This window comes from Streptomyces sp. NPDC001292, assembly GCF_042896465.1.
Taxonomy (GTDB): Bacteria; Actinomycetota; Actinomycetes; order Streptomycetales; family Streptomycetaceae; genus Streptomyces.
The window spans coordinates 1-43,915 of record NZ_JBIAXG010000004.1 but is presented as its reverse complement, the minus strand read 5'-3'; the positions used below and the strand labels follow the sequence as shown (position 1 = coordinate 43,915).

The following is a 43,915-nucleotide window of genomic DNA, read 5'->3' as shown; positions in this document are numbered from 1 at the left end:
CAAAGCACCGGTGGCGCCCTGCGGCCCGTTGGCACCCTGAGCCCCGGTGGCACCGGTGTCGCCCTGAGGGCCGGTTGCACCCGTGGCACCCTGCGATCCGGTGGCACCCTGGGGGCCGAGGGCACCCGCCACGCCCTGCGGCCCCATAGGCCCCGTGTCGCCCTGAGCCCCGGTGGCACCCGTCACGCCCTGGGGCCCGGCGGGCCCGATCGCACCCGTGTCACCCTGCGGGCCGGTGGCACCCGTCGCACCCGTCGTACCCTGCGGGCCGGTCGCACCCGTCGTACCCTGCGGGCCGGTCGCACCCGTCGTACCCTGCGGGCCGGTCGCACCCGTCGTACCCTGCGGGCCGGTCGCACCCGTAGCGCCCGTAGCGCCCTGAGGTCCGGTCGCCCCCGTTGCGCCCTGCGGGCCTTGGGGCCCGGGTTGCCCGCACGACGGAACGGTGCTCGAGACCCTGACGTAGCGGGCAGCCACCCAGCCCGAGCGGGTCGCGAGCCGGTACCAGATCGGGTTTCCGTCGACGCTCTCGCCCACCGTCTGGCACCAGACGCTGATCCGCGCGCCGCTGGGATACCTCCCCAACTCGGCTGACCTGGACGTCGGTTGGGCGCGGATGCTCAAGCTCGTCCTGGCCGTGACGGTCCCGGGAATCGCCGCCCCGAACACGTTCCGTTCGTGTGTGGCAGCGATCCCTGAGCGCGCCGTGTCCGTCAGCCCCGGAGCCGCTGCCGCCACCGGCCCTTGCAGCTCACATGCCAGGCCTAGGCTCACCGCTCCCAGGGCCAGCGACAGAAAGGTAAGCCTTCGCATCAAAAAACACCACGCCTTTCGCTCTTCGCCTGCGATGAAGGGAGACGTGAAGAGAAAAGCGCATATTCAGCCCATAACCCCGCTATGACACGAACAAAATCCCATGAGACAGTAAGCTTTTTTCAACCGGACTGGTTGCAGAGCGAGTTGGCCTACGGTCGGATTGCACCGGAGTCGGACGGACTCGCGGGTCAGATCGCGGGACCCGCGATCCGGGTGTAGGTGAGCCCGTTGCTGACGCCGGCGAGTGTGGTCACCGTGATGGTGACCGCTCCGGCGGCGCCCGCGGGCGCGACAGCCGTGATGCTGGTCGGGGAGAGCACGGTGAACGACGCGGGGACGCCGCCGAACTCCACGCCTGTCGTGGTGGTGAGGTTGGTGCCGGTCAGCGTGACGACGGCCCCCGCGTACGTCGGTCCCTGGTCGGGGGTCACGGAGGTGAGGGTGGGGGCGTCGAGGTAGACGTAGCTGAGAGGGTTGCTGGTGCCGCCAGGGGTGGTCACCGTGACCGCCGCGGCACCGGCCGCGTGAACAGGAGTCACCACGCTGATCTGAGTGGCGGAGACGACGGTGAACGATGCCGCCGCCGCGTCGAAGCGCACCGCCGTCGCATTGAGAAGTCCGGTGCCGGTCAGGGTCGCCGCGGCGCCGCCGGCCGAGGGTCCGGAGGGGGGCGCGATGTCGGTCAGCGACGGCACCGGGGCGTAGTAGAAGTACGCGCTGGGGTCGTCGGGGTTGCTGGTGCCGCCGGGCGTGGTCACCGTGACCGCCGCGGCACCGGCCGCGTGAGCGGGGGTCACCGCGATGATCCTGGTGGCGGAGAGGACGGTGAACGACGTCGCCGCGATTCCGTCGAAGAGCACCACCGTCGCCCCCGACAGGTTGGTACCCGTCAGCGTCACCGTAGTGCCGCCGGAGACTGGTCCCTGACTAGGTGTCAATCCGGATACGGTGGGGGCGGCGACGTAGGTGTACGTGACGGTCTGGGTGCTGGTGCCCTGGCTGGTGGTGACGGTCACGTTGACCGTACCGGTGCCGGACGGAGGCACCGCGGTGAGCTGTGTGCTGCTGAGCACGGTGAACGAGGTGGCGGCTCTGCCGCCGAACTGGACGGCTGTCGCACTGGTGAAGCCTGTTCCGGTCACGGTGACGGTGGTCCCGCCGGCGGACGGCCCCTGGTTGGGACTGATCGAGGAGACGGTGGGGGCGGCCATGGCTGTACTCCTTCACGCAACACTGCGGCGGATCTGTGTCAGACCGGTTCGGACCACGACGGCCAGTGGGGGGACACCCGTCCGAGCGGAGGAGGGGACTGCGTTCGGACGGGTGCGGTGTGCATCCCCGGTACGGGGCTGCTGGATCAGATCCCGGGGCCGGCGACGTAGGTGAAACCGCCGACGTCGGTGGCGGACCCGGCAGGGTTGGTGACCACGACATCGACGGCGCCGACCGTGCCGGGCGGGGTGACCGCCGACAAGGTGGTGGCGTTGATGACGGAGAACGGCGCTGCGGTGCCGGCGAAGGTGACCGAGCTGGTGGTGTCGAGGTTGGTGCCCGTGATGGTCACCGCCGTTCCGCCGGAGGCCGGACCCGAGGTCGGGTTGACGGTCGTGATCGTGGGGGCGTCGACGTAGGTGTAGGAGAGGCCGTTGTTGCTGCCACCCGCGGTCGTCACCGTCACCGCCACCGGCCCGGCCGCCGCGCCCGCCGGCACGACGACGCTGAGGGAGCTGTCGGAGTTCACCGTCGGGACGGCGGTGTTCCCGCCGAAGGACACGCTGGTCGCGGTCGACAGACCGGTGCCGTTGATGGTGATGGTGTTGCCGCCGGCCAGCGGCCCGGAACTGGTGCCCAGGGATGACTTGAACGGGGCGCCGACGTAGAAGAACGACACCGGGTTGCTCGTCCCGCCCGGGGTCGTCACGGTGACCCCGACCGTGCCCGCCCCCGAGGGGGAGACCGCGGTGACCTGGGTCGGTGAGACGTTGGTGACGCTCGTGGCGGGCTTGGTGCCGAACGTCACCGCGCTGGTGTTGGAGAGGTTGGTTCCGGTGATGGTCACCAGCGTGCCTCCGCCGGTGGAACCCTGATTCGGAGAGATGGGCATGGGACACTCCTTCGTCTCTGGTGGGGACATGCGAGGAACCAGCGGAATGGCCCGTCACCGTCCGCGCCGCCGCCGAGAAGCGGGACCGCCGTCGGCATACGAGCACCGCCGGCTTTTCGGGCTGCTTCAGGCGTGGAAGAACACGGCTCAGGAGTGCTACTGGGCCCGGAGGGAACGAATCGACTCTCGCCCCGGCACGCACGGCCGGACGCACAGCAGGCTGCGTCGTCTCCCTGGGCATGGAGAAAACCGGCAACAGCTGCCTGTCTCAACGTCCCTCTGGCACGGGGATGGGCAGCCCGCCGGTGTCGCACTCTCAGTGACCCACACGTCCGATCGGGTGACAAGAGGCCCTTCACCGCTATCACCCGTATGGAGTAATCCCTCCGTGGCCGGCTTCGAGGGCCACACCTCGCACGGGGGTGAGTCAGCGCCACCCGACCGAGTGCTGCCGGCCACCGCGCCGAGCGCCCGTGAGCAACTCGCTTGTCTCACAAGACAAGACGCCGTCAGGGCGCACGACCTAGGGAATCCCAGTAGGCGGTACGACGAGAGGGGGTGAAACCGTCACGCTCCCCTGTTGGAGTGACGCACTCGGAAACCCCTTGCCGGTGCGCCGCCCCGGCGGCTTGGATGTGAATATCCAACCGGTGGGCCGCCCATCCTCTCCGGGGGACGTGGCAGTCACTCCGCGTGCGGCTTCTCTTCGGAGGAGGTGCGTGGGTGCCGGCTTGCCACGATGGGCACCCCCGCAGAGGGATTTGGATCGGGTCAGCCGGTGCCGTCCAGGTACCGGCTGACCCGGTGGTATGCGTGGATTCCGAATGCGTGGATTCCGGATGAGCAGAGGGATCAGGAACTCTTGCAGGTGATGTTTCCGGGTGCGGGGGTGGAGTTGCCCGTGGCGGTGAAGCCGAAGGTGGCGGTGCCGTCGGCCACGAGGGTGCCGTCGTACGGCTGTTGCGTACCGTGACGGATCCACTGGTCCCGGTGTTCACTCGGTCCCAGAGGCTGCTGATGGACTGACCGGAGGCCAGGGTCATGCCGACGGTCCAGCCGTTGAGCGTGCTGGTGCCGTTGTTGCGGACCGGCACTTCACCCTGGAAGCCGCCGGGCCAGCTGTTGACGTTGCGGTACGCGGCGGTGCAGGTGCCGTTCGCGCCACCGCCGCCCGGGTCACCCCCCGTACCGCCGCCCTGGTCGCCTCCGTTGCCGCCTCCGCCGTCGGTCAGGCAGGGCCCGGCCGGCCCCGCCGCCACGCTCCCCGACCTGGCGGCCAGCCAGTCGACGTACGGGTTCTCCATGACGAACAGTCCGCGCCGCGCGACCGTCCCCAGGATTTCGTGGGTGGCCACCGGAAGGGAGTTCGGGTTGCCCGTGCAGGAGCCGAACGCGTCGCCCAGCCAGGGCTGCTCCGAGTAGCCGCTGCTCAGAGGCTGGGCGCCACTCTCGCTCGCCGACACCGTGCCGTGACGCCGGCAGGTCTCGCGGGCTTCTGGCCGCAGACGGACCTCTGCGCCAGCCGGCTGATCTCCGCCCGGCGGCACCGCCAGTCGGATTTCGCCGAGATGCGCGTACCGTTCAGCCTCTTGAGGGGATCCGGAAGCATGGAACCGGCCGTCGGGGAGCCCGGGTTGGGACCACGCGGTCCGCGCCGTCGTCTTCGCCGCCGGGTTGCGCCTGCGCGGCGGCGACGTGTCCGTCGGCGGCGCCCGCCTGTGCGGTGAGCGAGGGAGTGATCAGGCTCGCGGCGGCCAGCAGGTCCGCGGCGGCCCACAATCACCGTACACCTACGACGAAACCTCTCACGAGCCTTCACCGCACCGGACGGTGCAGCACCCCCGGCGAAGAATGACAGAGTGTCACAACAGGTGCACAAGGAAGGAACATGATGAAGCGGAAGTCCCCACCGTCGACGGAACCGAAGGCGGGGTCCACGCCGGAGGTCGCTGCGGTCCGTCTGCGTCTGCTCGCCGAGGCGAGCCGCGCACTGGCCTCGGGCCTCGACGCGGAGGAGGCGCTGCGCCGCCTGGCCCGGGTGGTGGTTCCGCATCTGGCCGACGCCTGCGTCGTCGACTTGGTCGAGGGGGCCGGGCTGCGTCGTCTCACCGTCACGGACCGGGACGCGGAGCGGGTGCTGCGGGTACTGCCCGGCGGGCTCCTGCCCGGGCCGGACGACTCGGCTGCCGCTTTGGCGAAGGTGCTGCGCGGCGCGGGCCCCATGGTGGTCACCGACTTCGCCATGCCCGATCCGCACGACTCCCTGCGCTCCGCCCAGTGGGCCCTTTACCGCATGCTGGGCGCCGAGACCGCGTTGATCGTGCCCATGGGCGTGCGGCGAGAGGCCCTCGGGGCGCTCACCTTCGTACGCCGTGCCCCGGCCGTTCCCTTCGACGAGCAGGAGCAGGCGCTCGCCGCCGACCTGGGACATCGCGCGGGCCTCGCGCTGGACAACGCGCGCCTGTACGCGCTGCAACAGCACACCGCGGAGCAGCTCCAGCTCTCCCTCCTGCCCGATCTGAGCGGGCTCGGGCACCTCCAGCTCGCCACCCGCTACGTGGCCGCCCGCGAGCGGGCCGAGGTCGGGGGCGACTGGTACGACGCCTTCCCGCTCCCCGACGGCTCGGTGATCCTCGCGATCGGGGACGTGGTCGGCCACGACCTGGCGGCCGCCGTCCGCATGGGGCAGCTGCGCAACATGCTGCGCGCGCTCGCCTACGACAGCGGGGACGACCCGGCCGGAGTGATGAACCGCCTGGACCGGGTCATGCAGGGCCTGACCAGCATTGAACTCGTCACAGCCGTCATCGCCCGGATCGAGACACCCGCCGACGGACCGTGGCGGCTGCTGCTGAGCAACGCCGGACACCTTCCGCCGTTGCTCGCCCAGCCCGACGGCCGCACTCTCCTGCTGGAGGACGGGCACGCCCCCGTCCTGGGAGTCGACCCCGCGCTCAAGCGCGAGACCGCGGCGGTCACCCTGCCTTCCGGAGGCACTCTGCTCTTCTACACCGACGGCCTCATCGAACGCCCCGGTGAGGACATCGGCCGCGGCCTCACCCGGCTGCGCCAGCACGCGGCCGGGCTGGCCCGTGAACCGCTGGCGGTCTTCCGGGACGAACTGCTCACCCGGTTGAGTGACGACCAGCACGACGACATCGCCGTCCTGGCCCTCCGTGTCCCCTGACCTCCGGGCGGCTTTGGCACAGAGAAGCGAAAGGTCAGTTGGAGTCGTCGAAGTGTTCGCATACGACATTCTTCGAGCAATGCACGACAGTGTTGAAGACCTCCACTCGAACGCCCGGGACGCGCGCCTACGGTGCGATCACCGGACGGCCGGCGCCGTCCGGACTCAGCCGGCGATCAAGGGGAGGCACCGTGGCGAGTGAGGTCTAGCCCTTTCCGTGCCCCGGGCCGACGTGCGCCCATGATGTGAAAACTTCTTCAAGTCACCACATCGGCATGATCCCAATTCGTGGTTGCACGCGGCCCGGGGCAAGAAGGATCTGCTCCGCAGACGCACACCGTCATGCCACCGGACGCGCGGGGCCGCAGCAAGGAGTGAGCGGCGCGAGCGCGGGCGCCCCGGGCGGACGGCAGATGTCGCCGAGTCCTGCCTCAACCCCGCTCAACGGCGCCGTGTCGGCGGCTGCGGGCCGAACGCGGCGCTCTTCAGCGAACGCCGCATGGTCAGCACCATCGGGCGCTCCACGAACCGGTGCACGAGATAGGACAGTACGACCAGGGCGGCGACCGTGACGCCGACCAGGAGCAAGGGGTCGACCCGGTCGCCGAAGTGGTGTGCGACGGTCATTCCGAGCGTGTCGTGCAACAGGTACAGCGGGAAGGTCATCGTGCCCATGACGGTCAGCCCGCGCCAGCGGAGCCGGCGGGTCCAGCCGAGCGCGATGGCGCCGATCATCAGGAAGAAGACGGTGACCGCCAGAACCAGCCAGCCGCGCCACGGCGACCAGGTCTCCCAGTTGTTGCGGCCACCGGTGGGTGCCAGCAGGAAGTGCAGCGCCAGCAGCCATGACATGGCGACGATTCCCCACAGCAGAGGTGTGGGCCGGTACCGGTACATGAGGTAGAACGCCATGCCCGCGATGAAGTACGGGGCCGACGTCGGGTTCACCACGAGCGTGAGCAGCGGGATGTGGGCGGCGGGCGCGAGTACGGCGGCCACCGTCCACAACCCGCAGAAGATCACCACGCGCTGGTAGCTGAGGCCCTTCCACACCACGACCGCGAACGTCAGGTAGAAGCAGAGCTCCGGCCAGAGGGTCCAGTAGACCGGGTCCAGGTTGGACACACCGAGCGGGGTCTGCAGCATCGTGAAGTTCGCGAGCAGGACTCGCGGGTGGGGGTGTCCGAAGGGCGTGTCGGCGAGGTAGATGACGCAGGCCGACACCACGATCGCGATCCAGTACATCGGGTACAGGCGGGTGACGCGGGAGATGAAGAAGTCACGCGGTGTGCGTCCCCACGCGCTCATGCAGATGACAAAGCCGCTGATCAGGAAGAACAGGTCGACTCCGAGCCGCCCGAAGGCGAAATAACTGTGCAGCTCCGGGAAGACGCTCTGGTACGGGCGTCCCCAGATGACCTTCATCGCCCCGGGGGTCTGGCCGACGAAGTGGAAGAGCACCACCGACAGCGCCGCCAGGAACCGCAGCCCGTCCAACGCGGCGAGCCGGTCTCTTCCGGTGCCCTTCCCGGCGACGATCAGCCGTGCCGCAGGCGGCGCCTGCGGCACCAGCACTTCCTCTGTGACCGCCCCCTCGTTCCTCGGTCGCGTGGCCACACCGGCCGATGCCCTGCGATCCGTCTGGGTCATATCTCCCGTTCCAGAGTCGTCCTTAACCGAAAGGGCCCTGGAATCCGGATCACGTGCCCGACGGGCGGATGACGATTTCGCCGAGTTTGTACTCATTCCGCTGCGGGGGCGAGTGCCGGCACCGCCCTGGCCCACAGAGGGGCCTACCCGATGTCTCCGATGAGATACGGGGCCGCGGGGGTGACACAAACCGCATACAGGAGCGACATCTCACCCTTGGTCACAGGACGCAGCCGCCTGGTCCGCGGACGAGTCAGCCCCATGACGGCCGGAGATCTGAGCGGGACATCCGGCTGCCTTCCGAACGAGGATGGGGAGAGGAGCCGAGTCATGGCATGGATGCTGGCCGATGGTGATGACGTGGTCGTGCACGTGACGTTGCGCGAGCGGGCAGCCTCGCGCCACGGCGACGTGCGGGTGCCGCTGACGGCGGTCCGCCGGGTGACGGTCGAACCCGACTGGTGGCGCGCCCTGCGCGGAGTCCCACTGCGCGGCGTCTCGGTTCCCGGCGCCCGGTACATTGGCACGCGCCGCCACCACGCCGGGGTGGACTTCGTAGTCATACGGCCCGGCGAACCCGTCGTGTGCGTCGAGCTCCGGTCGTCCGCGTCCTTCCAGCTCCTCGCCGTCTCCGTGCCGACGCGCGCAGAGGCCAGAACCACGGCTCGGTCGCTCGTCCGGGCCGCTCCGAGGCTCGACACGTCCACGCCGTGCCGACAGCCGCTCCCGGTACCTGAGGAGGACTCTGCCTCGTGACGTCCTGCAGCTCGCCGACACCCCTGGTTCCTCCGTGCACGACGCGTGAGCAGACCGCTCGGCATCGGAGCGGTCGTTTCCCGTGCCCGACTGTGCACGCCACCGTGCGATCGGCGTGTGCACCGGCCGTCGTACGAGCGCGTGACCAACTACGCGCCAACCGTCCTGGCCCCCTGTTACGACGCCTTCCACCACCTCGACCACACGCATGGCGTCACCTCGATGCACCCTCTGCCCGCACCGACCGCCGAGGAACAGACCTGGCCCGTCGGCGCCCGACGGCGGCAGCACAGCCGGGCCGGCAGAGGCCGCTGCGCGCGTGGAAGCTGCCGCCGTGCGCCGGGTACTCGGGCACCGTCCGATGCTGCTTGGACACACAGGTCCGGGCACGCCCAGGATGGCGCACGGAGGTGGCCATGGCCCAGCACCTCGCAGAGATCATGACGACGGACCCGGTGACGGTGACGGAGCGGACACCCCTCACCGAGGTGGCGCGGCGGCCGATGCGGGAACGGCACATCGGTGATGTCGTCGCCGAGTCGGGCCGCGTTCTCGGCCTGGTCACCGATCGTGACCTGGTGGTACGCGCCGTCGCCGAGCATCGCGATCCCGCCACCGATCCGGTCGACGAGGTGTGCGGCCACGATCTGGGTCACCTGCTCCTCGCAGGACCCGCTCGACCGGGCGGTCCGGCTGATCCCCGAACACGCGGTGCGGCGGCTTCCCGCGGTGGACGGCGGCCGACTGGTCGGCGCCCTCGGTCCGGGCGACCCGGCCGTCGAACGCGCCCCGGACTCCGCACTCGCCGACATCAGCGCCGCTGAGCCCAGAGAGTGACGACCGAACCCGGGCGAGGAGGCGGAGAATGGAGCACGGCGGCCATGGTCGGTGACATCGGCGACGAACTACGAGCACGGCGTCAGGGCGAGAACGGCCACTGCGCGATGCCGCACACCGCCGACACCCGCCTGCGGGCCTGGGGCACCACCCGTGAACACTGCCTCGCGGAGGCCGTGCGCGCCATGGTGGAGGCCTTTGCCGACGTGTCGGAGGCACACCCCAGCGCCGTGGAACGGGTCCGTCTCGCCCCCGGTGGCGACGAGGACCTGCTGGTCGCGCTGTTGGACGAGGTGGTCTTCCGGTTGGAGGTGACGGGCCGTGTCCCGGTCGACGTGGAAGCGGAGCCCTCCGACGGCGGGCTGGAGGTACGCCTGTCGCTCGCCGATCTCACGGACGTAACCGTCACCGGCGCTGCTCCCAAGGGTGTCTCCTGGCAGGAGTTGCACATCGGCCCGGACGCGTACGGATGGTCCTGCACGGTGATCGTGGACGTGTGACCGCCGAATGCCCCAGAGGTACCGGAGTCGCTGAAGACAATGAAGGTCACCGCCCCCAAAGGCCGGAGAGCCCCGGACTCATCCCTTCACCACCCCGAGCGGAACCAGCCGAGCCACCTTCCGGCACAGCCCCGCGCCCTCGCTCGCCGCCACCACGGCGTCGACGTCCTTGTACGCCTCCGGCGTCTCCTCCGTCAGGCCGCGCCAGGACTTCGGACGCGCGGCGATGCCTGCCCGGCGCAGCCGCGCCCGCAGCTGGCTGCCGGTGATGGAGCGTGCAGCCTGATGGCGGCTCATGGTGCGGCCGGCACCGTGGCAGGTGGAGTGGAAGGCATCGCCCCCGGACACGCCGGCCAGCACGTACGACGCCGTGCCGAGGGTGCCGGGGATCAGCACTGGCTGCCCAAACTCACGTATGTCTTCGGGCAGTTCGGGATGCCCGGGCGGGAAGGAGCGGGTGGCGCCCTTGCGGTGCACGCACAGCCGCCGCTGTTCACCGTCCACAGTGTGGGTCTCGATTTTGGCGAGGTTGTGGGAGACGTCGTATACCAGCGACAGCCTGGCACCCGCGGCGTACCGGAACACGCCGCGCGCCGCGTCGGACAGCAACTGCCGATTCGCCCGGCCGTAGTTGGCGGCCGCGGCCATGGCACCGAGATAGGCCTGTCCCTCGGGCGAGGCCACCGGAGTGCAGGCCAGCTGCCGGTCGGGCACGGTGATGCCGTAGCGGGTCATGGCCCGGTCCATGAGCCGCACGTGGTCGGTGCAGATCTGGTGTCCCAGCCCGCGCGACCCGCAGTGGATCATCACGCACACCTGGCCGGGACCGATCCCGAAGGCGGCCGCCGCCGGGCCGTCGTACACCTCGGCGACCTGCTGCACCTCGAGGAAGTGGTTGGCGGAGCCAAGGCTGCCCACCTGGGCGAGGCCCCGCTCCCGGGCCCGCTGCCCGACCTGGGTCACGTCCGCGTCGGCGACCGCGCCAGCGTCCTCGCAGCGCAGCAGGTCGCGTTCCTCTCCATGACCTTGTTCCACGGCGTAGCGGGAGCCGCCGGCCAGCAGCCGCTCCAGCTCTCGCGGGTCACGGAGGTGCCACACGCCCCCAGGCCCGGCCCCGCGCGGGATCGCCCGGTCCAGGCCGTCCATGACGGCCGGCAGCGCGGGTCGGATCTCCTCACGGTCGCAGTCGGCGGCCAGCAGCCGCACCCCGCAGGAGATGTCGAAGCCGACACCGCCCGGCGAGACGACCCCGCCGGCGTCCACGTCGGTGGCCGCGACCCCGCCGATGGGGAAGCCGTACCCCCAGTGGATGTCCGGCATGGCGTACGAGGCGACGACGATGCCGGGAAGCGAGGCCACGTGCACGACCTGCTCCAGCGACTGCTCGGCGTCCGCGAGCAGTTCCCCGGACGCGAACACGACCCCGGGAACCCGCATGCCACCGTGTGGCTCGATGCGGTAGCGGAAGGGACGTTCCTCGACCAACTCCATGGCGACCTCCGCGCGAACCCGGCGCGCCCGGGGATCACTGCCCGTGCAGTGTGGCGACCACCTCGTCGTCCGTCTCCTACGTCGTAGGCCTCGTCACGCATCAGGTCGGCCGCCCTCGGCGAGCGGGTCGATGACGATGGCGGTGCCTCCGCGTCCAGATCGCGGAGCCCGAAGTGGAGGGCGCCGGGCAGGTGGGCCTGCTCAACTTTACCGGCATCGCCGCACCTCCTTCGGTGCGCGTCACCGGGGCCGGTGCCGGTCGGCGGCGTCCTCGTCCGCGGTCGCCGGGTACCCGACCGTATGCCGCACGACACGTGCGTCCGAATGGCCACCAGGACCGCGGCACCCGGCTCGTCTCGCGCATGCGAGGTGTGAGGACGGGCAGGTCGGACGGCACCGCGCCCCACAGCGGTTCCGAGTGGCTCCGGGAGCCGCAGGGGCCCGGAGACGTAGAGCAGCAGAACTCGTGGGAAGACGGATCCTGGCCTCACCGGGCGCAGCCGACGTCCAGCACTTCGATCACGTCGCCGTGGACCGTGTAGACGAGCCAGCACCACTCGCCGAACGCCGCGGCCACGTCCGGGGCCTGGGTTTTCGCGTCCTTGCTGACCGCGTCGATGAGCGTGATGATCTCCTGGTGCATCTCGTCCGGCACGCCGAAGAGCACGTTGGCGGCCCGTTGGATCAGTTCGACTCGCATGGCGCCCTCGCAGACGGGCTGGAACAGCAGAGGCGACGAAGCGTCGCAAACCGGCCCACTCGATGACCGAACAGAGTCCCTCACGACCACCTTAGATCCACCGTCTCCCCGTGCCTACACCGCCGCGATCTTCGTGCACCTACCTGCCAACCGTCGGGCCGGGCCGCCGGCCTCGGGACCGGATCGACTGACCGTCGCCGCAGCACTTCACGCCTACCGGTCCGCATGAGCCGATTTGCTCTGCGCCCGTGACGTGGGGCAGCGGCATCTTCGTGTCCACACCTCGCTGTGCTGGCAGATCGGCCGTCGCACGGCAGGTGGGAGGGCCGCGCCCAGAGCGGGCAGCCGTGCGACGGCTTCGCGGCACGCGCGCCGGGCGGTGTCAGGAAGTGACCTCGCGCCGATGGCACTGACGCTGCGTACAGGCTCTTCAACGTCTCCGTCGGCAGCCAGGCCGCACGCCCGGATGGCGTAGGTGAGAGCGCCGGACAGCAGGGACGACGGGAAGCTGGAGGTGGCCGTGGCCGATTCTGAAGAGGCGCCCGGTCCAGGAACCCGGCACACCGTGGAGAGGCGAGCGATGACGACTGCCAAGGACATCATGACCCCTGGCGCCCAGTGGATTCCCCTCACCGAGACACTGGACCGCGCAGCGCAGATGATGCGGGACCACGAGGTCGGTGCGCTGCCGGTCAGCGATCCGGCCAACGGCGACCGGATGTGCGGCATCGTCACCGACCGCGACATCGTGGTCAAATGCGTCGCCGCGGGCCACGACCCCGCGCGGGTGACCTGCGGTGACCTGTGCGAGGGCACGCCGCGCTGGATCGACGCCGGCTCCGACATCTCCGACGTCCTGCGGGAGATGGAGAGCCACCGGATCAAGCGCCTCCCGGTGATCGAGAACAAACGCATGATCGGCATGATCAGCGAGGCGGACATGGCCCGTCACCTCACCGACGACCAGCTCGCCGAGTTCGTCCAGCGGGTGTACGCGCGCTGATCCGAGTGTCGCGCCGCCGTCCCTTGCCATCGCGCCGGCGGCGGCAGGAGGGGGGACGTCGCTGGACGGGTTCGTGGCCGGGCCGAACCATGCGATGGACTGGATGACGGGGATCCCGTCCCGGCCCGGACTGATCGAGGAGTACGCGAAGACGACGGGCGCCGTGCTCGGCGGCGGGGACGGATTCGACGTCCACCCCGACGTCAGCGGCATCTACGGCGCGTGGCAGGGACCTGTGTTCGTCCTCACCCACCACCCCGAGGACGCGCAACCCGCAACCGGCGTGACATTCCCGAGGGTCCTCAGCGCTTGAGGAATGCCTCCACCTCATCGCGGTGGGGCAGCGACGGCTGGGCGCCGGGGCGGGTGGTGCTGAGTGCCGCCGCGGCGCAGGCCCAGCGGGCGGCCTGTTCCAGGGTGCGGCCCTCGGCCAGGGCGACGGCGAGCGCACCGCAGAAGCAGTCACCGGCCGCCGTGGTGTCGACCGGCTGAACCGCGAAGGCCGGGATGTGCAGCCGCGCGGTGCCCTCCAGGAGCAGCAAGCCGTCACCGCCGAGGGTGACGACTACCGCGCCCGCCCCGCTCAGTTTGCCCGCGGCGGCGGCGACCTCGTCGATGGTGTCCGGTACCGGGGTGCCGGTGAGAGCGGCCAGTTCGGTGCGGTTGGGGACCAGCACGTCGACGTGGCGGGGCGGGACGACGCCCTCGACGGCGGGGGCCGGGTTGTGCACGACGATGCCTCCGGCCAGTTCGGCGGCCGCGTGGTTGGCCTCGTCGGGGACCTCCTGCTGGAGGACGGTGACCTTGGCCCGGTTCAGCACGTCGGCGGCGGCCCGGCAGTCGGCCGCGGTCAGGCGGGAGTTGGCGCCGGGGCTGACGATGATGGAGTTCTCGCCCGACGGGTTGACGGCGATCAGCGCGCGCCCGGTGGGCACCCCCGGGGTGCGGGCCAGGTGTGCGGTGTCCACGCCCTCTGCGCGCACCGCCGCGGCCATCACGCCGGCCGCGTCGTCCTCGCCGACCCGGCCGATCAGGGCGACCTGTCCGCCGAGCCGGGCCGCGGCGACCGCCTGGTTGGCCCCCTTGCCGCCGGGGTGCTCGACGATGTCCCCGCCGAGGACGGTCTCCCCCGGCACCGGGTGCCGGGGAACGGGTGTGACGAGATCGAGGTTGAGGCTTCCGACGACTGCGATCACTGGTGTTCCTCTGAGGTTCTGCTGCCGGGGATGATCGTGGGCGCGGCGGCGCGGGGAGCGCTGGAGGCACGTACGACGAGTTCGGGTGAGAGGCGTACGGACCGGTACGCCTCGGCTCCCCCGCCGGCGAGCCGCTGGTCGAGGAGCCGGAGCGCCTCGGCCGCCACTTGGGCGGCCGGCTGGCGGACCGTGGTCAGGTTCGGTTCGGCGAGGCTCGCCATGGGGATGTCGTCGAAGCCGGTGACGGCGACCTCGCCGGGCACGTCGACGCCGAGTTGTCCAAGGCGCTGCACCGCTCCGACCGCGATGAGGTCGTTGGCGCAGATGACGGCGTCCGGGCGGGCCGGCCAGATCCGCTCGACCGCGGCCCGCCCCCACTCCACGGAGAAGTCGCCGAGTTCGGTGCGGTCGGGAGCCGGCGGGTCCAGGGCGGCCACGCCCGCCTCGTAGGCCATGCGCCGCTCGACGGCCGTCGAGGCGGTCCCGGCGGCGCCGAGGAAGCAGAAGCGGCGGCGCCCGGTGCGGGCCAGGTGCTCCAGGACGAGGGCCATGCCGGCGGCGTTGTCGACGGCCACCGAGTCGGCGATCCCGGGACCGCAGGAGCGGTCCAGCAGGACCAGCGGCACCCGGCCCGCTGCGAGTTCGACGGCGTCGCGGCTGTGCGTCTCGTCGACGGGGATGACCAGCAGCGCGTCCACCTGCCGGTCCAGCAGGGCGGTGATCCGGGCCGCCTCGGTCCGCGGGTCGTCGTCGCAGTCGGCGAGCAGCAGGGCGCGGCCCCCGGCGTGCAGGGCGTGCTCCACCTCACGTACGAGGGAGGGGAAGAAGGGGTTCGTGATCTGCGGCAGCACCAGGCCGATGGTGCCGGTGGAGCGGCTGCGCAGGGCGCGGGCGACCTGGTTGGGGCGGTAGCCGAGGCTTGCGGCCGCGGCCCGCACACGGCGTGCCGTCTCCGCTCCCACCGGGCGGGTGCCGGCCAGCACCCGGGACACCGTGGCGACGGAGCAGCCCGACGCTCGAGCCACGTCACGCAATGTCACCTCGGTCACCGCACTCCGCCCCCTTCTGTCGGTCGGTTCCCTGGTCGGCACTTGGGCCTCCAGCACCGACCGGCACCGATGCCGGAGAACGTTATCACCCGCCTCATTCGCCCCGGGCTCCCGCCGAACAGGGAGCGGTGAGAGAAAGATGTAACAGCCATTGACACATCGGTGAGGAATGGGCGAATGTTCGGGAGAACGTTTTCCCTGACGTCTCCCCAGGCGCCGGATTACTCGGCGCCCTCCGGCCGCGTCCGCCCCTGGGCGTCCCCGGAGATCGGTTTCACCAAAGGTAAGCGAGCAAAGGGGCTCTCCGTTGGCCAGAAAGATCATCCTCGACTGCGACCCGGGGCACGACGACGCCATCGCCATGCTTCTGGCGCACGGCAATCCCGAGATCGAGCTCGTCGCCGTCACCACCGTGGTCGGGAACCAGACGCTGGAGAAGGTGACCCGCAACGCCCTGTCCGTGGCCCGCATCGCCGGGATCACCGGAGTGCCCTTCGCCGCGGGTTGCCCCAGGCCTCTGGTGCGCGCCATCGAGACGGCGCCGGACATCCACGGCGAGTCCGGGCTCGACGGACCCGTGCTGCCCGAGCCGACCCTGGAGCTGGACCGCCGCCACGCGGTCGACCTGATCATCGACACGGTCATGTCGCACGAGCCTGGCGAGATCACCATCGTGCCGACCGCCGGTCTGACCAACATCGCCATGGCGGTCCGCAAGGAGCCTCGCATCGCCTCCCGCGTCCGCGAGGTCGTCCTGATGGGCGGCGGCTACCACGAGGGCAACTGGAGCGCGGTCGCCGAGTTCAACATCAAGATCGACCCCGAGGCCGCCCACATCGTCTTCAACGAGAGCTGGCCGGTCACCATGGTCGGTCTCGACCTCACGCACCAGGCGCTCGCGACGCCCGCCGTCACCGAGAAGATCGCCGCGGTCGGCACCGCGCCCGCCAAGTTCGTCCTGGAACTGCTGGACTTCTTCGGCGCGATGTACGAGCAGGCCCAGGGCTTCGAGTTCCCGCCCGTGCACGACCCCTGCGCGGTCGCGTACGTCATCGACCCGGAGGTCATGACGGTGCGCAAGGCCCCCGTGGACATCGAGCTCACCGGCACCCTGACCCTCGGCATGACCGTGGCGGACTTCCGGGCGCCCGCCCCGGACGACTGCCACACCCAGGTCGCGGTGAAGCTCGACCACGAGCGGTTCTGGAACCTGGTGGTGGACGCCCTCGAGCGGATCGGTGACGTCGAGGCATGACCGTTCCCAGCGTTTCCACAACCGACAGACCGCCGAGCTCGGGGCAGGGCTCCCCCGTCCGGATCGGTGTGCTGCTGACCGCGCTGCTCGCCGCGTGCGTGGCCTTCCAGCTCAACGCCAGCATGATCAGCCCGGCGCTGAAGAGCATGGAGGGCGCCCTCCACGCCACCTCCGCCGAGATCGGGCTCACCCAGACCGCGTTCTTCACCTCCGCGGCCCTGTTCTCGCTGTTCCTGCCGCGGCTGGGCGATGTCGTCGGCCGCCGCAAGGTCCTCACCGGCATGCTGGCCCTGATGGCCGTCGGATGTGTCGTCGCCGCGTTCGCGCACAACGTCCCGGTCCTGTTCGCCGGGCGCGTCATCCAGGGCGTGTCCGGCCCGGTCGTCCCGCTGTGTCTGATCATGCTGCGGGAGGAAGTGACCGAGCCCAAGCGCTACGGCACCCTGCTCGGCGTGATCACCGCCTTCAACGGCGGAGTCGCCGGCGTCGACTCCCTCGCGGGCGGCTACCTCTCCGACCACCACGGGTTCCAGTCGGTCTTCTGGGCGATGGCCGTCGTCGCGGCGGTCGCCACGGTCATGGTCGCCCTGATGAGCCGCGAGTCCAGGGCGCCGGTCGCCGAGCGCATGGACTGGCCCGGCGTCGTGCTCCTCGTGGTCTCGGTCGGCTCGCTGCTCATCGCGCTGAACGAGGCCGGAAAGCTCGCCGCGGCCAACTGGCCGCTGATCGCCCTGCTCGTCGTCGTCGCCGCGGCCGCCTTCGCGCTGTTCTGGCGCACCGAGGACCGCAGCGGGCATCCGCTGGTCGCCACGCACCATCTGCGGCAGCGCTCCACGTGGGCGCTCCTGCTGACCACGGTGCTCACCATGACGGGCGTGTTCGCCGTCATGAACGGGCTGATCCCGGCGTTCGCCGAGGACGCGCGGGCCGGACTGGGGATGTCCGCACAGCAGTCCGCGTGGTGGACCCTCACGCCCTACGCCCTGGCCGGACTGGCCATGGGTCCGATCGCGGGCCGGCTGGCCGCCACCTTCGGATACGGCCGGATCCTGCGCATCGGCCTCATCGGGGCCGCGGCGACCGTCCTCCTGATGATCCTCACGCTGCACGGCCATTCGCGCGCTCTGCTGCTGACGGCGTCCATCCTGGTGGGGATCACCTATGCCGGGATCGGGAACATCGTGCTCAACGGGCTCGGCATCGTGCTGTCCCCGCGTGAGAACCCCGGGTTCCTGCCCGGTCTGAACGCGGGTGCGTTCAACCTCGGCGCCGGTCTGAGCTTCGCGGTGCTGTACGCGGTCAAGACCGCGGCCGCCCCCGCGGACCCGGCGTCGACCGGCGACTACACCACCGCCATGATCACGGGTGCGGTCATCATGGCCGTCGCCGTCGTGACCTCGTTCCTCATCCCCAAACCGGTGGCTGCGGAAACGCGTTGAGCCCGGAGGCCCCGTCAGGAGTTCACTCCCGACGGGGCCGGGCCACGTCGGCCGGCAGAAGGTTCAAGCCGGTCAGGAGATGTCGGCCAGCATCAGTGCCGAGTCCGCGTGCAGTGTGACGCGCACCGGTGTGAAGGTGGTGGCGTCCACCGAAGACTCGCCGGTACCGGGATTGCGGGCATAGCGCGGATGAGCGCCTGCGCTGATCTGCCAGCGTATGCGGTGACCGGCGGCGAAGCGGTGGGCGGTGGCGTTCATGGGCACGGTGACCTGCGCGGGCGCCTGCCCGGCCGGCCTCGTCCGGCCCAGCCCGTCACAGACGTTGACCGAGCGGCCCTGTGTGTCCACGTCGCACAGGCGGGTGAAGACGTCCGCGTGGCCGGTGTTCGTGGAGATGCTCAGCCGGGCGGAGACCGGGCCGAGGACGTCCACGGGTTCGGTCAGCGGCGGGCCGGTGAACGTCAGGACGTCGTCCCGGGCTTCCAGGCCGCTGTTGTCGCGAGGACCGGCGCCGCGGGAGAGCAGCGGGCCGCCGAGGGACGGGGTGGGGTCGGCCGGGTCGTAGCGGAACGACGCCAGCGGTCCGCAGTCCGTGGGGGCCTGTCGGGTGAGATGCCCGTCCGGGGTAGGGAACCACGCGGTGGCGGCCGGGTCTATCGGCCAGTCGTCGAGGTCGCGCCAGGCGTCTTCGCCGCCGATGTGCACGCGCACCGCGGTGGGGCGCAGACCGGCGGGATCGGCGCACAGGTGGGCGCGCAGCCAGACGAGGCTCTCGGCGAACACCTCGGGCCACCCCTGCTGCAGTGCGGAGGTATGGGTCCAGGGGCCGACGAGCAGGGCGGTCCGGCAGCCGGCCCGGCGCAGCCGGCCGTACTGTTCGAAGGTCTGGTCGGCCAGCGCGTCGTGCCATCCGGTGATCAGGCCGGTCGGCACGCTCAGCCGGTCCGCCGCTGCGGCCAGCGACGCGCCGCGCCAGTACGCGTCGTCGGCGTCCGGGTGCGTCATCACGTCGTCCAGCCAGGGTACTTCGCCCCCGAGAGCGGACACGTACGCCCCGCGCAGCGGCTGCGCGAAGGTGACGTCGCGCAGCCGGCGCTGCAGGCGCAGCGTCGCCCTCAGAAACGGTGCCATGCCCTGGTGCTGATATGTCATGCCCGCGCCGACGGCGAGGACGTTCTCCAGGCGGAGTGCGCCGTCCGTGTGGAACAGGGCGTGGGGATCGTGCAGGCCGACCTGCACCACCATCGCCTTCAGCTCCGGCGGCGGCTCCAGGGCGAGAGCCCACTGCACGTAGCCCAGGTAACTGGGGCCTACGGTGCCCAGCGTTCCGTTGAACCAGGGCTGCTCGCGCAGCCAGGACACCGTGGCCCGGCCGTCCCCCGCCTCGTTGCGCCACAGATCGAACTCACCGCCTGAACCGCCGGTGCCGCGGCAGCTCTGCAGAACGACGTGGAAGCCCTGTTCGGCGAAGAGCATGCCGTACATGGGGGACCAGGGCAGGCCCCTGCCGTAGGGCGAGCGCACCAGGAGGGTGGGGAAATCGCCCTGTGCGCGCGGGAAGTAGTGGTCGGTGATCAACGGGCTGCCGTCCGCGGCCGGAACCACCAGCCCCGGCTCCCACCCGGCCTCGTGCCGTTTGTGCGGGAGCCCGCGCCAAGTCGCCCTCATCAGCCGTGAGACCAGTGGCGGCTTTCCGGAAGGCGGTGCCCAGGCCGGCGCCGGCGCAGGACCGTGTGTGCGTGATGCCATCATTTCCCTCCCTCTTTTCCGTACAGCGTACGAGAATAGGGGGTGCTTGGATGATGACACCCACAAGGGCCGTGTCGCGTGCGAGGAAAGGAGCACGAAGTACGTGTCCCGAGACGGAGAGACCGGCGCGACGGGCGTCGACCCCGAACAGCTCTGGCTGGGGCGCCCCCGGACCCGCAGGGGTCGCAGACCCGCCTACAGCCGTGAGGCGATCACGGCGGCAGCCGTCGACCTGGCGGATGCGGAAGGGCTCGAAGCGGTCACCATGCGCCAGGTCGCCGCACGGGTCGGAGCCGGCGTCATGTCGCTCTACGGCTACGCCCCCGACAAGCAGACGCTGCTGGAACTGATGGTCGACCACGTCAGTGGCGAACTGCCGACCACGATCGCGCCCACCGGAGACTGGCGCGCCGACGTCAAGGCCATCGCCCACCTCCAGCGCGCCCTGATGCTGCGGCATCCCTGGCTGCCCGCCGCCCTGTCCACCCGCCGCACCCCCGGCCCCCACACGCTGGCCTTCATAGAACACGCGCTCGCCGCCCTGCGGCCCACCGGGCTGGACGGCGCGGCGAGGCTGGAGGTCTTCGCTCAGCTCACCGCGTTCGTGGTCGGTCACGTCACCCACGAGATCGCCCAGGCCTCGGCCTCACAGGCGCCCGGCCGAGCCGCGGCCGAAGCCCGCTACCTCGCCACCGTCGCCGCGGACGGCCGGCATCCCGAACTCGCCGCCGCCCTCTCCGCCCCGGGGCGTCCCCTCACCCCGGAAGCCACGTTCACCCGGTTCCTCAACCGCCTGATCGACGGCCTCGGAACCGACTGACCACGTCGGCACCCTGCGGCATCGCGATCGGCGAGGCCGGCTACTTCTCCGCGGTCGGTGACTACGAGCCCGGCGACACCCCGGGCATACCGCTGCGCCCCGCCCTCCCCGAGGATCTGGAGGGACCTGCGAGGCAGCTCCACGACGCGGCCCGCGCAGCGGGGGCCGAGCGCGTCGCTGTGGCTCTCACCCACCTCTTCGGCAGCGCGACGTGCGGTGAGTGCGGGGCCGAGTTCTCGGTCGCCGAGCGAGTGGCTGACGAGCACTGACGCAGCTCGTCAAGGGCCACTGCTCATGCGCTGCCCCTGCGCGGCTCGGCGAGAAGACGTTCACCGAGCCGCACGGCGCGTGGTTCAGCAGCTCTGCCACAGGCGGGTCATCACCCGGACGCCGAAGCGCAGGCCTTCGAGGGGGACTCGTTCGTCCACGCCGTGGAAGAGGCGGCCGTAGTCGAGGTCGTGGGGCAGTTTCAGGCCCTTGAATCCGAAGCAGCGGATGCCGAGCTTCGTGAAGGCCTTCGCGTCGGTGCCGCCCGGGTTGCAGTACGGCACCGGATGGCCGCCGGGGTCCTCGGCGCGTACGGCCGCGCACATCGCGCCCACGAGGGGGCCGTCGAAGGAGGTCTCCATGGCGACGTCGTGGTTGACCCACTGCCGGGTGACCGACGGCAGGAGCAACGCGTCGATGGTGTCGACGAGTTCCTGCTCGTGGCCGGGAAGGAAGCGGCCGTCGACGCGGGCGGCGGCCCGGCCCGGGATCACGTTCGTCTGGTAGCCGGCCGAGAGCATGGTGGGGTTGGCGGAGTTGCGCAACACCACCTGCATGAAGCCGGCGACCGGACCGAGCTTGGCGAGTTCCGTGTCGAGGTCCTCGGCGTCGAAGTCGATGTCGACGCCCTGGAGCCGTGCGGCCTCGGCGAGCAGCGCGCGCACCGGTTCGATCAGGCGGATCGGGAAGGTGTGGCGGCCGATGCGGGTAAGCGACTCGGCCAGGTCGGTGACCGCGTTCTCGTCGTTGGGCGAGGAGCCGTGGCCCGCGCGGCCGGTGGCCGTCAGTTCCATCCAGGCCATGCCGCGCTGGGCGTTCTCGATCGGGTACAGCCGCCGGGTGTCGTCGAGGGCGTAGCTGAACCCGCCGCCCTCGCCGATCGCCTCGGTGACGCCGGCGAACAGCTCGGGCCGGTGCTCGACCAGCCAGTGCGCGCCGTACCGGCCGCCCGCCTCCTCGTCGGCGAGGAAGGCCAGGACGATGTCGCGGGCCGGCCGGGTGCCGGTGCGGGCGAATTGCCGGGCGGTGGCCAGCATGACCGCCACCGTGTCCTTCATGTCGATGGCGCCCCGGCCCCACAGGTAGCCGTCGCGTATCTCGCCGGAGAACGGCGGGACCTGCCACTCGTCCGGGTCGGCCGGTACGACGTCCAGATGGCCGTGGACGAGCAGTGCCCCGCGGTCCGGGTCGCTGCCGGGGATGCGGGCGACGACGTTGGCGCGGCCCGGCGCGCTCTCCACCAGCTCCGAGGTGATGCCGGCCTCGGCCAGGCGCTCGACTACCCGGTCGGCGCAGGCCCGCTCGTCGCTGGTGGGGTTGGAGGTGTCGAAGCGGATGAGCTCCGCGCACAGTTCGATCGCCTCGCGCTGTGCCTCCTCGGAGGCGGTGACGAGTGAGGGGGTGGTGGTCATGACGCTCCTACGGGGGCCGTGCCGGTGACGGCCGGGGACCGCCCGGTGCCGTCGGCGGGCTCGTCGTCGAGGGTGGTGGTGCCGTACGTCCTGACCCAGCTGGCGAGCCCGAGCACGCAGTAGAGGACGAAGGCGGTCAGCAGGGAGTTGAGGGCGGGGATCCCACCGTCGTAGAACTTGCCGACGCAGAACGCCGCGGCCCAGATGACCAGGGACATCGGCACCCAGACCGGTGAGGTGGCGGGCAGGGTCTGCGTCTCGCGGGTGGCGTCGAGCGGTCCGCGCATGCGGCGCACCACCCAGTACTCGGCGACGATGATGCCGCCGACCGGCGGGATGGCCACGCCCAGCACCGACAGGAAGTCGGTGAAGTGGGTCATGATGCCCACCGCGGACAGGAGGGTGCCGGCGAGGCCGAGGACGATGGTGACGGCGCCGCGGCGCAGGCGCTTGCGGAAGACGACCTGGAAGAAGTTCACGACGCCGAGCGAGGAGCCGTACAGGTTCCAGTCGTTGATCTTCGCCGTGGACATCAGGACGACCAGCACACCGAAGACGCCGGAGGTGGAGAGCACGATCTGGGAGACCTGGTTGCTGCCCACCATGTGGCCCAGGAGGACACCGGTCATGCCGACGATGTACTCGGACAGGATCATGGACGAGGCGCTCTGCACGAAGACGTGCGCGCCCTTCTTGTTGTAGCGGGTCATCTCGGGCGCGACGATCGCGCCGGTCATGAAGCCGCCCGCGATGGCGGTCGCGGCGACCGACAGCGGGATGGCCGGGCCGGGGGCCGGCGAGTGGATGAGGTCGGAGATCGAGTGCTTGCTCAGGGCGTCGGTGACGGACCAGGCGACCATCGCGAAGAACAGCGGGGTGACGATCTTCGCGAAGACCGCCATGTACCGGAAGCCGAAGACCACCAGGACGGTGATGGCCAGGCCCGCGACGACGCACCACAGCCACGAGGGGCCGCCGACCAGAGCGGAGACGCTGTTGCCGAAGATCGTGTTCTGCACTCCGAACCAGCCGACGAGGCTGATGGAGATGACGAGGCTGACCAGCGCCGAGCCGTTGCGGCCGAAGCCGACCCAGCGGGTCAGCAGGGGGGTCGCGAGGCCCTCGCGCATCCCGGCCAGGCCGATCGCGAAGATCACGACTTCCAGGATCACGGCGCCGAGGGTGAAGGCGAGGAACGCGTCGCCGAAGGACATCCCGACGCCGATCGTGGCGCCGAGCGTGAACTGCGAGATCGATCCGGACTGGGCGAGCCACTGCAGCAGCATCGTCCAGAAGCCGAGCCGTTCCTCGCGCGGGACGCGGGCGAGGGCGTAGTCGTCGCTGCCCAGGGCTCTGTGGCCGGCGGTGTCCGGGGCGGTGGCTGTGTTCTTGTGAGCGGCCATGATCACGACTCCCTGGATGCGCGGCCGAGGGTCTGCAGGTGCGCCAGCGAGCCGTATCGGGACACGAGCCGGCCGAACTCCACGTCGTCGTGGAACTCCAGGCGTCCGCCGCCGTAGGCCTTCGCGGTCTCGACGGCGAACCGGGCGGCGGCCGCGATGTCGGTCTCGTGGCTCGCGCCCGTCTGGCAGCCGGGCACCGCCGCGGCCGAGGTGACCGCGAGGCCGACGACCGGGGCGGCCGTCGCCGTGGCCGGCTGAAGGATCGAATTGATGTGGTGTACACCGTTACCGTAGGGGGTGATGTCCTGCGTGGTCACCGGGTACGTGACCAACGGCTCACCGGTGACCACGGCCAGCAGCTCCCCCAGCTGCTCGCTGACCTTGAGCACCCAGCCCTCCTTGACGGTGGGCGACAGGGCCAGGCCCTTGTGGTTGATGATCCGGTTGCCCTTGGTGGTGTCGATGGAGAGCACCGCCTCCATCTCGTCCGTCACCTCGTGCCGGTTCATGGTGGCGATGTCGACCGGCGAGTCCATGAACGGCACCGGGTCGTGCGGTGCGGTCGGCGCGTTCGGGCAGATGTGGGTGGCCACGATCACGTCGCCGTCGAGCACGTCGCCGCGGCGCCGCATGTCCAGCAGCTTGGCGGCGGTGGCGAGCGCGGCGACGGCGCCGTCCGCGTCCGAGACCAGGCCGGTGATCTGCGGGCGAGCACCCACACCGCCGAGCCGTCCGACCACACCGAGGGTGCGCGAGGCGCCACCGCGGCTGCGGCCGGTGCGGCCCGCCACACGCACGAGGACGAAGTCCGTGGAGCCCCGCTCACCGGTGACGGTGGTGACCTGAGCGCCGGAGCCGGCGGGGCCCGCCACGGAGTCGAGGTAGGCGGCGACTCGCTTGCCGTCGGCATCGGGATCGTCCAGCAGATCCACGATGTCCAGGACGTACTTCAACATGGGCAGCTTCTCCTGATCCGCACCTGGGGCGGTGCTGACAGAAGATTCGGGATCCGTTAACCTTCTTCGCAACTGTTTCCCGTTATCTGCAATTCAGGTCTGAATGGCGAGATGGGCGGACGGGCAGACGTCATTCGGAGAGGAGTTGCCGTGCCTGACATCCCTGTCGACCGGAAGACACCGGCCGGGGCACTGCAGACCGTCGACCGCGCCCTGCTGGTGCTGCTCGCGTTCGAGCGCACGCGGCCCGACTGGGGGGTGACGGAGGTCGCCACCGAGTTCGGCTGGGACACCTCGGTCGCACAGCGGCTGCTGTCCACCCTGGCCGGGCGCGGCTTCCTGGTGTCCGACCCGGCGACCCGCCGCTACCGGATCGGTCCCGCCGCCCTGCGACTGGGCCGCCTCTGGGAGCGCTCCGGCTCGCTGGAACTGCTCGCCGAACCGGTCCTTCAGGAACTGCGCGCCGCGACCGGGGACACGGTCCTGTTCTGTCTGCCCGACAGCTTCCACATGCGGTGCGTGGCGGCGGTCGAGGGCGAGGAGGGGCCGCTGCGGTACTACCCTCTGGTCGGCGAGCTGTACCCGGCGCACGCGGGTGCGACCAGCAAGTCGTACTACGCGTTCCTGCCCGACGAGCAGCGCCACCGGCTCTTCCGCGGCCGCCCCATGGCCCGGTTCACCGAGCGCACGGTCACCGACCCCGACCAGCTGGAACGCGAGTTCCGTCAGGTGCGGGCGCAGGGGTACGCGTGGACGATCGGCGAGTACGACGAGGGCATCGGCACCGTCGCCGTGCCGGTCTTCCTCGGCGCCGAGCCCTACGGCAGCCTCAGCCTGGGGGCCGCCAGGGAGCGCTTCCCGGACGGTCCCGAGGACCGGCTCGACGCGCTGCGCAAGGCGGCCCGCCTACTGGAGCAGCGGCTGACGCACCCGCCCCAGCACCACCGCCGCCCGCGCACCCGTACGGCCTGAAGCATCGAACCCATGGTGAGGAACACCCCTTGAACCTGCTGCTCCTGTCCAACTCCACCCAGTACGGCCGTGGTTACCTGGAACACGCCCTCGACACCGTGACCGCGTTCCTGCCGGCCCGAGCACGGCTCGCGTTCGTGCCCTACGCGCTCGCCGACCACGACGCCTACACCGCCAAGGTGCGCGACGCGCTCACCGGCGCCGGCATCGACGTGCACGGGGTGCACGAGGGCGGTGACCCGGTCGGCCGGCTCGCCGAGGCGGACGCCGTGTTCGTCGGCGGCGGCAACTCCTTCCGGCTGCTGACCGCCCTGTACCGGACGGGCCTGCGGGACGCGCTGATCGAGGCGGTCGGGGACGGGCTGCCCTACATGGGCGCCAGCGCGGGCACCAACATGGCCGCTCCCACGCTGCGCACCACCAACGACATGCCGATCGTCCAGCCCCCGTCCTTCGAGGCGCTGGGACTGGTCCCGTTCCAGATCAATCCGCACTACCTCGACCCTGATCCGCGCTCCACGCACAAGGGTGAGACCCGAGAGGAGCGCCTGACGGAATTCCTCGAGGAGAACGACGTGCCGGTGCTCGGCCTGCGCGAAGGCTCCTGGCTGCGCGTGGCCGGAAACCGCGCCGCGGTCGGCGGCGAGAACGACGCGCGTCTCTTCCGCCGCGGCACGGCGCCGCGGGAGGTGCCGGTCGGCTCGGACGTGTCCGAACTGCTCGCCGTCACACCGGAGTACGACACACCGGCGCGGTAGGGCCGGGAGCGGGCCGCACAAGGACCGGGACGGCCGGGTGCCCGGCGCGGGCGAGACCCGCGCGGGGCGGCGCGGCTGCGGTTGAGGCCGGCAGTCCGGGCTGCGGTTCAGGCCGGCAGTCGCGGCACGCTGTCGAGCAGGCGGCGGGTGTAGGGGTGCGCGGGCCGGCCCAGGACCTGGGCGGTGTCGCCGTGTTCGACCACACGGCCACGTTCCAGGACGGCGGTGCGCTCGCACAGGGAGGCGACGACCGACAGGTCGTGGGAGACCATCACGAGGGTCAGACCCTGCTCCTGTTTGAGTTCGGCCAGCAGGTCGACGACCTTCACCCGGGTGGTGACGTCGAGCGCGCTCACGGGTTCGTCGGCCAGCAGGACCCGCGGGGTGCAGACGGTGGCGCGGGCGATGGCGATCCGCTGGCGCTGGCCGCCGGAGAACTCGTGCGGATAGCGGTCCGCCGCGTCGGCCGGCAGACCCACTCGTTCCAGGGCCGCGGCCACCTTCGGCCGGGCCGTGGCGCGGCTGTCGATGCCGAGGGAGATGAGCGGCTCGGCCACGGTGGCCCCGACGCGGCGGCGCGGGTCGAGCGAGGAGTAGGGGTCCTGGAACACGCACTGGACGCTGCGCCGGAAGCGGCGCATCTGTTCCCGGTCCCGCGGGGACAGGGCGGCGCCGTCGAAGCGGACCTGGCCGGTCGTGGGGCGGGCGAGGCCCAGCAGCAGCCGCAGCAGCGTGGTCTTGCCGGCTCCGGACTCGCCGACGAGCGCGAGACTGTGTCCGGCCTCGACCTCGAGGGAGACGTCCTCGACCACGTCGGCCGTGCTGCCCCGGTAGCGCAGCGCGATGCCGGACAGTTCGAGTACGGGGGTCATCGCGCGCTCCTCAGGTCCAGGGCGGATTCCAGGCGCCGGGCGCTGGCGACGAGGGCCTTGGTGTACTCCTCACGGGGTGCGCCGACGATGGCGTCGACCGGGCCCTCCTCCACGGCCCGCCCGTCCTTCAGCACCAGGGCGCGGTCGGTCACCTTGGCCACCACGGCGAGGTCGTGGCTGACGAACAGCACGGCCATGTCCCGGTCACGGACCAGCGTGTCGATGAGTTCCAGCATCTCGGCCTGGACGGACACGTCCAGGGCGGTGGTCGGCTCGTCCGCGATGAGCAGTTTCGGTTCGCAGGCCAGGGCCATGGCGAGGGCCACGCGCTGGCGCTGCCCGCCGGAGATCTCGTGCGGGAACGCGCGGGCGATGCGCTCGGGGTCGGGCAGCCGGACCTGTTCGAGCGTGTGCGCCACGGCCCGCTGAAGGTCCCTGCCCTTCAGGCCGGTGCGCCTGCGAAGGGGTTCGGCGATCTGGCGGCCCACCCGCATCAGCGGGTCGAGCGCGGTGAGCGGTTCCTGGAAGACGACGGCCGCGTCCCGGCCGCGCAGGGAGGTGAGCCGCTTCTCGGGGGCGCCGACGACCTGGGTGCCGGCGAGTTCGACGCTGCCGGTGGCGGTCATGCCGTCGGGCAGCAGACCGAGAACGGCGAGCGTGGTCAGGGACTTGCCGGAGCCGGACTCGCCGATGAGGCCGAGGCGTTCACCGCCGGCCACGGTGAAGGACAGGTCGTCGACCAGGGTGCGGCCGTCACTGGTGCAGACGGTCAGCCCGTGTACGTCGAGGAGGTTCACGCGCGCCTCCGGCGGGTGGCCGGGTCGAGGGTGTCGCGCAGGCCGTCGGCGATGAGGTTGACGCCGATGACGAGCAGGACGAGCAGGATGCCGGGGGCCAGCGCGCCCACCGGGGCGGTGGTGAAGGTGGCCTGGGCCTCCTGGAGCATCCGGCCCCACGAGGCGTTCGGCGGGGGCGCGCCGAGACCGAGGTAGGACAGTCCGGCCTCGGCCAGTACGGCGAGACCGAACTGGAGGGCGAGGTTGACCACGAGGGTGGGCCAGATGTTGGGCAGCACATGGCCGACGACGGTCCTGGACCAGGAGGTGCCGGAGGCGCGGGCCGCGGTGATGTAGTCCTGCGCCAGCACGCGCTTGACGAGGATGCGCACCAGCCGGGCGACGACCGCGCTCTGCGCCAGGCCGATCGCGAGGACGGCAGAGCCGAGGGTCGCCGAGCGGGCGGCGACGATGAGCATCGCGAGCAGCAGCGTCGGGAAGGCGATGAGGATGTCGAGGAACGCCGAGAGCGTGTCGTCGAGCCAGCCCTGCGCGAACGCGGCGAGCACACCGAGGGTGACGCCGATCGCGGCGGCGACGAGCACCGACCCGAGGCCCGCCTCGACGGCGATCCGCGAGCCGGTCATCACCTGGGTGAACAGGTCGCGCCCGAGCTTGTCGGTGCCCAGCAGATGCCCGTTCCCGGGACCGGCCAGGCGCCCGCCGGAGGTGTCGTCGGCGGGGTAGGGCAGCCAGAACAGGGAGACCAGGGCGAGCAGGGCGATGAGGCCGGCCAGGAGGCAGCCGACGACGAGCGTGGCGGAGCGCCGAGAGCCCCGTCCGCTCGGTGAGGTCTTCTCCGGCCGGACGGTGGGCAGCGTGTCCGCCTGGGTCATCGGGCACCTCCGGAGAGTCGGCCGCGCAGGCGCGGGTCGATGATCCGCTGGACGAGGTCGGCGGCGAAGCCGATGAGCAACACGGCGAGGGTGGAGACGAACAGCACGCCCTGGATGACGGGGTAGTCGTGCTGGGCGATGGCGGTGGCGAGCATGGAGCCGAGGCCGGGCAGCGCGTACACCGATTCCACGACGACCGCGCCGAGCAGGGTCGAGGCGAGTTCGATGCCGAGGACGGAGATGACCGGTACGGAGGCGTTGCGCAGGCCGTGCCGCCACATCGCCCCGCCGAAGGACGAGCCCAGGGCGCGGGCGGTGCGCAGGTAGTCGCTGCCGAGGACGTCGAGGGTGGCGGAGCGGACGTAGCGGATCAGGGACGCGCTCATCACCAGGGCGATGGTGACCACCGGCAGGACGAGGGAGCGGATCGCCTCGGCGGGCTCCGACCAGCCGTCCGGGGGGAAGCCGCCGGCCGGGAGCCAGCCGGCGTTCAGCGAGAACACGGCGATGAGGACCATGCCGAGCCAGAACACCGGGACGGCGATGCCCAGTTGGGACACGCCGCTGAGCAGTGCGCCGTACCGGGTGTGCCGCTTGTGCGCCGCGACGAACCCGGCGGGCACGGCGAGGACGACGGCGAGGGCGAACGCGGCCAGCGTGAGCGGCACGGTGACGCTCAGCCGGGAGGCGACCTCGGGTCCGACGGGCAGCGAGCTGACGAAGGAGGTGCCGAGGTCGCCGCTCGCCAGCTGCCCGAGCCAGTGGACGAACTGCTCGGGCAGCGGCTTGTCGGACCCGATGGAATGCCGTGCCGCGGCGATCTGTTCCGGGCTCGCGCCCACCGCGGTGAGTGCGTTGGCCGGGTCGCCGGGCAGCATGCGCAGCAGGACGAACAGCACCACGCTCGCCAGGGCCAGCGACACCAGGAGGAAGGCGAAGCGGCGCAGGAGATAGCGGGCCATCAGCCCGTCTTCTTGATGTCGTAGGCGTAGAACTGCGAGTTGAGGCCGTTGAGCGGGTAGCCGGACAGCTTGCTGCCGGCGACGACGATCTGCGGGTAGAGGTACAGCCAGTCGCTGGCCGCGTCCTCGGCGGTCTTGCGGTTGACCTTCTTCAGCAGTTCGGTCTGCTCGGCGGTGGTGGAGGCCTGTTCGGCCTGCTCGACCCACTGCGTGACCTGCTTGTCGTCGTAGCCCCAGTAGAAGTCGGGGTTGCCGTACCAGACGAGGTCGCGGTCGTTGACGTGCTCCTGGAGCGTGGCCGTGAAGTCGTGGTTCTTGTAGACCTTCGTGTACCACTCGTCCGGCGTGATCGTGTTGATCTCGACGGTGACGCCGACCTTGGCGAGCTCGGACTTGATGAAGGTCGCGGCGGTGGGGTGCGGGTCGTAGTTCGGGGTGTCGAGGGTGAAGCTGAAGCCCTTGGCGTAGCCGGCCTCGGCGAGCAGCTTCTTGGCACGTGCCGGGTCGTACGCGTTGACCTTGGTGAGGTCCTCGTACCAGGGGTCGGTGGGCGGCACCATCGAGCCGATGAGCTTGCCGTAGCCGCCCCAGACGGACTCCAGCAGCTTCTTGTCGTCGATGGCGGAGGACACGGCCTGGCGCACCTTGACGTCGGTGAACGGCTTGGCCTTGTCGTTGAAGGCCAGCAGCAGCTTGGTGGTGGAGTCGCCGTCGTTGACCTTGTAGTTCTGGTTGCTCTTGAACTGGTCGAGGGCGTCGGGCGACTGCTCGCTGGTGACCACGTCGACGGCGTTGGTCAGCAGCGCGTTGTTGAGGGCGGTCGCGTCCTTGTAGTAGTGGAAGACGACCTTCTTGTTGCTGGCGGCGTTGCCCCAGTAGCCGGCGAACCGGTCCATACTCAGGGCGGAGCCGCGGGTCCACTTGTCGAGCCGGTAGGGGCCGGTGCCGTCCTCGGTCGTCTTCAGCTTCTTCGCCTGGGAGTTGATGACCCAGACGTAGGAGAGGTTGTAGACGAAGGAGATCGACTTCTTGGACAGCGTGACCTTGACGGTCCGCGCGTCGGGGGTGGCGATGTCCTTGATGACCTGGAGGTTGCTCTTGCGCGCGGACTGGGAGTCGTCCGCGATGACCTTCTCCAGGCTGTACTTGACGTCTTCGCTGGTGAGGGCCTTGCCACTGTGGAACTTCACGCCGTCGCGGAGGGTGAAGGTGTAGGTGAGTCCGTCACCGCCGACCTTGTAGTCCTGGGCGAGCAGTTTCTCGACCTTGCCGTCGTCGGTGAGCTTGAACAGCCCTTCGTAGACGTTGCCGTTGAGGGCCTCGGTGACGCCCTGGCCGCCGCCCGCGGTGTTGTCGAGGTTCTGCGGCTCGTAGAGGGAGCCGATGTTGACGGTGGCGTCCTTGTTCCAGGCGCCGCCCGAGGCGCTGCCGCCCGAGCCGGAGCCGCCGCAGGCGGTCAGGGTGAGGGCGAGGGTGGCCGCGGTGGCGGTGGCGTACAGGGACGTCTTCTTGATGTTCATGAGTGAGGGCGCTTTCGTGCTGTGGTGCGGGCGGCTACGGGGTGATCAGTGCTGGGCCGGGAAGCCGCCGCGGAAGACGGGGAGCTTCTCACCGGCCTCGACGGGCAGGTGGAAACGGTTCTGCCGCGGCGGCATCGGACAGTTGTACTGATCGGAGAATCCGCAGGGCGGCACGAAGGCGCGGTTGAAGTCGAGCAGGACGCGGTCGTCCTCGGTGCGCTGGACGAAGAGGAAGCGGCCGGCGCCGTAGGTGGTGTCACCGTTGGTGGGGTCGCCGAAGACGAGCAGCAGGGTGCCGTCGTCGTCGAAGGCGCTGAGGGTGTAGGCACGGCCGTCGACGGTGAGCGTGATGTCACCGGGGACGACGAGTTCGCGGGTGCCGCCGTTGTCCCGGATGTGCTCGAAGGCCACGCGCCGGGCTCCGGGCACGGGCGTATAGGTCGCCTCGAGCACCCAGGCGGGGTCGTAGGGGAAAGCGTCGACCCGGTCGAAGTGGCGGACGGCGGGCGAGTCGGCGTCCCAGAACCGCAGGCCGTGCTCGGGCTCGCCGGTGACGAGGTCGGTGCGCTGGAGCGGGGTGACGGTCACCGTGTGCGGCTGCCCCGCACGCGCGGCGTCGGCGTCCGGGCGCTCACCGGCCGGCAGCCAGCGGGTCTCGACGAGGGCGAGGTTGCCCGTCGGCGCGGTGAGGGCCCGATGGCGTTCGGACCGCCATGCGTCCCACTCCCCCGCGGGGTCGGTTGTGGGCTGGTCGGTGATGGGGTGGGACATGTCAGGACTCATTCGCGCAGCGTTCGTCGGCATCACGCCGCAGATGCCACGCCGCGTGAATTGATGGCCAAAGCGTCACCTTTATCTTCCATAAGGCTCTCTAATGTCAAATGAGATCCACAGCTCGGACGGCGGCCCGGACGGCAGACCGGGCACGGCCGGTCGGCCCGCCGTCCGGTGCCCCGCGTCAGTGACGCAGCAGCAGCGTGACACCGGCCACGACGGCGCCGAGCACGATCGCCGCGACGCCGTGGGCGACGCGGTGCGAGCGCAGCCCGGGCAGCAGCCGGTCCACGGCGATCCGGCCGGGGCCGGTCAGAGCGAGGGCCACCGCGGACAGGGCGATGAGGAGCTCGTACTCGACGCCCTGCGGGGCGAAGAAGCCGCCGCCCCACTTGACGGAGATCGCGTTGACCAGCGTGCCGGCGACAGCCGCGGCGGCGAGCGGGGTGAGCAGGCCGAGCGCGAGGCCGAGCCCGCCGAGGGTCTCGCTGAGCCCGGCCACGACGGCGAACGCCCTGGGCGAGGGGTAGCCGGAGGCGGCGAAGAACTGCCCGGTGCCGTCGACACCGCCCCCTCCGAACCAGCCGAACAGCTTCTGGGCGCCGTGCGCGGCCATGGTCAGCCCGAGTGCGAGGCGCAGGACGAGCAGGCCGGCGTCGTAGGCGTGGGTAGGGGTCGCCGGGGCCTTCTCCGGCGCGACGGCGGGGCGGGACAGGGTGGCGTCAGGAGTGGTCAAGGTGGGGCTCCTCGCGGGTCGGGCGGCGGGATCTCGCGGCACTGGGCGGCGGGACCCCGGGGTTAACTTGAATCTTCAAGCTAACCCGGATGGTGCCAGTGCTACAACTTTCAAGCAGCGCGGTGACGCTGACCGGGCTGCCTCGTCCCCAGGAGTGTGGTTACGTCGGAGGTGGCGGCTCGTCGCCGGCCAAAGGGGCATCACGATGACCGCACACCACACGGCCCGGCAGGTCCTGGCCGGCCTGGACACCACCCTGACCGAGGGCCTCGAAGCGCTCTACCAGGACCTGCACGCCCACCCCGAGCTGTCCTTCGAGGAGCACCGCACGGCCGCCGAAGTCTCCCGCCGCGCACGGGACTTGGGGTTCGAGGTGACCGAGGGCGTCGGGCGGACCGGCGTCGTGGCCAGGCTGGTGAACGGCCAGGGCCCGATCGTGCTCCTGCGCGCCGACTTCGACGCGCTGCCCGTCACCGAGCGGACCGGGCTGCCGTACGCCTCGACGAACGAGGGCGTGATGCACGCGTGCGGCCACGACGTGCACGTCACCTGCCTGTTCGGTGCCATGGCACTCCTGGCCGGCGCCCGCGACAGGTGGTCGGGCACCGTGCTGGCCGTGTTCCAGCCGGCCGAGGAGCTGGGCCAGGGCGCCCAGGCCATGGTCGACGACAACCTGTACGCCCGGTTCGGCACCCCCGGCGTCGTCCTCGGCCAGCACGTGATGGCGATCCCGGTCGGCACCATCGCCTGCCACCCCGGTCTCGCCTTCGCCGCCACCGACGCACTCGAGGTGCGCATGTTCGGGCGCGGAGCCCACGCGTCGATGCCGGAAGCGGCGATCGACCCGGTGGTGATGGCGGCCTCCACCGTGATGCGGTTGCAGACCGTGGTCTCCCGCGAGATCGCCTCCGCGGACCGGGCCGTGGTCACCGTCGGCGCCCTGCAAGCCGGCGCCAGGGACAACATCATCCCGGACGAGGCCCGGCTCCGGCTCAACATCCGCACCTACACCCCGCAGGTCCGCCGGACCGTGCTGGGCGCGGTGGAGCGGATCGTCCGCGGCGAGGCGGCGGCCGCCGGGGCGCAGCGGGATCCCGAGATCAGCACCCTGCACACCTTCCCGCTGATGGTCAACGACGAGGAGGCGTGCGCCCGCACTATGGCCGCCATCGGCGACGTGGTCGGCCACGACCGGCTGACCGACCTTGGCGCCTCCTCCGGCAGTGAGGACGTCGGTGTCTTCGGCACCAGCGCGAACGCGCCGGTCTGCTACTGGCTCCTCGGCGGCGTCGATCCCGACGTCTACGCGAAGGCCGAGGCCGCGGGCACCAGGAGCCGTGACATCCCGCAGAACCACTCACCGTTCTTCGCACCCGTCATGCGGCCCACCCTCACCAACGGCGTCACGGCGCTGACCACCGCGGCCCTCGCATGGCTCGGCCCGGCCCCACATTCCGTAAAACCTGCCTGAACGAAAGCCGGATCAAGTAGGGTCACCCGATGTGAACACCGGATCGGCGCCACGCCACACACGGACGGGCAACCCGGTGGAGGGCTGATCGCACCGCGGGTGCGGAGACGGCACCCTCTCGGATCGGCACGCGGGCCTCCCCGTGCTCGTGCACCACGACGAGTACGTTTCCGTGCCGGACCAACAGTCAGGTCAGCCGAATGACAGCCACGTTCAACCACACCATCATCGCCTCCAAGGACCGCGAAGAGTCGGCCCGCTTCTTCCGAGAGCTGCTTGAAGTGCGGGCAGCGCCGTCCTGGGGCCCGTTCACCAACATCCAGCTCGCCGACGGCGTGCTGCTCCAGTTCGCCGAGCCGCCGGTGGAGATCCAGATGCAGCACTACGCGTTCCTGGTCGACGACGGCCTGTTCGACCGGGCGTATCAGCGGCTGCGGGATCGCGACATCGAGCACTGGGCCGATCCGCACATGCGACTCCCTGGCGAGATCAACCACGAGCACGGCGGTCGAGGGGTCTACTTCAAGGACCCCGCCGGTCACGGGATCGAGCTGATCACCCGCCCGTACCTGTAACCGGGGCAGAGTCTGGTCGGGCACCTGGAACCTGGTGCCCGGCCGGGCGTTCGGCGCGCCGACGAACCCGAGGCGGTTCACCCGGGTGGCGCCTGGTGGGACCGGACCGGTCAGAAATGGAGAAGCGCCGGGCGCCGGGTCACACGTAGCGTGGGCCGAGCCGTCCAGCGATCACGGCGATGACCTGTGTGGATTCGCTGATTCCGCGGCTGGAGGGTGCGCGGGGGCGAAGGGCGAGGATAATGCCTTGGTTCTCGCGCGGAGCGCGACCCGGTGAGCGTCGGTCGGACGGGCGTCGCGCGACCCCGGCCCGCCACCGCCGCTCAGGCGGGCACCCACCGTCGCCGCGAAGGCGGCCCAGCCTCACGGATGGAGACACGATGAGCAAGGCCACGAGGACGGACACGCCGTCGCCCGCGCCGCACGCTGCCGACAGCCACGACATGATCCGCGTGCACGGCGCGCGCGAGAACAACCTCAAGGACGTCAGCATCGAGATCCCGAAGCGGCGTCTGACGGTGTTCACCGGAGTCTCCGGCTCGGGCAAGAGCTCACTGGTGTTCGACACGATCGCCGCCGAGTCGCAGCGGCTGATCAACGAGACCTACAGCGCCTTCGTGCAGGGCTTCATGCCGACCCTGGCCCGGCCCGAGGTCGACGTCCTCGACGGGCTGACGACCGCGATCATCGTCGACCAGCAGCGGATGGGCGGCGACCCCCGCTCCACGGTCGGCACCGCCACCGACGCCAACGCGATGCTGCGCATCCTCTTCAGCCGGCTCGGGCAGCCGCACATCGGCTCGCCCAAGGCGTTCTCCTTCAACGTGCCCTCGATCAGCGGAGCGGGCGCGGTCACCGTGGAACGCGCCGGAAAGACCGTGAAGGAGCGGCGCAGCTTCAGCATCACCGGCGGCATGTGCCCGCGTTGCGAGGGCCGGGGCACGGTCTCCGACGTCGACCTCACCCAGCTCTACGACGACTCCAAGTCGCTCACCGAGGGCGCGCTGACCATCCCCGGCTACAAGCCGGGCGGCTGGAACCACCGGCTCTACAGCGAGTCCGGCTTCTTCGACGCGGACAAGCCGATCCGCAAGTACACCGAGCAGGAGCTGCACGACTTCCTGCACCGCGAGCCGACCAGGATGAAGATCGCGGGCATCAACATGACCTACGAGGGTCTGATCCCGAGGATCCAGAAGTCGATGCTCTCCAAGGACCGGGAGTCGATGCAGCCGCACATCCGGGAGTTCGTGGACCGGGCGATCACCTTCACCGACTGTCCCGAGTGCGAGGGCACCCGGCTCAGCGAGGCGGCCCGGTCGTCGCGGATCGGCGGGACCAGTATCGCCGACGCCTGCGCGATGCAGATCAGCGATCTGGCCGAATGGGTCCGCGGTCTGGACGAGCCGTCGATGGGGCCGCTGCTCGCCACGTTGCAGCAGACCCTCGACTCGTTCGTGGAGATCGGCCTGGGCTACCTCTCGCTCGACCGCCCGTCGGGCACGCTGTCGGGCGGCGAGGCGCAGCGCGTGAAGATGATCCGCCACCTCGGCTCCTCGCTCACCGACGTCACCTACGTCTTCGACGAGCCCACCACCGGCCTGCACCCGCACGACGTCCAGCGGATGAACGACCTGCTGCTGCGGCTGCGGGACAAGGGCAACACCGTGCTCGTCGTGGAGCACAAGCCGGAGATCATCGCGATCGCCGACCACGTCGTCGACCTCGGTCCCGGGGCCGGCACGGCGGGCGGCGCCGTCTGCTTCGAGGGCACCGTCGAGGGGCTGCGGGCCAGTGGCACGCTCACCGGCCGCCACCTCGACGACCGGGCCTCCCTCAAGAAGACGGCGCGCAAGCCGACCGGCACGTTGGAGATCCGTGGCGCGACCACGCACAACCTGCGCGGCGTCGACGTCGACATACCGCTCGGGACGCTCGTCGTCGTCACCGGTGTGGCCGGTTCCGGCAAGAGTTCGCTCGTGCACGGATCGATCCCGGCCGGCGCGGGTGTGGTGTCGGTCGACCAGGGCGCGATCCGCGGCTCGCGGCGCAGCAACCCGGCGACGTACACCGGACTGCTCGACCCGATCCGCAAGGCGTTCGCCAAGGTCAACGGGGTGAAGCCGGCGCTGTTCAGCGCCAACTCCGAGGGCGCCTGCCCCACATGCAACGGCGCCGGAGTCATCTACACCGACCTGGCGATGATGGCCGGCGTCGCCACCACGTGCGAGGAGTGCGAGGGGAAGCGGTTCGACGCGTCGGTGCTGGAGTACCACCTCGCCGGCCGTGACATCAGCGAGGTGCTGGCGATGCCGGTCGCCGAGGCCGAGGAGTTCTTCGGCGCCGATGAGGCCCGCACTCCGGCCGCGCACCGCATCCTCGGCCGGCTCGCCGACGTCGGGCTCGGCTACCTCACCCTGGGCCAGCCGCTCACCACGCTGTCCGGCGGCGAGCGGCAGCGGCTCAAGCTGGCCACCCACATGGCCGAGAAGGGCGGCGTCTACGTCCTCGACGAGCCGACCGCCGGTCTGCACCTCGCCGACGTCGAGCACCTGCTCGGCCTGCTCGACCGGCTCGTCGACTCCGGCAAGTCGGTGATCGTCGTCGAGCACCACCAGGCGGTCATGGCGCACGCCGACTGGATCATCGACCTCGGTCCCGGTGCCGGTCACGACGGCGGCCGGGTCGTCTTCGAGGGCACGCCGGCCGACCTCGTCGCCGCCCGCTCCACCCTCACCGGGCAGCACCTCGCGACCTACGTCGGCGCCTGACCGAGGCCCTGACAGCTCCGTGGGACGGATCGCGCATCCGCTGCGACTCGTCCCACGGCGCTGCTCCGGTTGCCGGGCGGCCTCAGCCGCGGACAGCCCAGAGCCAGATGCTCGCGTGTTCCATTCCCGGGGTCTCCTCTCGTCCGGCTGTACGAGGCCGGGCGTCACCAGCCGAGAGCGAGGCCGTCGCCGCGCGGGTCCGCGCCGCCCATCAGGACGTCGTCGGTGACGCGGATGGCCTGGGCGTGCCCCATCACGCCGTCCCAGCCGCCGACCTCGCGGACCGGGTGTCCCCAGGTTCGCAGTTCGTCCAGCGTCTCGGAGGAGAAGCGGTCCTCCATCCGGAGATCGCGTCGGTCGTCCCCCCAGGTGCGGCCGTACAGCCAGCGCGGCGCGTCGATGGCCGCCTGGACGTCCCTGCCGAAGTCGACCACCCGTGTGACCAGGGCGTTCGACGTCTGCGGCTGGCCCTCGCCGCCCATGGTTCCGTAGACGAGGTCCAGCTTCTCGCCGCGGAAGAGCATGCCGGGCATGAGGGTGTGGAAGGTCCGCTTGCCGGGTTCGAGGCGGTTCGGGTGTGCCTCGTCCAGGGAGAAGAACGATCCGCGGTTGTGCATCAGCACCCCGGTGCGGCCCGCGATGAACCCGGAGCCGAACTCGTGGTAGAGGCTCTGGATCACCGAGACCGCGTTGCCGGCCGAGTCCACCACGACGCTGCACGTGGTGTCGCCGCCCATCCGTGCCCCCGGTCCCGCGGGAGCCGGCCGGGGCTCCACGCGCTTGCTCAGTTCGGCCGCGTAGTCCTTGGACAGCAGGTCCCGCAGGGGGATGTCGTGGAAGTCGGGGTCGGTGAGGTACCGGTCCCGGTCGGCGAACGCCAGGCGTGTCGCTTCCACCAGCAGGTGGACGTACTCGGGGCCGCTGTCGGTCATGCCGCCGAGGTCGAAGTTCTCGACGATGTTCAGGGCCATCAGGTGCGCGAACCCCTGCGAGTTCGGCGGGGCCTGGTAGCAGCGGTATCCGCGGTACGTCGTGGAGATCGGTTCGGTCCAGTCCGACCGGTGGGCGGCCAGGTCCTCGGTGGTGAGCAGGCCGCCTGCCTGTTGCAGGCTCGTCGCGATCTCCTCGGCCACGGGGCCCTCGTAGAACCCGGGCCGGCCCTTCTCCGCGACGGTCTCGAGCGTTTCGGCCAGCTGCGGCAGCGCGAGGACGTCCGCCATGATCGGGGGCCGGTCCTGCGGCAGCAGCGTACGTCGGGTGAGCGGATGGGCGCTGAGGACGTGCGCGACCTCAGCGGCGCAGGCGGCGTAGCTGTCGCAGACGGCGAAGCCCTCCCGGGCGTAGGTGATGGCCGGCTGGAGCAGGCGGGCCAGCGGAAGGCTGCCGAAACGTTCGTGCGCGGTGCACCAGCTGTCGACGGCGCCGGGCACGGTCACCGAGGCGAGCGGCCCCCGGGTGGGGATCTCCTGGTGGTCGCGCTGCCGGAAGTACGGACGGGTCGCGTGGGCGCCGGCCCGGCCGCTGCCGTTGAGCGCGTGGACCCGGCCCGTGGCGGCGTCGTGGATGAGCCAGAAGGCGTCCCCGCCCGGTCCTGTCATGTGCGGGTAAACCACGCCGAGCGTCGCGTTGACGGCGATCGCGGCGTCCACGGCCGTGCCGCCCTCCTGCAACACCTGGAGGCCGGCCGTGGAGGCGAGGTAGTGCGGTGTACTGACCATCCCGTTGCGTGCCAGGGCGACAGGGCGGGTGGTGCGCGTCATACCGGTCTCCCCATTGCATACGATATTAAGTAGGCAATATTCTTGGATCGGGACGATCCCCTGTCCAGAGGTCGTACCGAATCTTTCTCCCGGCACAGCACACAGGCTGGGGTTGCCGGTTCACCCTCCCGTGACCTGAGTCTTTCGTCTAGCCGCCGATGGCGGACATGGGGCGCGGGGGCTGGAGGAAGGACGGGTCGTCGAGGCCGGAGCCCGCCTTCTTGCCCAGCGTCGCCGCCCGCCACAGGGCGGCGACCTCCTTGTCGGACGCCCCGGAGCGCAGCGCGGTGCGCAGGTCGGTCTCCTCCCTGGCGAACAGGCAGTTGCGGACCTGGCCGTCCGCGGTGAGCCGGGTGCGGTCGCAGGCCCGGCAGAAGGGCCGGGTCACCGAGGCGATCACCCCCACCGTGGCCGGTCCCCCGTCGACCAGCCACCGCTCCGCGGGAGCCGAACCGCGCTGCCCCCTCCGCTCCGGGGTGAGGGAGAAGCACGCGGCCAGCTTCCGCAGGATCTCCGCCGCGGTCACCATCTGCTCGCGCTGCCAGCCGTGTTGGGCGTCCAGCGGCATCTGCTCGATGAACCGCAGGTGGTAACCGTGCCTGACGGCCCAGGCCAGCAGCTCGGCCGGCTCGTCGTCGTTGATCTCGCGCATCAGCACCGAGTTGACCTTCACCGGTTCCAGCCCGGCCTCGCGGGCCGCGGTCAGCCCGGCGAGCACCTCCCGGTGCCGGTCGCGGCGGGTGAGCGCCTTGAAGCGGTCCGGGCGCAGGGTGTCCAGCGAGACGTTGACCCGGTCGAGCCCGGCCTCCCGGAGCGCGCCCGCGGTGCGGGCCAGCCCGATCCCGTTGGTGGTCAGCGACAGCTCCGGCCGCGGGGTGAGCTCGGCGCAGCGGGCGACGATGCCGGCCAGACCGGGGCGCAGCAGCGGCTCGCCACCGGTGAAACGCACCTGCGTGACGCCCAGGTCGGTGACCGCGATCCGCACCAGCCTGACGACCTCGTCGTCGGTGAGCAGCCGGGGCCTGGCCAGCCAGGCCAGCCCCTCCTCGGGCATGCAGTAGGTGCACCGCAGGTTGCAGCGGTCGGTCAGCGAGACCCGTAGATCGGTGGCGATCCGGCCGTGGGTGTCGATCAGCATGGGGTCCGCCTCCCTCGGGGCGACGCGTGGAGCGGCCGGACGCCCTCGCGCCCGGCCGCTCCAGGTCACAGTGCCTTGAGTTCCTCGGTGATCTCGGCGACGGAGGACTTCGCGTCGCCGAAGAGCATCGACGTCTTGGCGTCGAAGTACAGCTCGTTCTCGATGCCGGCGAACCCGGGGTTCATCGAGCGCTTGAGCACGATGACCGACTTCGCGTGATCCACGTTGAGGATCGGCATCCCGTAGATCGGCGAGCTGGGATTCGAACGGGCGGCGGGGTTGGTGACGTCGTTGGCGCCGATCACCAGGGCCACGTCGGTGCGGCCGAACTCCCCGTTGATGTCGTCCATCTCCTTGAGCTGTTCGTACGGCACGTCGGCCTCGGCGAGCAGGACGTTCATATGGCCGGGCATGCGTCCGGCGACCGGGTGGATGGCGTGTTTGACCTCCACGCCGCGCTGCTCGAGCAGGCCGGCCATCTCGCGTACGGCGTGCTGCGCCTGCGCGACGGCCATGCCGTAGCCGGGGACGACGACGACCTGGCTCGCGTAGGCCATCTGGATGGCGGCGTCGGCCGCGCTGGTCTGCCGTACCGTCTGGTCCGCAGGGCCGCCTCCCGGTCCCGCGGTGGCGCCGGTCCCGCCGAACCCGCCGGCGACGATGGCCGGGATCGAGCGGTTCATCGCCTTGGCCATCAGGTCGGTCAGGATGGTGCCGGAGGCGCCGACGATCATGCCCGCGACGATCATCGCCGTGTTGTCCAGCGCCAGGCCGGTGGCCGCCGCGGACAGTCCGGTGAAGGCGTTGAGCAGCGAGATCACCACCGGCATGTCGGCGCCGCCGATCGGCAGCACCACCATCACGCCGAGCACCGCCGCGGAGACCAGCACGCCGATGATCAGCGCCTCGGAGCCGTGCCCCAGGCCGATGCCGACCGCGCAGACCACCGAGACCAGCAGCAGCGCCAGGTTGAGCGGTTGCTGGCCCCGGCCGAGACCGATCGGCCTGCCCGGCAGGATCTCCTGGAGCTTGCCGAAGGCGATGAGCGATCCCCAGAAGGAGAGCGAGCCGACGATCGCGGCGAACAGCGACGTGACGACGACGTAGCCGGCCTCCGTCGCGTAGCCGTGGCTGTCGCGGAACTCCACCCAGGAGATCAGGGCGACGGCGCCGCCGCCCACTCCGTTGAACAACGCCACCATCTGCGGCATCGCGGTCATCTTGACCCGCCGCGCCGCCGGTACGCCTATCACCGTGCCCAGGACCAGGCCGAGCCCGATCAGCAGCCAGTTGCCCGTCCCGGGGGTCAGCAGGGCGGCCACGGTCGCGATCAGCATGCCCGCCGCCGCCGTGAGGTTGCCTCGAACCGCCGTCCGCGGTCCGGTCAGGCCCATGAGACCGTGGATGAAAAGGGCGAACGCGACGATGTAGAGAAGCGTGATCAGGTCATCCACGGCCGACCGCGTCCTTTCCGGCTGCGGCGCCGTCCGGCGCCTTCTTGAACATGCCGAGCATGCGATCGGTCACCAGGAACCCGCCGACCACGTTGATCGTGCCGAACACGATCGCGACGACCAGCAGCACTCGCTCGAAGGGGCCCGACGCGGAGCGGCCGAGCAGGACCAGGCCGCCGAGCAGGACGATGCCGTGGATGGCGTTGGTGCCGGACATCAGCGGGGTGTGCAGGGTGTTGGGCACCTTGGAGATCACCGCGAAGCCGACGAATCCGGCCAGCACCAGGATCGCCAGGTTGGCCAGGAACATCATCGGGCCTCCGTGAGCTGGTCGCTGTTCTGGGTCACGCAGCAGGCGGCGAGGATCTCGTCCTCGAGGTCCGGCGCGAACTCGCCGTCGTTCAGCATGAGTTCGAGCAGTGCCTGGACGTTCCGCGCGTACAGTTCGCTGGCGTGCTCGGGCAGCGTGGCCGGCAGGTTCAGCGGCGCCGCGACGATGACGTCGTGCCACACCACGGTCTCCCCCGGTGTGGTGAGTTCGCAGTTGCCGCCGGTCTCTCCGGCGAGGTCGACGACCACGCTGCCGGGCCGCATCCGCCGTACGGCCTCGGCGGTGACCAGCTTCGGCGCCGGGCGTCCCGGGACCAGCGCCGTCGTGATCACCACGTCGAAGCCGGCGATCGCCTCGCTCAACCGCCGCTGCTGCTCGGCCTGTTCCTCCTCGGTCAGGGCACGGGCGTAGCCGCCCTCCCCTGATGCCTCGACACCCAGCTCCAGCCACTGCGCGCCGAGCGAGCGGACCTGCTCGGCGACTTCGGGCCGGACATCGAAGCCCGTGGTGCGGGCGCCAAGACGTTTGGCGGTGGCCAGTGCCTGGAGCCCCGCGACACCCACTCCGAGCACCAGGACCGTGGCCGGCTTCACCGTTCCGGCGGCGGTGGTGAGCATCGGGAAGAAACGGGTGGCGTTCTGGGCGGCGACCAGCACCGCCTGGTAGCCGGCGACATTGGCCTGCGAGGAGAGCGCGTCCATGGACTGGGCGCGGGAGATGCGCGGAACGGCCTCCATCGCGTAGCCGGCGACGCCGGTCAGGCGCAGCTGCTCGGTGATCTCCGGCCTGGTCAGCGGCGCCAGGAAACCGATCACGGCGGATCCGGGGCTCAGCAGGCCGATCTCGTGGGGCGTCGGCGGGTTCACCTTGACCACGACGTCGGCCGCCCACGGTTCTCCGATGGTGGCCCCGGACTGCTCGTACTGCTCGTCGGGGATCAGTGCCCCGGCCCCGGCCCCGGCCTCCACCACGACGGAGAGGCCCGCGGCGCGCAGCCGTTCGACGACTTTGGGCACCAGTGCGACACGGCGTTCGCCCGTCGCACTCTCCCGGGGGACTCCGATCAGCGTCATGTTCCTCTTCCTGGCTGTGAGGGGGCGGGGCGTTCGCCGTCTGACGGCGCGCCGCCGTCCGGTACGGACCAGGCCGCGGCGAGCTTGTTCACGGTCTCGGCGGCGGTCTCGGGCGCGATGCCGCGTCCCACGGCGACACCCAGCAGGTAGGTGGTGAGCGGTGCGGCCGGGCGGGCCACCTGGTGCGCGACGTTCTTCGCGACGTCCAGCACCTCGTCCCGGTCCAGCGCGTCCCGGCTCACTCCGAGTTCACCGGCCACCTGGGCGATCCATCTCTCCAGGGGGTTCACGTCACACCGCCTGCCGGGCCAGTGCCGCGGTCTCGGTCGGGGTGTTGCCGACCTTGACGCCCGCGGCCTCCAGGGCCTCCTTCTTGGCCTGGGCGGTGCCGGAGGAACCCGAGACGATGGCACCCGCGTGGCCCATGGTCTTGCCCTCCGGCGCGGTGAAGCCCGCGACGTAACCGACGACCGGCTTGGTCACGTT

General features: G+C 70.8%; 40 protein-coding genes and 2 pseudogenes. 15 read left to right on the top strand and 27 right to left on the bottom strand.

Going from position 1 to position 43,915, the window contains the following annotated elements:
• The 4 genes from ACFY4A_RS06730 to ACFY4A_RS06715 all read right to left on the bottom strand — a co-directional run.
• Window positions 1-813, bottom strand: an 813-nt coding sequence (locus ACFY4A_RS06730; protein WP_390828514.1) for an SH3 domain-containing protein, incomplete at its 3' end; no start/stop codon positions are given.
• Between the two features lie 191 nt (window positions 814-1,004).
• The gene (locus tag ACFY4A_RS06725; protein ID WP_390828314.1) at window positions 1,005-2,027 is read right to left on the bottom strand and encodes an IPT/TIG domain-containing protein; all 1,023 of its coding nucleotides are present in this window, start codon (window positions 2,025-2,027) and stop codon (window positions 1,005-1,007) included.
• Window positions 2,028-2,173: 146 nt separating this feature from the next.
• Window positions 2,174-2,920 carry an IPT/TIG domain-containing protein gene (locus ACFY4A_RS06720; RefSeq protein WP_390828312.1) on the bottom strand — a complete coding sequence of 249 codons (747 nt, stop codon included), beginning with the start codon at window positions 2,918-2,920 and terminating at the stop codon, window positions 2,174-2,176.
• A gap of 509 nt (window positions 2,921-3,429) precedes the next feature.
• Complete coding sequence (locus ACFY4A_RS06715) at window positions 3,430-4,383, bottom strand: cellulose binding domain-containing protein (RefSeq protein ID WP_390828311.1); 954 nt, start codon at window positions 4,381-4,383, stop codon at window positions 3,430-3,432.
• A 425-nt stretch (window positions 4,384-4,808) separates the two neighbouring features.
• Here ACFY4A_RS06715 and ACFY4A_RS06710 point away from each other — a divergent pair, with 425 nt between their 5' ends.
• Entirely contained in the window at window positions 4,809-6,107 is a 1,299-nt protein-coding gene (locus ACFY4A_RS06710; RefSeq protein WP_390828310.1) for a PP2C family protein-serine/threonine phosphatase, read from the top strand.
• Between the two features lie 441 nt (window positions 6,108-6,548).
• Here the strand turns inward: ACFY4A_RS06710 and ACFY4A_RS06705 are convergent, their stop codons facing one another.
• Entirely contained in the window at window positions 6,549-7,676 is a 1,128-nt protein-coding gene (locus tag ACFY4A_RS06705) for an acyltransferase family protein (RefSeq protein WP_390828309.1), read from the bottom strand.
• A 411-nt stretch (window positions 7,677-8,087) separates the two neighbouring features.
• On the opposite strand from ACFY4A_RS06705, the gene ACFY4A_RS06700 reads away from it, so the two are divergent.
• From ACFY4A_RS06700 to ACFY4A_RS06685, 4 genes and pseudogenes are all read left to right on the top strand, one after another.
• Window positions 8,088-8,513 carry a hypothetical protein gene (locus ACFY4A_RS06700; RefSeq protein ID WP_390828308.1) on the top strand — a complete coding sequence of 142 codons (426 nt, stop codon included), beginning with the start codon at window positions 8,088-8,090 and terminating at the stop codon, window positions 8,511-8,513.
• 416 nt (window positions 8,514-8,929) lie between these two features.
• Window positions 8,930-9,034: pseudogene (locus ACFY4A_RS06695) on the top strand (CBS domain-containing protein); the annotation flags it as partial.
• 4 nt (window positions 9,035-9,038) lie between these two features.
• Entirely contained in the window at window positions 9,039-9,350 is a 312-nt protein-coding gene (locus ACFY4A_RS06690) for a hypothetical protein (protein WP_390828531.1), read from the top strand.
• A gap of 44 nt (window positions 9,351-9,394) precedes the next feature.
• Window positions 9,395-9,850 (top strand): archease, encoded by a 456-nt coding sequence (locus ACFY4A_RS06685; protein ID WP_390828307.1) that lies wholly within the window; start codon window positions 9,395-9,397, stop codon window positions 9,848-9,850.
• 78 nt (window positions 9,851-9,928) lie between these two features.
• Here ACFY4A_RS06685 and ACFY4A_RS06680 read toward each other — a convergent pair whose 3' ends face one another.
• The gene (locus ACFY4A_RS06680; RefSeq protein ID WP_390828306.1) at window positions 9,929-11,341 is read right to left on the bottom strand and encodes an RtcB family protein; all 1,413 of its coding nucleotides are present in this window, start codon (window positions 11,339-11,341) and stop codon (window positions 9,929-9,931) included.
• 487 nt (window positions 11,342-11,828) lie between these two features.
• Window positions 11,829-12,041, bottom strand: coding sequence for a hypothetical protein (locus ACFY4A_RS06675; RefSeq protein ID WP_390828305.1), 213 nt, complete (start codon window positions 12,039-12,041; stop codon window positions 11,829-11,831).
• 580 nt (window positions 12,042-12,621) lie between these two features.
• Between ACFY4A_RS06675 and ACFY4A_RS06670 the strand changes: the two genes are divergently transcribed.
• Entirely contained in the window at window positions 12,622-13,044 is a 423-nt protein-coding gene (locus tag ACFY4A_RS06670; RefSeq protein WP_390828304.1) for a CBS domain-containing protein, read from the top strand.
• Between the two features lie 103 nt (window positions 13,045-13,147).
• A complete protein-coding gene (locus ACFY4A_RS06665) occupies window positions 13,148-13,357 on the top strand; it encodes a hypothetical protein (RefSeq protein WP_390828303.1) in 210 nt (69 codons plus the stop codon).
• Here the strand turns inward: ACFY4A_RS06665 and rbsK are convergent.
• A complete protein-coding gene (rbsK, locus tag ACFY4A_RS06660; protein ID WP_390828302.1) occupies window positions 13,347-14,240 on the bottom strand; it encodes a ribokinase in 894 nt (297 codons plus the stop codon). The two genes, ACFY4A_RS06665 and rbsK, sit on opposite strands and share 11 nt — an antisense overlap.
• Entirely contained in the window at window positions 14,237-15,265 is a 1,029-nt protein-coding gene (locus ACFY4A_RS06655; RefSeq protein WP_390828301.1) for a LacI family DNA-binding transcriptional regulator, read from the bottom strand. The genes rbsK and ACFY4A_RS06655 overlap by 4 nt, the downstream gene beginning before the upstream one ends.
• 331 nt (window positions 15,266-15,596) lie before the next feature.
• On the opposite strand from ACFY4A_RS06655, the gene ACFY4A_RS06650 reads away from it, so the two are divergent.
• Both ACFY4A_RS06650 and ACFY4A_RS06645 read left to right on the top strand, forming a co-directional pair.
• The gene (locus tag ACFY4A_RS06650) at window positions 15,597-16,544 is read left to right on the top strand and encodes a nucleoside hydrolase (RefSeq protein ID WP_390828300.1); all 948 of its coding nucleotides are present in this window, start codon (window positions 15,597-15,599) and stop codon (window positions 16,542-16,544) included.
• Entirely contained in the window at window positions 16,541-17,983 is a 1,443-nt protein-coding gene (locus ACFY4A_RS06645) for an MFS transporter (protein WP_390828299.1), read from the top strand. The genes ACFY4A_RS06650 and ACFY4A_RS06645 overlap by 4 nt, the downstream gene beginning before the upstream one ends.
• A 72-nt stretch (window positions 17,984-18,055) precedes the next feature.
• On the opposite strand, the gene ACFY4A_RS06640 is transcribed toward ACFY4A_RS06645, so the two are convergent.
• A complete protein-coding gene (locus ACFY4A_RS06640) occupies window positions 18,056-19,651 on the bottom strand; it encodes a CocE/NonD family hydrolase (RefSeq protein ID WP_390828298.1) in 1,596 nt (531 codons plus the stop codon).
• A 184-nt stretch (window positions 19,652-19,835) separates the two neighbouring features.
• Here ACFY4A_RS06640 and ACFY4A_RS06635 point away from each other — a divergent pair, with 184 nt between their 5' ends.
• Window positions 19,836-20,552, top strand: a complete 717-nt coding sequence (locus ACFY4A_RS06635) for a TetR/AcrR family transcriptional regulator (protein ID WP_390828297.1) — start codon at window positions 19,836-19,838, stop codon at window positions 20,550-20,552.
• Window positions 20,553-20,905: 353 nt separating this feature from the next.
• Here the strand turns inward: ACFY4A_RS06635 and ACFY4A_RS06630 are convergent, their stop codons facing one another.
• The 3 genes from ACFY4A_RS06630 to ACFY4A_RS06620 are packed head-to-tail and all read right to left on the bottom strand — an operon-like array spanning window position 20,906 to window position 24,590.
• Window positions 20,906-22,231 (bottom strand): M20/M25/M40 family metallo-hydrolase, encoded by a 1,326-nt coding sequence (locus ACFY4A_RS06630; RefSeq protein WP_390828296.1) that lies wholly within the window; start codon window positions 22,229-22,231, stop codon window positions 20,906-20,908.
• Entirely contained in the window at window positions 22,228-23,634 is a 1,407-nt protein-coding gene (locus ACFY4A_RS06625) for a cytosine permease (RefSeq protein ID WP_390828295.1), read from the bottom strand. Before ACFY4A_RS06625 ends, ACFY4A_RS06630 begins: the two co-directional genes overlap by 4 nt.
• 2 nt (window positions 23,635-23,636) lie before the next feature.
• Entirely contained in the window at window positions 23,637-24,590 is a 954-nt protein-coding gene (locus ACFY4A_RS06620; RefSeq protein WP_390828294.1) for a DUF1177 domain-containing protein, read from the bottom strand.
• A gap of 111 nt (window positions 24,591-24,701) precedes the next feature.
• On the opposite strand from ACFY4A_RS06620, the gene ACFY4A_RS06615 reads away from it, so the two are divergent.
• Together ACFY4A_RS06615 and pepE are read left to right on the top strand one after the other, a co-directional pair.
• Complete coding sequence (locus tag ACFY4A_RS06615) at window positions 24,702-25,562, top strand: IclR family transcriptional regulator (RefSeq protein ID WP_390828293.1); 861 nt, start codon at window positions 24,702-24,704, stop codon at window positions 25,560-25,562.
• Window positions 25,563-25,591: 29 nt separating this feature from the next.
• Window positions 25,592-26,320, top strand: a complete 729-nt coding sequence (pepE, locus tag ACFY4A_RS06610; protein WP_390828292.1) for a dipeptidase PepE — start codon at window positions 25,592-25,594, stop codon at window positions 26,318-26,320.
• Window positions 26,321-26,427: 107 nt separating this feature from the next.
• On the opposite strand, the gene ACFY4A_RS06605 is transcribed toward pepE, so the two are convergent.
• The 7 genes from ACFY4A_RS06605 to ACFY4A_RS06575 form a co-directional block, all read right to left on the bottom strand.
• Window positions 26,428-27,192 carry an ABC transporter ATP-binding protein gene (locus tag ACFY4A_RS06605; RefSeq protein ID WP_390828291.1) on the bottom strand — a complete coding sequence of 255 codons (765 nt, stop codon included), beginning with the start codon at window positions 27,190-27,192 and terminating at the stop codon, window positions 26,428-26,430.
• Entirely contained in the window at window positions 27,189-27,989 is an 801-nt protein-coding gene (locus tag ACFY4A_RS06600) for an ATP-binding cassette domain-containing protein (RefSeq protein WP_390828290.1), read from the bottom strand. Before ACFY4A_RS06600 ends, ACFY4A_RS06605 begins: the two co-directional genes overlap by 4 nt.
• Window positions 27,986-28,864, bottom strand: coding sequence for an ABC transporter permease (locus tag ACFY4A_RS06595; protein ID WP_390828289.1), 879 nt, complete (start codon window positions 28,862-28,864; stop codon window positions 27,986-27,988). The genes ACFY4A_RS06600 and ACFY4A_RS06595 overlap by 4 nt, the downstream gene beginning before the upstream one ends.
• On the bottom strand, window positions 28,861-29,826 hold the full coding sequence (locus ACFY4A_RS06590) for an ABC transporter permease (protein ID WP_390828288.1): 966 nt from the start codon (window positions 29,824-29,826) through the stop codon (window positions 28,861-28,863). Before ACFY4A_RS06590 ends, ACFY4A_RS06595 begins: the two co-directional genes overlap by 4 nt.
• Window positions 29,826-31,346, bottom strand: coding sequence for an ABC transporter substrate-binding protein (locus tag ACFY4A_RS06585; RefSeq protein WP_390828287.1), 1,521 nt, complete (start codon window positions 31,344-31,346; stop codon window positions 29,826-29,828). Before ACFY4A_RS06585 ends, ACFY4A_RS06590 begins: the two co-directional genes overlap by 1 nt.
• A gap of 45 nt (window positions 31,347-31,391) precedes the next feature.
• Complete coding sequence (locus tag ACFY4A_RS06580; RefSeq protein WP_390828286.1) at window positions 31,392-32,117, bottom strand: DUF1684 domain-containing protein; 726 nt, start codon at window positions 32,115-32,117, stop codon at window positions 31,392-31,394.
• Window positions 32,118-32,304: 187 nt separating this feature from the next.
• A complete protein-coding gene (locus ACFY4A_RS06575) occupies window positions 32,305-32,856 on the bottom strand; it encodes a DoxX family protein (RefSeq protein ID WP_390828285.1) in 552 nt (183 codons plus the stop codon).
• A 205-nt stretch (window positions 32,857-33,061) separates the two neighbouring features.
• On the opposite strand from ACFY4A_RS06575, the gene ACFY4A_RS06570 reads away from it, so the two are divergent.
• From ACFY4A_RS06570 to ACFY4A_RS06560, 3 genes are all read left to right on the top strand, one after another.
• On the top strand, window positions 33,062-34,327 hold the full coding sequence (locus tag ACFY4A_RS06570) for an amidohydrolase (RefSeq protein WP_390828284.1): 1,266 nt from the start codon (window positions 33,062-33,064) through the stop codon (window positions 34,325-34,327).
• A 200-nt stretch (window positions 34,328-34,527) separates the two neighbouring features.
• Entirely contained in the window at window positions 34,528-34,902 is a 375-nt protein-coding gene (locus ACFY4A_RS06565; protein WP_390828283.1) for a VOC family protein, read from the top strand.
• Between the two features lie 380 nt (window positions 34,903-35,282).
• Window positions 35,283-37,673 carry an ATP-binding cassette domain-containing protein gene (locus ACFY4A_RS06560; RefSeq protein WP_390828282.1) on the top strand — a complete coding sequence of 797 codons (2,391 nt, stop codon included), beginning with the start codon at window positions 35,283-35,285 and terminating at the stop codon, window positions 37,671-37,673.
• 164 nt (window positions 37,674-37,837) lie between these two features.
• On the opposite strand, the gene ggt is transcribed toward ACFY4A_RS06560, so the two are convergent.
• From ggt to ACFY4A_RS06525, 7 genes and pseudogenes are all read right to left on the bottom strand, one after another.
• Window positions 37,838-39,433 (bottom strand): gamma-glutamyltransferase, encoded by a 1,596-nt coding sequence (ggt, locus tag ACFY4A_RS06555; protein WP_390828281.1) that lies wholly within the window; start codon window positions 39,431-39,433, stop codon window positions 37,838-37,840.
• 148 nt (window positions 39,434-39,581) lie between these two features.
• Window positions 39,582-40,571 (bottom strand): GTP 3',8-cyclase MoaA, encoded by a 990-nt coding sequence (moaA, locus tag ACFY4A_RS06550; RefSeq protein ID WP_390828280.1) that lies wholly within the window; start codon window positions 40,569-40,571, stop codon window positions 39,582-39,584.
• Window positions 40,572-40,636: 65 nt separating this feature from the next.
• On the bottom strand, window positions 40,637-42,025 hold the full coding sequence (locus tag ACFY4A_RS06545) for an NAD(P)(+) transhydrogenase (Re/Si-specific) subunit beta (protein WP_390828279.1): 1,389 nt from the start codon (window positions 42,023-42,025) through the stop codon (window positions 40,637-40,639).
• A complete protein-coding gene (locus ACFY4A_RS06540) occupies window positions 42,018-42,338 on the bottom strand; it encodes an NAD(P) transhydrogenase subunit alpha (RefSeq protein WP_390828278.1) in 321 nt (106 codons plus the stop codon). The genes ACFY4A_RS06545 and ACFY4A_RS06540 overlap by 8 nt, the downstream gene beginning before the upstream one ends.
• Window positions 42,335-43,429 (bottom strand): Re/Si-specific NAD(P)(+) transhydrogenase subunit alpha, encoded by a 1,095-nt coding sequence (locus ACFY4A_RS06535; RefSeq protein ID WP_390828277.1) that lies wholly within the window; start codon window positions 43,427-43,429, stop codon window positions 42,335-42,337. Before ACFY4A_RS06535 ends, ACFY4A_RS06540 begins: the two co-directional genes overlap by 4 nt.
• Window positions 43,426-43,719 (bottom strand): DUF6457 domain-containing protein, encoded by a 294-nt coding sequence (locus tag ACFY4A_RS06530; protein WP_390828276.1) that lies wholly within the window; start codon window positions 43,717-43,719, stop codon window positions 43,426-43,428. The genes ACFY4A_RS06535 and ACFY4A_RS06530 overlap by 4 nt, the downstream gene beginning before the upstream one ends.
• 1 nt (window position 43,720) lies before the next feature.
• Window positions 43,721-43,915 (bottom strand): annotated as a pseudogene (locus ACFY4A_RS06525) (succinate--CoA ligase subunit alpha); the annotation flags it as partial.

Coding starts and splice junctions, on each gene's coding strand:
- ACFY4A_RS06685 (WP_390828307.1), top strand. CDS start 9,395: ATGGTCGGTGACATCGGCGACGAACTACGAGCACGGCGTCAGGGCGAG.
- ACFY4A_RS06680 (WP_390828306.1), bottom strand. CDS start 11,341: ATGGAGTTGGTCGAGGAACGTCCCTTCCGCTACCGCATCGAGCCACAC.
- ACFY4A_RS06595 (WP_390828289.1), bottom strand. CDS start 28,864: ATGACCCAGGCGGACACGCTGCCCACCGTCCGGCCGGAGAAGACCTCA.
- ACFY4A_RS06630 (WP_390828296.1), bottom strand. CDS start 22,231: ATGACCACCACCCCCTCACTCGTCACCGCCTCCGAGGAGGCACAGCGC.
- ACFY4A_RS06580 (WP_390828286.1), bottom strand. CDS start 32,117: ATGTCCCACCCCATCACCGACCAGCCCACAACCGACCCCGCGGGGGAG.
- ACFY4A_RS06720 (WP_390828312.1), bottom strand. CDS start 2,920: ATGCCCATCTCTCCGAATCAGGGTTCCACCGGCGGAGGCACGCTGGTG.
- ACFY4A_RS06570 (WP_390828284.1), top strand. CDS start 33,062: ATGACCGCACACCACACGGCCCGGCAGGTCCTGGCCGGCCTGGACACC.
- ACFY4A_RS06585 (WP_390828287.1), bottom strand. CDS start 31,346: ATGAACATCAAGAAGACGTCCCTGTACGCCACCGCCACCGCGGCCACC.
- ACFY4A_RS06725 (WP_390828314.1), bottom strand. CDS start 2,027: ATGGCCGCCCCCACCGTCTCCTCGATCAGTCCCAACCAGGGGCCGTCC.
- ACFY4A_RS06560 (WP_390828282.1), top strand. CDS start 35,283: ATGAGCAAGGCCACGAGGACGGACACGCCGTCGCCCGCGCCGCACGCT.
- ACFY4A_RS06535 (WP_390828277.1), bottom strand. CDS start 43,429: ATGACGCTGATCGGAGTCCCCCGGGAGAGTGCGACGGGCGAACGCCGT.
- moaA (WP_390828280.1), bottom strand. CDS start 40,571: ATGCTGATCGACACCCACGGCCGGATCGCCACCGATCTACGGGTCTCG.
- ACFY4A_RS06665 (WP_390828303.1), top strand. CDS start 13,148: ATGACGGGGATCCCGTCCCGGCCCGGACTGATCGAGGAGTACGCGAAG.
- ACFY4A_RS06620 (WP_390828294.1), bottom strand. CDS start 24,590: ATGTTGAAGTACGTCCTGGACATCGTGGATCTGCTGGACGATCCCGAT.
- ACFY4A_RS06675 (WP_390828305.1), bottom strand. CDS start 12,041: ATGCGAGTCGAACTGATCCAACGGGCCGCCAACGTGCTCTTCGGCGTG.
- ggt (WP_390828281.1), bottom strand. CDS start 39,433: ATGACGCGCACCACCCGCCCTGTCGCCCTGGCACGCAACGGGATGGTC.
- ACFY4A_RS06710 (WP_390828310.1), top strand. CDS start 4,809: ATGATGAAGCGGAAGTCCCCACCGTCGACGGAACCGAAGGCGGGGTCC.
- ACFY4A_RS06625 (WP_390828295.1), bottom strand. CDS start 23,634: ATGGCCGCTCACAAGAACACAGCCACCGCCCCGGACACCGCCGGCCAC.
- ACFY4A_RS06645 (WP_390828299.1), top strand. CDS start 16,541: ATGACCGTTCCCAGCGTTTCCACAACCGACAGACCGCCGAGCTCGGGG.
- ACFY4A_RS06590 (WP_390828288.1), bottom strand. CDS start 29,826: ATGGCCCGCTATCTCCTGCGCCGCTTCGCCTTCCTCCTGGTGTCGCTG.
- ACFY4A_RS06690 (WP_390828531.1), top strand. CDS start 9,039: ATGTCGTCGCCGAGTCGGGCCGCGTTCTCGGCCTGGTCACCGATCGTG.
- ACFY4A_RS06670 (WP_390828304.1), top strand. CDS start 12,622: ATGACGACTGCCAAGGACATCATGACCCCTGGCGCCCAGTGGATTCCC.
- ACFY4A_RS06540 (WP_390828278.1), bottom strand. CDS start 42,338: ATGATGTTCCTGGCCAACCTGGCGATCCTGGTGCTGGCCGGATTCGTC.
- ACFY4A_RS06640 (WP_390828298.1), bottom strand. CDS start 19,651: ATGAGGGCGACTTGGCGCGGGCTCCCGCACAAACGGCACGAGGCCGGG.
- ACFY4A_RS06605 (WP_390828291.1), bottom strand. CDS start 27,192: ATGACCCCCGTACTCGAACTGTCCGGCATCGCGCTGCGCTACCGGGGC.
- ACFY4A_RS06565 (WP_390828283.1), top strand. CDS start 34,528: ATGACAGCCACGTTCAACCACACCATCATCGCCTCCAAGGACCGCGAA.
- ACFY4A_RS06615 (WP_390828293.1), top strand. CDS start 24,702: ATGGGCGGACGGGCAGACGTCATTCGGAGAGGAGTTGCCGTGCCTGAC.
- ACFY4A_RS06700 (WP_390828308.1), top strand. CDS start 8,088: ATGGCATGGATGCTGGCCGATGGTGATGACGTGGTCGTGCACGTGACG.